Genomic DNA, 57,671 nt, shown 5'->3' with positions numbered 1-57,671 from the left:
AACCACTTCTTGCTAACTGCTATTCCGCAACTGTTGTAAAATTTCCCAACCTATTAGAATTAGCTCTTACCATCGTTTTTACCACAGCTTTCTCCTTATTACTTCTCTCCTTTGTTGATTCCACATAATGCCATTCTGCTATAGCAGAAGAATCGTTCAGGGTAAGTAAAAGATAGCCATGGTCTCTTAAATTAGCATATTTAAGGTGAGGATTGATGTTGGAATTTACAATCCTTTTTTCATGTGCAGCAACGGAATCTGAGGGTACCCTTTCATCTGAATTGCCTGAATTAACACTGGTGACACCAAATTCAACCGCATAAGCACCAGCCCCATTTTCAGGATTATATTTATCGAAAGGCTTATGAGTGGTTTCAAATGCCCAGGATGAATGTGTATCACCGGTAACAAAAATAACATTGTCAATACTATCTTCCGAAATTATAGAAGCCAGTAAGTTCTGCTCATAGGGATATCCATCCCATGAGTCCAGGTTGAGGTTGAAAGTTTCATACCCCCAATTTAAGTAGGAGAAAATCACCTGATTACCAATTACCTTCCATCTTGCCTCGCTATTCATCAGCTGCTTTTCCAGCCATTGCAGTTGTTCATCCCCTAACATTGTTTGCACAGTATCTTTTAAAGTGGGGTCTTCTAAACTCTCAGCAGGGGCTGTTCGTCCTGCCAATCTTTCGTCCAGCATAATAAGATCCACCAAATTCCCATAGCGAAATTTTCGATAAAGCGGATCTACCTGACGCACTGGAATCCATTCGTAATAAGTCTGTACCGCTGCTTTTTTTCTTTCATCGTAATCCCCTTCCTCTTCCTGATGGTTTTGTGCACCACTTTTATAAGCGTTATTTGCAATTTCATGATCATCCCACACAGTGATAAACGGATGATTTGTGTGCACCTCCCGCAAGTCAGGATCTAATCGATATTGGGAATAACGAGTTCTATAATCTTCTAAAGAGACTATTTCGTGCTCAGGCAGATGGAACCTGCCTGTTGTAGAGTCTCCATAAACCCCGGCTCCATATTCATAAATATAATCTCCAAGATGAATTACCGCATCAAGGTTTTCAATTTCGGCAATATTACCATATGCATTAAAGGGTCCAAACTGATAATTGCTGCAACTTACAACTGCAAACTGTACCTTATCCGCATTTTCAGCTGCAGTTTTAGTAGTTCCGGTCACAGAACTTGCTCCCAATGCATTAAACTTATAAAAATACTTCGTGCCAGGCTGAAGGTCATCCACAATTATTTTAACCGTATAATCTTTAGCAGTATCGGTTTCAAAATCTCCTGTTTGAATGGTTTTTTGAAACATTGAATCTTCAGCCACCTCCCATGTTCCTTTAATAGCCGGCACTTTGGTTTCAGGAGTCACCCTCGTCCAGATGACAACACTTTCAGGGTAAGGATCACCAGAAGCAACGCCATGATAGAAAGGCTTGAGTGAAGCATCTCTTAAATGAGATGTACTCTCTTCAAATATAGGATACTGCTTTTCCGAACTACATGAAAAAGCAACGACAAGGGCGAATAATATGGCATAAAATTTCATACTTAAAAGTAGAAAAAATTTGAATCAGGCAGGAAAAGATATATTTTATCTAATTGTTAAGTTTAAAGTATAATTCACCTTAATAACTCCTGCTATTTTATATTAACTCAGGCAGGCAAAAACAAGAGTTGTTGGGTTCTGTAATTTTAATAGTATTTTTGCTACTAAGTAATATCTTACAAATATTGAAATCTCTTTAGTTAATGATAAACAAAGCACTTATTAATAAGCAGGCCTTCATTTTTGACATGGATGGCGTAATTGTAGATAACATAAACTTCCATATTGATGCGTATAAGGTTTTTCTGAAACAGTTTGGAAAAGATATAACTACAGAATATTTTCAAACACATGTTAATGGAAGAACAATCCAGGAGCTAATTCAGGAACTAAAGCCTGAGGCAGGCAAAGAAGAAATTATGGCCTTATCGGAAGAAAAGGAGAAAATTTACCGGGACCTTTATGCTAAGCACCTTTCCCCTACTCCCGGACTGGAAAAATTTCTTGGCTTAGCTAAAGAACAAGGTATAAAAATGGCAGTTGCTACTTCCGCAATAACCGCTAATGCAGACTTTACTTTAGATGGCTTAGGGATCAGGCATTATTTTGATGTTGTAGTGGATAGCACCATGGTGATAAAAGGAAAGCCGGATCCGCAAATTTATCTGAAAGCAGCCAAATTACTGAATATTTCTCCTTCCGATTGCGTTGTATTTGAGGATGCACTGGCAGGTATAAAATCTGCCAAAGCAGCAGGAATGGAAGTGGTAGGTCTTTATACTTCTCTCAAAAAAGAAGAGCTACCAGAAGGTTTAATTTTAAAAATTAAAAACTTTGAAGAAATTAGTTAATCAATTAAGTATATCAGGTTGCCTCCTATTGAGTTGGTTAATGTTAAACACATTTTCGGCAACTTCACAAAATGTTAAAATTGCAAAGCTAAAATACAATGGTGGCGGTGACTGGTATGCTAACAAAACTGCCTTGCCTAACCTCATTGACTTTTGCAATGAAACTTTAAATACATCCATCAACAATAAAGATTTTGTAGTGGAAGTGGGGAGCAAAGAGCTTTATCAGTATCCTTATATTTACATGACAGGGCATGGGAATGTAGTATTTTCTGATGATGAAGCTGAAAATTTAAGAAATTACCTCATTGCCGGAGGCTTTTTGCATATTGATGATAATTATGGTTTAGATCAGTTTATCAGATTGGAAATGAAAAAAGTTTTTCCAAACCTTAAATTTGTAGAAATTCCTTTCGACCACCCGATTTATCATCAGAAGTATGACTTTGTAAATGGACTTCCCAAAATACATGAACACGATGGCCAACCGGCACAAGGCTATGGTATAGTTTATGAAGGAAGACTGGTGTGCTTTTATTCCTACGAATCCGATTTGGGAAATGGATGGGAGGACAGCAGTATCCATAACGATCCGGAAAGTGTAAGGTTAAAGGCCTTACAAATGGGAGCGAATATTATTAGTTTTGCTTTCCTTCAAGATTAACACGGAAAGTCAGGCTTAATTTTTGTTGTACAAAATCCTTTAACCCGAATAGATTAATAAAATAGAAAATGTAATTTCGTGTCTATGAAATTCTCAGGTGGTATTCTTCTTTCATTTATAGTAATCCTACTTTCACTAAACCTTTCAGGTTGCGAGTCCTGCAAAGATTGTAATCCTGAAAATGCTTATCCTTATTTCAACCTGAAAATTCTTAACAGAACATCACTGGATTCTCTACGCGTAGATAGTTCAGGGTTTGTATCAGAAATTAAATTGCTTGATAGTTTGTTAGCGGATAGAAATAATGCCGCTATTGCGGATTCCTTAACATCAAGAAAAACAGAAGCTACAGATTCTTTAACTTTTGTTAAGAATGTTATCACCACTGTAAAGTCAGGTTTAATCAGTATTGAATCTATTAACAATGAAAGAGACTTGTTTACTAACAGGTTAGGTGGAGATAGTCTTACCTTTTTCCGTATACCTATTGATGGCACCTCCACTGAATCAGAATACTACATTCAGGTAGAACATGCAGATTTCATTAATTATCTTAAAATATCTTATACTTTAAGCGACACAGTCATCAATAATAAAATAACTAAGGCTGCGAAAGGTTTAAAAGTAATTGATTACGAATTCAAATCCATAAGAGGCCCTTATGGTTGTACCCCCGTTTTAGAATGTAGCAGTAATGAACTTGAAATATATGTTGAAATATAAATTTATCTTCTTTTTCATTTTAGCAAGCTGCTTTACTGTTTCCGCACAATCTGTTTCAGATTCCATACCTAAGAAACCACAATTGCTGTTGATAGGTATTTCACCGGACTACCTTAAGCTCCATACTTTATTGCTGGATGAAAGTGAAAAATGGGAAGCTGCAGTAAATTTAACGCTATTGGAGAAAGTATCATTTGTTGGAGAATATGGAATTGCCCAACTTACACCTGAAGATGCATATAAAAATGCTACGTATATATCGGAAGGCAGCTATTTCCGTATAGGAGCAGATTACCACCTTACTGTTATTCCTTCCAATTATTTATTACTGGGAATTCGGTACTCCCGATCCACTTTTGATGAAAGTATAGATTACACTTCTGAAAACCCCATTTTTCCAAATACAAGTGGCTCGATTGACAGAAGCAATTTAACTGCACAGTGGTTTGAATTAGTGATAAGTTCAGAGAAGAAAGTAAAAAGGCTATTTAAAAAGGATATTCCTGACTTCCTATCAGTGGGCTTTAGGTTGAGGCTTAAAAGCTATTTGGATTACGAAGATTTCGAGATATATGAAACAAAGGAAATTCCCGGTTATGGAATGACAAATACTTCCTTGAATCCTGAAATTAATCTTTATCTAAAATTCAGAATCAATCTACTCTAAAGCTGTTTAAGCTAACTTTCCTCAATAATTTCAGCTTTCAGAATTGAGACTTAATTTGAAACTTCATATCGCTTTAGGAGTTAAAAAAGGGATATGGAACATAAAAAGAAGATAGAGATGGAGCTTAAATTCATTTATAATAGCAATCAACTGAAAGAAAGAGAAGCACTTGCCTATATTAAATCACTTGATAAGCACGTAATTAATGAATTGGATGTTCATAAGATGAACATTACTGAAAGCCAATTAGCAGACCTCGCTCGTAAATTAGATGTTGAGGTAGCCGGATTATTAGATGAAGAAAAAGAATACTATCAGGACAACTTAAAAGGAAAAGATTTAAGTGAAAATGACATCCTGGGTATTATTGCATCCCACCCGGAAGTATTAAAAACACCTATTGTATCCTCACATGAATCAGCCACTTTTGTGGGCTCATCGTATGATTTCAATAATATAGATCTGGAATTCAGCTCCAATAAAGGTGAATTATCCAACCCTGATGAAAAAGACAATTAATTGCTCACCATTCGAAAAATGGAAAAACTTTAGCTTAAGCAGATAAACTATTTTATCTGCTTTTTTTATGCTCTTTGTCCTGATAAGCAAAATAAGCACACCTGTTGCCTGTTCGTTTCATATTCAATAACTATGAGTAGGGAAAAGAAATCCTACCAAATTAGCATGTTTTAGTAAGAGGTCTGTACAACAAGTAAACGGAGCGTAATACAACAATCCATTATGATTTTGAAAATCCGGGTGCTGGCTTTTCTAAAAAACTGTATTTAATTAAAACAAATACTGAATACTCATGTCCAGGCTTATAAAATCCGGAGAGCTATTAAAGGTAGCATTATCATTTGTTATGTTCATTAAAGCCTTTTTATAAGTTGGCGTTAAACTGATGGCATAATGCTTAGAAAAAGAGTAACTAAACTCCAGCCCCGCTAACCCACTGTAAAATACTTTTTTGTATGACTGTTTATCATTTTTATCAAAATTGATATCAGAGATCTGGTCACTACCCCCTCTGATAGTATTTTTCAGCAGTAGATCAGCTGTGGCTCCTGACACTAAGGCCATTCCAAACTTACGATCTATAAACTTATAAGAAACTATAAGAGGAACTGATAATATTTGAAAATCATTATAAAAATCGTATTCAGAAGTAACATTTATAATTTTACCTTCTGATAATTCGGTAGCACTACTTGCTCCATGATAGGGGAAAAACTGTTCGCTATTCATATCCCTGATTACAGTACTACTTTCTGATGAAGTACGATAGTTACCAAATTGCAATCCGCTTCTGATCTTCCATCTTTCGTTAATATTAACACCGGCATGAACACCAAAGGTAAGAGAGATATTACTTCTGATTGGGGCAGAACTTAAATCATCTACCACTGCTTTCTCCTGGCTAAAATTCTGAGACACATCACCCCCTAAGGATCTCCCGGCAGACCCAGGAGTATTTAAGGTAGAAAAGTTTGACGAAACCGGGCTGGAAGTGATATTTGAGTTAGGGTTGAAACTACCCGAACCAATATTGAATGATGACTGAAATCCAATATCATTGCTCTTTTTCTCTTTTTTTACTTCACTTACAGCAAAATAAGATACTTCCTCCACCTTAACATCCGCTAAATACACCTCTGAAAACTCATTATTTACAGGCATTCTGGCAGCAAGCTTGTCAAAATCAGCTTCATTTAATTCATTGATTCCTATTAAACTTTCTTCAAAAACAGAACTGGAATTCTCTCCTCTTTCATTTGCTGCTAAAGCAAAGGCTGATCCCTCACCTTCCCTACCGGCTGTATTTTGTTCAAAGGATGATGCTTTTACATCTCTATCTTCTGCAACATTACTATTGCCTTCATTAGAATTTACTTTTGTTTTAGAGTTTTCTTGTAGAGACTGTTTATGTTCTTTTTTATTGTTTGCTACCTGGGGCAAATCATTGGCAGATAATACATCAGATGAATTGTTACTCCTTTTTAATGTACTATTAGACAGATCCGTGATTTCTATTTGAACAGGTTTTATTGTATTTCTAACTCCTTGTAAATTAAAATACAAGGAAACAGCCATAAGTAACAATACAGCTGCAGCAACATTTCTATAAAATATAGCTTTCCTGCGCATTTTTACATTATCCTGCTTAAGCAGTTCAGCCTCTATGCCCTCCCAAACGGCTGAAGAAGGCTGCACCTTCGACTCACCAAATTTCTTTTTAAGAGAATTGTTGAATATATCCTTATCGTTATTGAATTCTTTCATTCCCCCACTTACTTTGCTTTTCTAAATAATCTATTAATAATTTTCTGGCCCTGGAATACTGCGATTTTGAGGTACCTTCACTAATGGACAGCATTTTTGCTATTTCTTTATGCTGATAGCCTTCCACTGCATACAGGTTAAAAATAACCTGACATCCGGTAGGCAAACTCTGCACCAACTCCATCAATTCCTCCACAGCCATATTTTCAACAGAAACTGAACCTAAGCCATCTTTCATATCATCAACATCTACCATAGGGTAGAGATACAGCTTATTACGCTGATGGTTTAAAGCTGTATTGATGATAATTCTTTTAATCCAATAGCCAAGGCTGGATTCTTCCCTGAAATTTTTAATGTATTGGAATACTTTAATAAAACCCTCCTGTAATATATCCTCTGCCTCCTGCGTTGATTTGGAGTATCGCATAGCAACCACCATCATGCCTGAAGCAAATTGCTGATAGAGTTGGTATTGACTCTTCCTGTCACCTTTTTGGCAACCTTTTATAAGTTCTGCGGTTGTTGGCATAATGAAACCCAGCGGATTCTGTTATATTTAGACTCAAATTACAAACTAATGGTTGGAAATCAGAAAAAAATAAAGCAAATAATTTTCTTATTACTCATAGCTATATTAATTAAAGCATGCGTACCACTACAACCTACCACCAGTTCCGGAAGCGATGCCTGGGTAAATTTCCCAACCATAGATTACATCACAACCACTTATTCCGGTAATATTAAAACAGTACAACTGGTTAATTTTAAAGATGGACAACTGATCTCTACCAATAACCCTGTGGTGGAACTCGGTAAAAATCAAAAACTAGTTTTGAGCTTTGATGACCTCAACAGTCAACACCAGGTGTTTCAGGCTAAAATCCTTCATCTTAACAAGGACTGGACAAAAAAAAGCAACTTGTTAGCGATGGACTATCTCTATGATTACAATCAATTTACCATTAGAGATTATGAATATTCCTTTGACACCAAAGTACCTTATGTTCATTATACATTAGAATTGCCCCCCGTTAAAATTTCAGGGAACTACCTTTTAATAGTATATAGGGGTAATAATGAAGAAGACATAGTGCTGAGTGAGCGTTTTATGGTGTATGAAGACAAAGTACAAATAGGCTATAAAATAGTCCCTTCAAATGTTGTATCTCAAAGAAGAACCCATCAGGAAGTTCAGTTTAATGTTTTCTTAAGTGATATTCAGGTCTTAAATGCAGGGTCAGACATCTACCCTATTATAAGGCAAAACAGTAACTGGTTAAATGCTATTCAACCGCCTCCACCTATGAGGCTTACAGATCAAAATAAAAGATTAGTGTACGAGTATTACAATGGTGAGCTCAATTTTCCAGGCATTAATGAATTCAGATTTATTGATCTGACTACAGTAAATTTTACAGGAGCAAATGTTATTGCCATTAATAAAGACAAAACTCCTGTTACGGCTTTAGGCGGTATTGATCAGGCCAGAGGTGCACAGGCTTACAGGGAATGGAATGATAGAAACGGAGGCTTTGTGATTGGCAACAGGGAAAGACAAACCAACGAATTAGTAACTGATTACTTTGAGACTACTTTCCAGTTGGATGTTCCTCAAAAGACGGAAGATATTTACATTATTGGGGAATTCAACAACTGGGAAATTAATGAGAAAAGCAGGATGAAATATGATCCCACTGTCGGGAGATATCTTAATAAATATCTTTTAAAACAAGGATATTATGAATATCTCTATTTCACCAGGCAAGATCCAAATTATGAAATTCCAGGGAACCACATAGATACTGAAAACGAATACGACATTTCAGTGTATTATGCCAATCCACAACTTAGATATGATCAACTAATAGGCTACGTAAAATTTAATTCTCGAGCGGCCCGTTAAAGTAAGGAATAGTTTCGCTACCTGGAACAACAGTTGCTAAATCCAGCATACCAAACCCTTTATCATTGTGCAAGCCTAATCCGCATTCGAATAAAAATTTATGCAATGTTATAGGTGCTCGTAAAACGAAAGGAAAGGTGTACCCTCTCACTTCGTAAGGAACATCATTTTCGTATAATGGATAAACCCTTGAATATTTTTTTCCTGAATCTTCTAACTTTCGGAGGTAATTTTCATCAGGTAAAAATTCGATCTCCTCACCCTCCAACAAATCTGTTTTTTGGTTGATCGCATCAATCAAAAGAGACTTAAACTCAGGTGATGTTGGATGTATAAATCTTTTCGCACTTTCATCTGAAAATTCCGGCTCCAGCAAGATGAGCGGAGAAAGGCAAATGTATTTCATCTCCTCTTCAAAATCAATTTCGGGCTCAAGTTCAACGCTGAAAGGAATGATAGAAAGCCCATTTAATTTTACCTCCGGCAATGAAAACAAAGACTTAATAATATCATCTATAAAATCTTTATCCTGACAAGAAAACACCAAAGTTATTTTTGAGCTGTAAAAGTGCAACCCGGTTTTACTTACTGTAGTTTGTCCTTTAAGACCGGAAAAATTAAAATGTTTGAAATCGTTATACGCTTCATTTCCACATTTTTTAATCAAGCCTCGGAAGAATCTGAACAAATAGTACTGATGGTGAAAAGGAACAGATGCTCCTTTATCCTTATTTTTAAATATTAATCGAACTCTCAAAATCAATCATTTTAGGTAAGTGATACTAATAGATGAAGAGGTTTGTTTAAAAATTCATCGAAAAACTTCAAAAGTTGCTTTTTGCATGAGTATTAAACCTCAAATTTTAACTTAAAAACTTAGGAATTAAAAAAGAACATGCAAAATATAATTTAAACCATATTTATTTTTAAACCACTAAACTAAAAAAGAGAATCCAAAAGAGCCAGATAATAGCAGCTTTTAAATTCTCTTCTAATTTTTAAGCTCCTGTTGGGGAGATACGAAATTTGGTTAAAAGGCGGATTTACGTTTTCATCAACTCTTTAAACATTAAATCTAAAATGCATAATATCACCATCTTTCACAACATATTCTTTACCTTCAATGGCAATCTTTCCAGCTTCTTTACAAGCTAGCTCTGTGCCATATTTCTCATAATCGGTCAGTTTAATCACCTCTGCTTTAATAAAGCCCTTTTCAAAATCGGTATGGATAACTCCCGCAGCCTGCGGTGCTTTCCAGCCTCTTTTAATTGTCCAGGCACGCACTTCCTGTACCCCTGCTGTAAAATAGGTTATTAAATCCAGAATAGAATACGAAGCACGAATTAATTTGTTCAACCCGGATTCTTTCAATCCATATTCGGATAAGAACATTTCCTTTTCTTCAGGCTCATCAAACTCTGCAATCTGAGCTTCAATAGCAGCACTTACAACAATCACCTCAGCGCCTTCATCCTTCACATATTCCTTAAATTTATTGACCCACTCATTACCAGAAACTGCTGAACTTTCCTCCACATTAGTTGCATATATAACAGGCTTATCAGTTAGCAGCATTAAATCTCTGATTGGCTCTTTTTCATCCTTGGTAAAATCTAAAGTCCTGGCATTTTTACCTGACTCCAGGGTTTCCTTATATTTATTCAGGATATTAAGCTCATTCTTTGCTTTTGCATCGCCTGTTTTAGCTATTTTCTCAACTTTCTGAATCTTCTTCTCAACCGACTCAAGATCTTTTAGCTGAAGTTCAGTGTCTATTATATCTTTATCAGCAATAGGGTTTACTCTACCTGCTACATGGGTAATATTATCATCTTCAAAACAACGAACCACATGCACAATGGCATCAACCTCCCTAATATTGGCCAAAAATTTATTCCCTAATCCTTCACCTTTACTTGCTCCTTCCACCAGGCCAGCGATATCCACAAATTCAATAATTGTAGGCACCACTTTATTTGGCTTCACTAATTTTTCCAATACCTGTAACCTCTCGTCAGGCACACTGATAACCCCTACGTTCGGCTCTATTGTACAAAAGGGGAAATTTGCTGCTTCAGCTTTAGCATTGGACAATGCATTGAATAAAGTAGATTTGCCCACATTTGGCAAACCAACGATACCACATCTTAAACCCATGAATAATCTTATTTAATTTTGAAAAATCTTATACTGCTTATATCCTTTATACAATTCAATAAATACCACACGAATAATTGTATAAACAGGAATGGCAGCTATCATGCCTACCACTCCAGCCAAGGATGCGCCTGCAAAGATAATAACAAATATTTCTAAAGGATGCGCTTTTACGCTTTTTGAAAAAATGAGAGGTTGCAACAGAATATTATCAGTGATCTGCACTACAGAGAATACTGAAGCAATCTTAATAACCAGTATTAATAATTCGTTGTTAAATTCAAAAATACCCCCTGTAGTTACTCCTACCACAATTCCGAATGAAGCACCTAGTAACGGCCCTGCATAAGGAATTAAATTTGCTACTGCTGCAAAAACTGCAATTGTAATAGCATATTTAATACCAAGTATGCTAAGCCCTACAGAGGCTATTGTAAAAATTGAAATCATTTGAAATAACAGGCCCAGTAAATAGTTGGAAAGTAGCTTTTCAATTTTGTAGATAGCACCAATTGAAACCTCAAAATACTTATTAGGAATAATGGATATAATACGCCTCCTCAAAAGCCCTTTTTCATAAAGCATGAAAAATGTAATAAACGAAACAGCTAAAACTGCCACAAATAAACTACCGGTAAAGGAGATGAGGTTATTAATCAATAAACTGAAATCCACTGACTGAAAAAATCTAAACAAGTTTTCCCTTAAGCGATCTATGATAAACCCTTCTTCATTAAGATTAGGCAATGAGGCTATAAGAAAATCTTCAACAGCTTTAATGGGTTCTGATAACCTGGCATATAAGCCATTGTAGTCCAGTTGGCTTAGTATTTGAATTTGTTCCGAGACCAGCGGAATGAAAAGACCAATAAACAGGGCTACAAATCCCAAAAAAATGGAAAATGCAATAATGATTACTACTGACTTCGGAAGCTTGTACCCATAAAAATACAGGCTGTTAAGATAATTGGTCAGAGGTCTTAGAATAGTTGCTAAAATCAAAGAAATAACAACGTAAATAAGAATATCTGCAAATAGTATTCCTATTATATAGAGGAGAAGTATTCCACCCAGCAGGTAGAAAATAGGTCTTAGTCTGTTCACAGCACTAAGTTAATATTAAAAGAAGAGAATTAAAGCTCCTGGCTAAAAAGGAGCTTTATTAATTTCTATTACTTCCAGGATAATTCGTCATTATCATCCTCTTCGCCATTCTCATCATAGTCTCTGTCAAACTGAGTAAAATCAAATTCCGGCATTAATTCAGTTTTGATATGATCAACAGATTCGTTCAAAGCAGCCATGAATTTATTAAAATCTTCCTTATAGAGAAATATTTTATGCTTCTCATAAGTGAAGCCATCCTCTTTGTATTTCCTTTTACTCTCAGTAATAGTTAAATAATAATCGTTTGATCTTGTAGTTTTTACATCAAAAAAGTATGTTCTCTTTCCTGCCCTTACTCTTTTTGAAAAAATCTCTTCTTGTTCTCTTTCCATGTGCTCTTTCACTTTCTCTTACGCTGATAAATTAGGTTGTTTCTTTATTAATGAATTTAAATATAGTATAATCAATTTCATATTTGCAAATTGTGTTCGGTTATTTGCAAAAACATAACTTTAGCAAAATATAAAAAGGGAAGAAAAAGGATGGATATATCGTTGGAAAAATTACCTGAAATACCTGCATTGGATCTACTGGCTAAGCAACTGGTGGAAGGTTTTATTACCGGTTTGCATAAATCTCCCTTCCATGGTTTCTCAGTTGAGTTTGCTGAACACAGGCTATACAATACTGGGGAAAGCACCCGCCATATAGATTGGAAGGTATATGCTAAAACTGACAGGTTATACACTAAAAGATATGAAGAAGAAACCAACTTAAGAGCCTACATACTGTTGGACAGCAGTTCTTCCATGTATTACCCGGAGAAAAATTACGGAAAAATCCGGTTTAGCATACTGGCAGCTGCCGCCCTGGCTTATCTGCTACAAAAACAACGCGATGCGGTTGGCTTAATCACTTTTTCAGACAAAATAAATACGTTTACGGAGGTAAAATCAACCAATGCACACCTGCAGAATATCTTTATCATTCTGCAAAATTTACTACAACAGGAGCCCAAAAAGGAAGTTACGGAGTTAAGTGAAACTCTTCATTTGGTAGCCGAGAAAATTCACAGGCGATCTTTAGTGATTATTTTTAGCGACCTAATGACGAAAGCCGATCAGCTGGAGGATTTCTTCAAATCAATACAACATATTAAACACAATAAACATGAAGTATTATTTTTCCAGGTGAATGATCCTGCCACAGAGCTGGAGTTTGAAATGGAAGACAGGCCTTATCTGTTTGAAGATCTTGAGAGCGGTGAACAAATGAAGCTGAACCCCAACCAGGTGAAAAGCTGGTATAAAGAAAAAACAGAAGCCTACTACCAGGAAATTGAGATGAAATGCCATCAGTATAAAATTGACTTAACCCGTGTTAATATTAATGATGATTTACAAAAGGTATTGGCCGGCTTTCTTATTAAAAGAGGAAAAATGAAGTAATTTTGAACTTTATTAAAGCGGAAAAAAGCAGGCAATGTAACAATGGTTACAATCAAAAGAATGAGCCCTGCTTATCTTTACACGCAATTAAAGAGATAAAAATTTAAGATTATGCATATAGAACAAATATATACAGGATGTTTAGCACAAGGTGCTTATTATATTGAAAGTAATGGTGAAGCAGCTATTGTTGATCCTCTAAGAGAGTCCGCTCCTTATATTGCCAAAGCGGAAAAAAGAGATGCTAAAATTAAATACATTTTTGAAACGCACTTCCACGCTGATTTTGTATCAGGACATGTAGATTTAGCTCAAAAAACCGGTGCAACTATCGTGTATGGCCCCGGGGCTAAAACAGACTTTAAATTACATGAAGCAAAAGATGGCGAGGTATTTCAATTAGGGAATATTAAAATAAAAGTACTCCATACACCAGGCCATACGCTGGAAAGCGCTACTTTCCTCTTAATTGATGAAGAAGGAAAAGAAAAAGCTATTTTCAGTGGTGATACGCTATTTATTGGCGATGTAGGACGACCTGATCTTGCTCAAAAAGCAGGAAGCATTACACAGGAAGATTTGGCAGGCATGTTATATGATAGCCTTCGCAATAAGATAATGACTTTACCTGACGATGTAGTGGTTTATCCGGCTCACGGTGCCGGTTCTGCCTGTGGAAAAAATATGAGTAAAGAAACTACTGATTTGCTCGGCAACCAAAAGAAAAGCAACTACGCTTTGCGGGCTGATATGAGCAAGGAGGAATTTATAAAAGAAGTAACCGATGGGCTGTTGCCTCCTCCACAATATTTTGCTCAAAATGTAGCAATGAACAAGTCTGCCAGTACAAGTGGGTTAGATAGCATTTTGGAAAAAGGAAACGTAGCTTTAGATGTAGCCACTTTTGAAAGTATTGCCAACCATGAAGGCGCTTTGGTTCTTGACACCAGACATCAGAACGCATTTGAAAAAGAACATATTCCAAACGCTATATTCATTGGCATTGATGGCAGCTTTGCTCCGTGGGTAGGTGCCCTTATCCCGGATTTGCAACAACCTATTATTTTCGTTGCTGAAGAAGGCAGAGAAGAAGAAATAGTAACCCGTTTATCAAGAGTTGGTTACGATAATACTTTAGGGTATTTAAAGGGAGGAATAGAGGCATGGAAAACTGAAGGCAAAGAAGTTGAACACGTCAAGTCTATTTCTGCCGAAAACTTTGCCATAAACTACAAGCAAAATCAATTAAATGTAGTAGACGTGAGAAAGCCAAGTGAGTTTGAAGCGGAACATGTAAAAGATGCTGAAAACCTGCCTTTAGATTTCATCAACGAAAACTTCAGTCATTTAGAAAATGATAAACCATATCATATCCATTGCCAGAGTGGATACCGATCAATGATTGCTGCTTCTATTTATAAGGCACGAGGATTGCACAATATAGTAAATATTTCAGGTGGTATTAAAGCTGTGCTTGAAACAGATGTACCTACCACTGAATATGTTTGTCCTTCCACTTTAAAATAATTGATTTATTAAGTCAGGTAGATGATTTCTACCTGACTTAACTCTCCCTTTTCATGCTCTCATGTGTACGATATTCATCAATGCAAATGGATATTCGGAGTGATTTAAACTAATAAGTTAAACAGGTTAGTAACCAATGAAGCCCATAATCATTTTCTGGGGCCTGATATTTCTATGCCCAATTTTAGGACATACTCAAAAAAATAACCAGCAATATGAGTCTATTGATTCTGTTAATCATGGCTCTTTTAATCCTAATGAAGCACATTCATTTAAAGAATGGTTTCAAAAAGGTCATGCCAGCGGATTAATTAGAGTTAATATGATGAATACGCTGCGCCCTGAGAGCAGAACATACTATGCAGCTTTAGCCATAGGTGGCCGACTGTATTATCACACCTCCTATTGGAAAGGTTTGCAATTAGGAGTAGGTGGTTTGTATGCTTATAATATAGCATCCACCAATTTAAGTGCTGATGACTATGAGTTTGTACCCAAATGGGAGCGTCAATTATTTGATCTGAAAAACACAAGCAACAAGCATGACCTGGACAGATTAGCGGAACTATTTATAAAATACAGATATAATGATTCATACATAAAGATGGGGAAAATGTTAGTAGAAACCCCATTTGTAAATCCTCAGGATTCGCGTATGAAGCCATCTGCTTTTCAGGGAATTTGGTTTGATTGGAATGAAGGTCATCAATTTGAGATTAATGGTGGCATTTTTAACAAGGTTTCACCAAGATCTACCACAGAATGGGTAAGCATATCTGAAAGTATTGGACTTTACGATAGGTTTCTTAAAAATGACACCAATACGCTTATTCATAAAAACATTAATTTATTCCAACTTGGAGGTCATTATAATATTACCTCAGCACTACATTATCACAATTGGCAATATTTTGTCAATCAACTGACCTACGTGAATTTTAATCAGATGGAGTGGTCGAAAAATGATTTGCAAATAGGGTTGCAATATGTTTTCCAACAAGGTTTAGATGATGAAAAGGTATTTAGCGATCAACTGAATAATAATTATAATCAGATCATATCGGGCCGGTTAAAATGGAATTTACCTAATTGGCAAATTTCTTATAATACCACTCAAAGCTTATCAGATGCTCCCTTTATTTTACCCAAAGAATGGGGGTCTGAACCATTTTACACATTTATTAGCCGACATAGAATTGAAGGGTTAACTGGAATAAATAGTCATACCATAAAGATAGATCTACAACCTTTTCATCATTGGACAGATTTTAACCTTGGTATTTATGGAGCAAGAACTTCATTTGATGAAAAAGGTATTAATACGACCAAGAAAGAAAGCCATTTCAACCAGCTAAGTTTAGATATTCAAGCCAGATTTTATAAAGATTGGGATAACCTGAGTTTCAGGTTACTAAATACATTGCTTTTTGCCAATAAAGATATTCTTAATCCTTTTTTAAAAGAAGATATTTTACATGCTCAACTCATTGTGAACTATAAATTTTAAAAGGCTGATAGTATCTGCCATCCTCTTTCGAAAAGAAATCCTGATAGAAAGAAAATTCCAATCAATTGGTTATTGCGAGCACAGCGCGGCAATCTTTTCTATTACTCTATAAAATTCCGATAATGAAATTTCATTTCATTGAAAAGATCCCTGATAATTTTTTCCGTTGCTCTCCAAAAATTTCTGGGATGACGATAATTGCCGGCTTTTCTGGTGTTGACAAATACATAGTGCTTGCTTATTTAGGTCTTTTTTTCCACTGGTCTGCGGCTTACAGTCCAGCAAAAAGGGGAAGGTCTGTGAGCCACAAACCTTGGCTTTTCTGTTCATTTGTGCAATAAGATAGTTTTTTTTACTCAAATTACAATTAGAACGTCATTCCCTCGCAACTTGTCCCGATCATTATCGGGAGGTGGGAATCTGTTCATTTCAACAGCATATTAAAATAACGTCTTTTTATAGAATTGACTTATGCTATAAACCTGAGTTAAATTCTTAATTTATTTCAAAGTCCGTCAGAGCGTTCCTGATTTGGTGGTGGCATTTTATTAATCGAACTCAGGTTGATAATTAAATAATATGACAAAAATCAGGAATTGGTAACATTTGTTACAGGCAATCAAGTGTTATAATATTAATTTTGAATTTCATGTTGAAGTCAATCAGACAAAATGTGTTCAACAAAATCATCACCAAATAAATAAAAAATCAAAGTTTATGAATCAAGTAATAGATTGGATAAGCCAACCATGGCCCTGGTATGTAGCAGGGCCTTTGATAGCATTAGTAATGTTTTCCATGTTGTTTTTCGGCAAGTCATTCGGACTTTCCTCTAACCTGAGAACTATGTGTTCAATATTAGGAGCAGGAAAATCATGTGATTTTTTTGATTTTAACTGGAGGGATCAGATGTGGAACCTAATTTTTGCCACTGGCCTGGTATTAGGAGGCTTAATAACCCATTTATACTTAAGTAATGATCAGCCAGTACATATTTCCGCCTCTACAATTGCTGAATTACAATCTTACGGTATTGAAAACCCGGGTAAAAATGTTGTACCAAAGGAAATATTCAATTGGGAAGCTTTATTCACTTTAAAGGGCTTTATTTTTATGGTAGTCGGAGGTTTTTTAGTAGGTTTTGGAACTCGTTATGCAGGTGGTTGCACTTCAGGCCATGCCATTTCCGGTTTAAGTAATTTACAACCCGCTTCTCTGTTGGCAGTGATAGGGTTCTTCATCGGTGGGCTGGTAATGACTTATTTCATACTTCCTTATTTGCTAATACTATAATCACTTAATCAAACCCTAACAACACAAATGAAAATTTTTAGATATTTATTTATAGGTGCAATATTTGGAATCACACTGGCTAAAGCTGAAGTGATCTCCTGGTTTAGAATATATGAGATGTTTAAATTTCAGTCATTTCATATGTATGGAGTTATAGGCTCTGCGATAATGATAGGAATTATTGTAATTCAATGGATCAAAAGAAAAAAGCTAAAATCAATAGATGGAGAACCTATCCAAATTATTCCTAAAAAGTTTAGTTGGGCACGTTATTTAATTGGAGGTACAATTTTTGGCCTTGGTTGGGCCATTACCGGGGCTTGTCCGGGCCCAATGTTTATTTTATTAGGAAATGGCGTTGGAGTAATTTTGGTAGTAATTGCCTCTGCTATGTTAGGCACTTATGTCTATGGAAAAATAAGACATAAACTACCTCATTAATAGCCATACCAAAAACTTTAGAATCAATTACACCAATCATTCCTGCATGAAATTCAGGAATGATTGATTTAAAATGAGACTGGGTAACATTAGTTACATTAGATCAATCATATTTAGTTTACATTTGTAAAAATGCCAGCGAGAAGCATCATATCAATCACTCTAATCATTTTGTTTGTAGCAAAATTGATAGCTATTGATGGTCGTAGCATCACCAAACTATCTACTAATGAGGAGATAGTTTTAACAAAACCTCTTTGCAAAAAGAAGATAGCTGCCACATTGTTAGAAAATACAGCTTCAGAATTATCCGCTAAAGAAATCCATTTACTAACAATCGATAACTTTTGCAATAATCTTTTAGAAGTCAGCTTTTTTAACTGGGATGACAAAGTAATAATTGTCAATTCCCAATACAACAGCTTATTTTTTACCAATTTAAGTACCAGGTATCTTACCTACCACTCTCCACCACCCCAATCTTAATTCATTTTACCTTAATAGATTCAATAAGTTAGGCTCACCTCTTTTAATATTAAGAGTGCTTGTCCAAGCTATATTCAGCAGCTAATTGAATTTACTTAGATACTTTGTAGCTTAAATCTTAAGCCACTCACAACAGTATTCTAAAATTAAATTACACAAATGATAGCCTTTTCACAGACAGCTATCAGGGCTTATTTTCAATGGGGTACTAATCATTTCCGCCAGTTTGTAAAATAGCTCCATTTAAACTTAATAAATGTAAAATGAATGATCTCCTAATCAGCCGATTTTCGGTAAAAGTTTTGAGGGTTCTCATGAGTGGAATCTTCATTGTAGCCGGTTTTAACCATCTGTTCAATTTAGAAAAAACAAGCGAAAGACTGGCTAATGCTAACTTTATTGACATAATAGGCGCAATAATTGACCCAAAATGGTTAATTATTTCTTCCGGAATAGTAATGGTTGTTGCAGGTATTGGTTTCTCATTAGGTATAAAAACCAAATGGTCTGCAATAATACTTATTACAGTTTTAATTCCTATTACACTCACTGTACAAGTGGGGCAGTTATCAACATTAGGTCCTCTCTTTAAAAATATAGCAATATTAGGAGGGCTACTTTTCTTTGTCTTAAATAATACTTCAAATGTTAAATATTAATCATATGAAAACTTTAATAATAAACTCATTAATCATTTTATCAGTGCTTTTAAGTATACAAACGCAGGCACAAAACACTAAAACAACAGATAACTATGTTGTACTCTCTAAAAAAATTGCTCAACTAAAACCCATTATCTTAAGTGCAAAAGCTCTTAAAAGTGAAAATGAAGCCTCATTTGGGCAATTCGTAGTGGTTATTTGTGGAAAAGAAATAGGTGACATAACAGATCGTGAGAAAATGGATGGGTTTATTGAAATGGCTAAAGAAGCGAATGTACAAATTGTAGCTTGTGGCTTTTCTTTATCAAAATTCAAGGTTGATCCATCACAAGTACCTGATGAAATTAAAATAGTTGAAAATGGCATACTTTACAATTTTCAGCTTCAGAAGAAAGGGTATTATAGCCTCAGTCTGTAAGGCACATAACTTCTAAAATATTTTTAATGAAAAAACTTATTGTAATGACAAGCGGGCTATTCGCCTTTTTATTAGGTGCGTGTAACCCAACAGAAAAAAAAGAGGACTTATCAAGTAAAGCTTCAACAGATACTGTGCGTATCACCATACTACAAACAGCAGACATACATGGCCAGCTGGATTCCCACCCGGAATTATTTTGGGAAAAAGGAGAAATAGTTTTTAAAGAAAGAGGTGGCTTAGCCAATATTGCTACATTATTTAAGCAGGAGCGCATTAAAAACCCCAACGGAACCATCATTGTTGATGGTGGAGACATGATTCAGGGAAGCGGTTATGCTTCATTATCCGAAGGTTCAATATTTTCTGAACTGATTGCAAAGATGGAGTATGATTTGATGATTCCCGGCAATTGGGAGGTGGTTTACGGTAAAGAGATAATGCTAAAGGTGATGAATGGATATAAAACCCAGGTAATAGCGCAAAACATGCAGCATGAATCAAATCAGGAAAACCTATTCCCTTCTTATTGGGTCAAAGAGATAAGTGGTGTTAAAATTGGATTTATTGGGGTTAACGACCCTGATGTTCCTGTCAGACAAAATCCTACTTTTAGCAAAGGTATATCATTCAGCAAAATAGATGATAAACTTGAAAAACTAATTGATAAGGTGAAAAATGAAGCACAGGTAGACGTCTTATTTTTAGTAACACATATTGGAGTTTTTAAGCAAATTGACTTATCAAATAATAAGGTAACCGAAAATGTAGATTATATATTAGGAAATGACACACATGAAAGAATTCGGGAACCTATTGTTGGAAAATATGCAAAAGTTGCAGAACCGGGAGCTTTTGGTTCTTTTGTGGGGAAATTAACTCTTCATTTTGTGGAAGGCAAAAAAGTTGATGATGAATATGAATTGATTGAAGTAGACCCTGAGGTTTATCCTGCAGACGAGGAAATGCAAAAGCTGATTGATCAAGCTAAAAAACCATATCAGAATAACCTTGAGACTATTATAGGATATACCAACACTCCACTTTTCAGGTATCTGACAGTAGAAAACCCTATGGATAACATGATTACAGATGCTGCAAAATGGAAAACCGGAGCAGACATAGCCATTTCAAATGGATTCCGCTTTGGAAATCCTATTGTACCCATAAACAATCAGCCAGCCCCCATTACTATGGCTAATTTATGGAATATTTTACCTGTAAATGAAAAAGTTAAAACGGGGAAAGCAAGTGGCAAGCAAATTAAGGATTGGCTGGAGCAGGAAATACATAATGCTTTTGCACCTAATCCTAATGAACGTTTTGGAGGGTGGATGGTAAGGTTTTCAGGAATGAGAGTAAACTTTGATATAGAAAAAGAAAAAGGAGATAGAGTTCAATCTATTACAGTAAATGGAAAACCAATTGAGCAGAATACTATGTATACCATTTCAGCTTGTGTTAGACCTGGTGACCCAATCAACAGTTTATGCAGGATGGATAATTTACAAGATATCATTGTGAAAGATTATACCATTCATGATGTAGTAATAGATTATCTGAAGGAACACTCCCCGGTTTCTCCCTCTTTAGATGGCAGAGCTTCCAGTAAAAAATTAGACAAATATTCCTTCTCAACAGTACCTGGTACCAATTATAAATTCAAGTAGTTATACTAAAAAACAAAAGCTTAGAAGTGAAAACCGGATGATGAATTAACCCTACTATTAATGAAGCGGCAACAAATATTACCGCTTCATTTTTTCATTTTATGAATTAAACTAGTTTCATAAAAAAATCGAAACGATGAATACATCTTTTAAAATACGAATCTTTAAATATAGCGATCGTACAAAAACCATTACTGCCAAAATTTCTGAGGCGGTAGCTTAAATATCTTAACTTATGAAAAACATGAAAAAAAGTATAATAGAGTATGGCGTAATTTTAAGTGTTTTTGGAATACTTTATTTAACAGGCTTACATACTGAAGTACTAGGCTTTGTTCAGCGCGGAGTACTGGTTACCGGCTTGCTCAATCCTGATGTAACTGAACAGGAAAAACCTTCCGATAATTTTTCAAATCCGAAAGCCGACTTCTCCATGCAATTGATTAATTCAAAAGGAGAAAAACTGGATATGAAATCTTTGAAAGGTAAAGTAATTTTCCTGAACATTTGGGCCAGCTGGTGCCCACCCTGCCTTGCAGAAATGCCTGGGATCAACAAACTATATCAATCAGTTGACAAAAACAAGGTAGCATTTATTATGCTCTCCGTGGATGATGATTTTTCGAAAGCCATTAAACTGCACCGTAAAAAAGAGTTTGACTTTGAAATCTTTCAAGCTCCCGGAGGAATTCCCCGCTTATATCATACTCAAAGCATCCCCACCACTTATATTATTGATGCTAAAGGAGATTTAGTGCTTACCCACTCCGGCATGGGCGATTTTAATACTGAGGAGTTTAGATCATATTTAAAAAGTCTTCAGTAAATACTTTCTACTGTCTATCTCTTTTTTAGTGTAACAATTGTTACAAAGTTCCTTCATGATTGACTCTACATTTAGTAAAACAAATTAGCACGATTATGAAAGCAAATATGGGTACCGCTGATAAATTTATCAGAATTTTATTAGCAATTGCAGTAGGCGTATTATATTATTTTGGGATTATCAGTGGAACTGTGGCTGTAGTTTTAGGAATACTGGCCATCAGTTTTATTATCACCAGTTTCATCAGTTTTTGTCCTCTCTACTTACCTTTTGGCATTTCCACAAGAAAGAAGCAATCTTAATTTTGTTCTTTCCGAGTTACACTTTCGAGTTAACCCATCGTTGGGAAAGGTAACAGATGTTACAAAACTATCTTTTGAAACTACCTTAATTCGCATTGTATTAAATAAACAAAAATGAAAAAACTCATAAATAAAACAATTATTGATGTGAGATCAGCCGGAGAATTTGCTCTTGAACATGCGCAGTACTCCGTTAATATCCCTCTAAATGAAATTGAAGCCAGATTGGAAGAGGTAAAGAAAATTGAAGGTGAAATTATTGTATGTTGTGCATCTGGCAATAGAAGTGCGATGGCTCAACAAATTTTGCTTTCCCATGGGATTAAAAGCCTTAATGGAGGTTCCTGGTATGCAGCTGAAAACTCTGTTGTAACATCATGAGCTTTTTAAGAAGAATACTCGGACTAGGTGCTCCTGTAGATTATAAAAAATTGATTAGTGAAGGAGCCATTATTTTGGATGTACGTACTAAAGACGAATTTCAGTCAGGCCATATCAAAAATTCTTTCAACATACCTGTGAGTAGCTTAGCAAATAATTTAAATAAATTGAGAGATAAGGATATGCCAATTATAACTTGTTGTGCTTCAGGCATGAGGAGCAGCCGTGCTAAAAGTATATTGATTGCCAAAGGCTACCATAAAGTTTATAACGGAGGAGGCTGGACTTCATTGAATCAAAAAATAGAATGATCCGCACCATTTTTCACACTTCATGGTCGTTTGTGAGATGGCTTAAGCTGGTAATCGGTATATACTTATTGACAATAAGTATAATAGAGACTGATTTACTTGCAGGCACCATCGGTTTTGCTTTCAGCATGATGGCAATTATGAACCAAAGTTGCTACACAGGAAACTGCAACAGTACGCATTGTAAAACACCTAAAAATACATGATTAAGAAGAAGCCGGTTTTCAACCGGTTTTTTTTTGGTTAAATACTGTCTTGATCATCTCACAATATTTTGGATATAGGTATGAAGAAGATAAGTTCAAGAATGGTTTCTTAACTCAACTATATAAAGGAATTGGACCGAGTTTTATATTTAATCTAAAAGCAGATTACACAATGCGCAATCAGTTATTACTCACTTTCAAATACTTATCATTGATTCTCATGTAATTGCCTGATACGCTCTATTTAATTTAAAAGCTTATATCTTATTTGTGTTTTTATTAATTAAAGAGAGCCTGAGAGCCTGTCCCCTGTAGTTGGTGTTTTCAACAGCAATCTTTTTTTATTAAGTTTACTCGCTTTACCTCCTCTTCATAGGGAGAGAATATTATCAACAACAAATAAACTAAGTCGTAATTCAATATTGATGGTAACATTTGTTACACCTTGCCAACTTCACTCATTCTACTTTTGCGTCATAAAGTATAGCTTATGACATTGATAGAAGTATTAGGATATTTAGGCGCTGCCGTAATAGGTATTTCATTAGGTTTAATTGGAGGAGGAGGTTCAATTCTCACAGTTCCGGTTTTGGTTTATTTATTAAACATCAGTCCGGTAACAGCAACTGCCTATTCACTTTTTATTGTAGGGTTTAGCTCGCTGGTTGGCGGGGTAAATTATGCTAAAAAAGGCATGGTAAATTATAAAACAGGAGTAGTATTTACCATTCCCGCTTTTATAGCAGTTTACCTGACACGTTTAATTGTTGTGCCTGCTTTACCACAATCCTGGTTTTTTATTGGTGATTTAGAAATTACATTACCTATAGGAATTATGGTAATTTTCGCTCTTTTGATGATTGCTGCGTCCTATTCTATGATTAAGGACAAAAAAGGACCAGCTCCAGATGTAGAAGGTGGAGAAAAGACTCAGAAGTTTAATTACCCTCTTATTATTTTAGAAGGGCTGGTAGTAGGTGCTTTAACCGGATTAGTAGGTGCAGGTGGTGGATTTCTCATTATTCCTGCGCTTGTTGTTTTAGCAAAACTGCCTATGAAGGAAGCCGTTGGAACTTCCTTATTAATTATTGCTGTGAAATCTTTAATAGGTTTTATTGGAGATGTGCAAGCAGGCGGAGCTATCAACTGGATATTTCTATTAACCTTTTCTGGCATTGCCATTGCAGGAATTTTTATAGGTTCCTATTTATCCAATAAAATTGATGGAGCTAAACTGAAAAAAGGTTTTGGCTGGTTTGTCTTAATTATGGGATCTTTTATGATATACAAAGAGCTTTTTATGTAAAAAAATTAGCTCCTCCACTGAATACACTGAAAATAATTCTTCAGCGTAACAAATGTTACTATCCTGTGCATTTAAGATTCGTTAAAAAAGTAAGTAACGAAGTCAGTATTTAAATAATAGAAAACCATGAATATTAAACATTTTTACGATCAGGCTCTTGCTCAAGGCTCGTTTGCAATAGAAAGTGATGGTAAAGTAGCTTTAGTAGATCCTTCAAGAGACATTACCCCCTATGTTCAATTTGCTGAAGAAAACAATGCAAAAATAGTAGCTGTTTTTGAAACCCATCCTCATGCTGATTTTATCAGCAGCCATTTAGAAATTCAGGAAAAATTTAAAGCCGAAATCTATATAAATGAGAAAGTTGGTGTAAGCTATGATTTTACACCTATGAAACATGGTGATGAGGTACAAATCGGAAAAGTCACATTTAAAGCATTATTTACGCCAGGCCACTCACCAGATCATAACTCTTATCTTTTGATAGATGAAAATGGCAAACAAGAAGCTGTATTCACTGGAGATTCTTTATTTGTAGGAGATGTGGGACGACCAGATTTAAGAGAAGGTGCCGGCAATATTCAGGCAAGCAGGAAAGAATTAGCAGGAATGATGTACAACACAGTTAACACCATTTTTAAAGATTTGGCTGATGACACCATTGTTTACCCTGCCCATGGAGCTGGTTCATTATGTGGAAAAAATATGAGTAGTGACTTAACCAGCACCATAGCGAGAGAAAAGGCAAATAACTGGGCCTTTCAAATTAAAGATAAAGCAAAATTTATAGATGCTTTTTTAGAGGGACAGTCCTTTATACCTAAATACTTTCCTAATAGCGTAGAAGTTAACAGACGCGGTGCAACAGAATTAGAGGAAGCCATTAAAAAGGTAGAAAAGAAAGAGGGAGCAGAAATCCCTTCAGACGCGCTTATTATAGACACCCAGCCACAGGAAGCGTTTAAAAAAAGTCACCTTAAAGGAGCTATTAATATACAGAATAAAAAAGACGATAAATTCGAGACCTGGTTGGGCTCAATAGTGGGACCCAATGAGAAATACTATTTAGTAGCTCAAAATAACAAAGACTTGGACTTCGCCATTTACAGAGCCGCTAAAATAGGTTATGAAAGCAACTTAATAGCTGCTGTAGTTCAACCTAAAGGTGAAACGGTACAGGATCCGCAAATAAATTTAGAGGATTTTAGAAAAAACCCTGATGCTTATACCATCATTGATATACGCAACTCTTCAGAAGTAGCTGATGGCAAATTCTTTCAATCAGCTAAAAATATTCCTTTGCCTGAATTAAGAGAGAGGACTTCTGAGATTGATAAGCAAAAACCAATTATTATACATTGTGCTGGTGGATATAGATCTGCTACTGGTTTTAGCATCGTAAAAAGATTATTACCTGACGCCAAAGTGTACGATTTAAGTGATGCGGTGGAAGAATTTAAATGAATTCAATACAACTCATATTTAAACAATGAATTAAGTAGGAATTTGTAGTAACATAGGTTTACATGGCTGTAAACCTATGTTACTTTAAACAATTTAGCTAACTAGAATTGTGCCTCCTCAGTAGAACCTTTTAGTGCCTGAGTGGAAGCTTTTCCTTGGGTAACTGTATTCTGTACTGCATCGAAATAAGCTGTTCCTACAAAAGCCTGGTGCTTTACTGCCTTAAAGCCTTTCGACTGCAAAGCGAATTCCCGTTGTTGCAGTTCGGAGTAACCAGCCATCCCTCTTTCCTTGTAAGCTGATGCCAGTTCAAACATAGCTGTATTAAGGGCATGAAAGCCTGCTAAAGTAATAAACTGAAACTTATAACCCATCTCAGCCAGCCTCTCCCTATATTCCAGCATCTCATTTTCTGTTAGCTTAGAAGCCCAGTTGAAGGAAGGCGAGCAATTATAAGCCAGCATTTTATCAGGGTACTTTTCTTTAATGGCCTGAGCAAATTCCCTTGCTTCTCCCAGATCAGGATGAGACGTTTCACACCAAACCAAATCAGCATATGGCGCATAAGCCACTCCCCTGCTAATGGCTTGTTCTATACCATTTCTGACAGCATAAAATCCTTCGGAAGAGCGACTACCTGTTATAAAAGGCAAATCTCTTTCATCTATATCACTTGTAATCAGATTGGCTGCATCGGCATCTGTACGAGCCACTATAATGGTAGGAACTCCCATTACATCAGTGGCTAAGCGGGCAGAAACCAATTTGTTAATCGCCTCCTGAGTAGGGACCAAAACTTTACCACCTAAATGGCCACATTTTTTAGCTGATGACAGTTGATCTTCAAAATGTACGCCCGCGGCTCCGGCTTCAATCATAGCTTTCATTAGTTCAAAAGCATTTAAATTACCTCCAAATCCGGCTTCAGCATCTGCTACAATCGGCGCCATCCAATGCACATTACCTTCACCTGTTACTGATTGAATCTGATCTGCTCTTAATAAAGCATTATTAATCCGCTTTACCACATTAGGCACACTATCTGCCGGATACAAACTCTGGTCAGGATACATTTGCCCCGCTAAATTAGCATCAGCAGCTACTTGCCATCCACTTAAATAAATAGCTTTTAGCCCGGCTTGTACCTCCTGAATGGCCTGGTTTCCTGTAAGTGCACCTAATCCAGCTACATACTCTTCCGTATTAAGCAGGTGCCAGAGCCTTTCTGCACCTTGCCTGGCCAGGCTATATTCTATCTTTACTGATCCTGAAAGCTTGATAACCTCTTCTGCCGAGTAGGCCCTTTCTACATCTTTCCACCTTGGGTTAGTAGTCCAATCAGTGATTAACTCATTAATTTTTTCTTGCTTGTTCATAGTAGTTTATTTTAAGATATGACATCCATTTAATCTCTTTTTTTAAAAATTAAGGACTTATAAAAAAGGGTATGCTTTAAGTGTGAGGAACTCTTCAAATTCCTTATTCATCACCAGGTCTTCCAATAGTATAGCTGCTAAATCAATTTTAGCAGTGTTGGTTCTTTCCGCTCCCAGGTACTTTTTGGCAGCTGATAATTCTTCGTTCAGTAAGCGGAGAAACAAAGCTTTATTTAAAATTTTACCATTTTTGAATTCCACATGATGGTGATACCATTGCCAAAGCTGAGCGCGACTGATTTCAGCTGTGGCTGCATCTTCCATCAAATTGTATAGTGCAGCTGCCCCGGTGCCTTGTAACCATGACTCTATGTAAAGCAATGCTACATTAATGTTAGTGCGCACTCCTTTCTCTGTGATCTGTCCGTAAATAATTTCCGGATTAGTTAACTCCGGGGCCATTACAGTGAAATCTTCTCTTAGCAGATGTTTTTGGTGCTTTCTTCCTTTTAAAAAAGGATCAAACACTTCCAAAACCGGTGGAATTAAGCCAGGGTGAGCTACCCAGGTTCCATCATAGCCGGCTTCAGCCTCCAGGGTTTTATCTTTTCTCACTTTTTCAAAAGCTCTCTTGTTAACCTCCTCATCTTTAGAAGGAATAAAAGCTGACATGCCCCCAATGGCAAGAGCGCCCCTCTTATGGCAAGTTTTCACCAATAAATTAGCATAAGCTTTCATAAAAGGAACAGACATGGTAATCGCTTCTCTGTCAGGTAATATAAATTCAGGATCATGGCGGAATTTTTTAATGGCACTAAAAATATAATCCCATCTTCCGGCATTTAGCCCCGCCATGTGATCTTTCAGCTCGTAAATAATTTCCTCCATTTCAAAGGCTGCGGTAATAGTTTCTATCAATACAGTAGCTTTGATAGTACCTCTGGAAACCCCCAGTTCCTCCTGAGCAAAAACGAAAACTTCATTCCATAACCTAGCCTCCTCATGGCTTTCCAACTTGGGAAGATAAAAGTATGGACCACTTCCTGATCGAATGAGTTCCTGAGCATTGTGAAAGAAATACAGCCCGAAATCAAAAAGAGAAGCTGAAATAGGACGTCCTTGCACCTGGAAATGCTTTTCTGATAAGTGCCAGCCTCTTGGGCGTACCTTTAGTACTGCTCTATTTTTCTTTAATTGATATTTTTTACCGTTAGATGCTGTGAAATCAATTTGATTTCTGATTGCATCATAGAGGTTTTGTTGCCCTGAAATAATGTTCTCCCATGTAGGGCTGGTGGCATCTTCAAAATCAGCCATGAAAACTTTCGCATCGGAATTCAGCGCATTGATGATCATTTTACGATCCACAGGTCCGGTAATTTCCACTCTTCTATCCTGCAGGGCTTCAGGAATAGGCGCTACACTCCAATGCGCATAGTCTCTGATTCTTTGTGTGGATGGCAGGAAGTCCAGCTTTTGGCCATCTGCAATCTGCCGGGCTCTCTCCTCACGCACGGCTAATAAATGTAATCGCTGACTGTTAAACATTTCATCCAACTTGTAAAGGAACGTTTTAGCCTCATCGGTCAGTAAAGGATGGAGCTGATGAGAGGTTTTTGCTTCTTTTTTTCTTACTGCTTTCGTTTCCATGTGCATCATTTTTTGGTGATTGATATTTCAAATGTAAAGAAGCGAAAAATATAAATCAAGCGAATATTCGCTATACAGATTTATTCGCTATATTAGCGAATGGATTGGGTAAGCACCTGATAAAGAAAAGCTTTCGAAAAAAAATTGAAATTATTTTGTTCGCTTCAGGAATGAATACAAAATGTATATCTTTTTTTAAAAATTCTGGTTTGTGAGACAAGAAACAGGACATAAAAAAGGTTCGTGAGACACGAACCTTGGCCTTCGTGAGACACGAACCTTGGCCTAAAGCGAGTCAACAAAAAACACAGTAGAAATATAAAATATGTCAGTATCAGAAGATAATGTTCGCCTTATATTCGGATTGAAAGTAAGGCAGTTGCGACAGGAAAAGAAAATGTCTTTTTCACAATTGGCAGAAATCAGCGGGCTATCTGCTTCTTATCTTAACGAAATAGAAAAAGGTAAGAAATACCCTAAAGCAGAGAAGATAGGAATATTGGCAGAAGCATTAGGGGTGCAATATGACTGGCTTATCTCTCTTCAGCTGAGTAAAAACCTGGCTCCTGTAAGTGAATTATTAAAATCTAACCTGCTGACAGAGCTGCCGCTGGAGCTTTTCGGCCTTGAACCCGCTACTCTACTGGAACTACTGTCTAATGCACCCGATAAGTTAGGGGCGTTCCTCAGTACCATCATTGAAATCAGTAGAAATTATGGGATGAGGGTGGAGAATCTTTACTTTAACATGCTCCGCTCCTACCAGGAAATGTATGACAACTATTTTCCGGAACTTGAAAAAGCAGTAGATGCTTTCAGAAAAGAATATTTACAAGATGCAGATTTTCCTTACGAGCTACTTAGCCTACAGCACATACTTTCAGAAGTATATCAATATAAAATTTTGGATGATGTGCTACAAAACCAGCAAGAGTTGAGTTCTATGCGCTCCGTTTATCTAAAGGGAAATCCTCCTCAACTACTTCTGAATGCCAACTTAAATGAAGGACAGAAAGCATTTGTGCTAGGGCAGGAACTTGCTTATGCTTATTTGAAGCTGAATCCGAGGCCTAAAACCACTGCCTGGCTGGATGTCAATTCCTTTGAAGAAGTACTGAATAATTATAAAGCATCTTATTTTTCCTGCTCGTTGGCCATTCCTAAAGAGCAGCTAATACCACAAATGAGCCAGTTTTTGAAACAAGATAAATTTGATGCGCAGTTTTTGCTCCATTTACTAGCTTCTTACAGGTGTTCTCCTGAAAATCTCTTCCATCGATTTACAAATCTTTTACCGAAGGAATTTGGCATCAGGGAATTGTTTTTCTTACGTTTTAATGCTGTGGATGAAAACCGTTATAAACTCACCAAAGAAATGCACTTGTCAGGTTTGCACAACCCGCATGGTACAGCACAGGATCAGCATTATTGCAGGCGCTGGATCTCCATTGACTTACTGAAAGATATGAAAGCCATGCAGGAACAGGGTAGTTCCGGCATTCTGTGTAAAGCCCAGCGCAGTAAATATGTCGATTCAGAAAATGAATACCTCATCTGGACTTTTGCCAAACCTGGTGCAGAGAATGAAGCAGGATTTGACCAAAGCAGTGTCTCTATCGGCTTGCTTATTACACCGGGTTTAAAAAAGCGCGTAAAATTCTGGAATGACCCGGCTATTCCTATCAGGCTGGTGAATGAAACCTGCGAGCTTTGTTCACTGCGCGATTGCGCTGAGCGTGCTGCTCCTGCCACTATTTATGAAAAAAGGCAGAAGGAAGAAAGTATGAAAAAGGCTTTGAAACTATTGCAGGGAGAGTGAAGGGGATTTAAAAAGGTAAAATATTGAGCGCTTTATTAAGGATGTTATTAAAAAACTCAAATTATGGATACGGACTTTTTAATACTGCATTTCAAATGCAGATTTCACACATCCTCGATGCGCCATCGGCACCCCTTCGGGGCAATCGAAGGGTGAAGGTAAACAACCATTAAGCTTTATTTGATATTATATAATTTAGCTGCCTTTTGCTGATCAAGATTTGGCTCCACTTCATAAAAATAGTTAAGCTGCCACTGCTGAGACAGCTTTGCCTGTTTGTTGTGTGCTTGGTCCCAAGCAGGGTATACTCTGAAAGCCCTTTTCCCTTCCTTTTCCTCCGTAGAGATGATCCCCTTTTGAACCAATATAGCTTTGGGAAAAACGAATTGCCCTGATTTACCCTCTGAAGAAACATTCACCACAAAAAAATCAAAAGAATCATTTTCGTGAAATGGTGCTATTGGCCCTTCCTCACTTCTTTTCCAGAACGTAACAAATTGCCCGCCTTTTTTAGGAGTGGTTTTAGCATCTCTGTATATAATATTTAGTCCATTGAGTTTAAATCTGCAGGCTGCATATTCTTTACTTTCCTTTTCAGTTGTAAAGTCTGAGACTACTAAGCCAAGCTTATCGAGAGTTTTTAAAGTGTCATTCATCTGATCTCAAACTTATTCCTTTCTTCTCCAAACATTATCAATTGTTGATAAGAATAAGAAGGTAATAACATCTGTAATTTAGTTATTCTTTCCTTTAAGCTTTCTTGTCTTTTTAGATTTTACAATATCCCTTACACCTGCATTTTTTCCGTCTGAGCAAAACCTGATAACGGTTACGTTTCGCATTGGAACTTTTTCACCATCCTTTATTGCAACAGTCCATTTTATTGGCATTTCAGATATTAACCTTAGTGCTTCTGAATCATAAGGGTCTCCTAAACCCTTTATAATTTCTGGCTGAATTATATCTCCTTGCACGGTAATAATATAAAATATAAAAACTCGACCATCTTTTAAACTTTCACAATTTATCGTGTCGGCAGATTTAATTAATTCATAATTCATATTTGCTCCAATCCACTCATAAATTGCTTCTCTACCTCCAATCGGCTCGGCAGGTATATCTGCAAATTCATAATAAAATGTTACTGAATCAATTTCCTGACTGTAGGAAGTGAATTCAAAAACGGTTGAAAGAAGAAGTAGAAAAACGATACATTTCATTTTAGTAGAAAACTTAGATTGCTATCGGAGCTTATCGCATATTTTAGAGGGGAGATTTCCAAAATTTTACCCATCTGACCTCAACCTAGTTCATTTCTTTTCCAAATCCTATGACTTGTTGATGAAAAACATCCCTAAGAAGATAGTTGTGTGTTTTTATACTCCAAACTGTCTTAAATGATGGTCAGTATGTTTGTACACTAGCACTCCTATCTGCTCTTTAGTCATATTACCGAAAAAATCATGGATGAATTGAGGATTACTAAAATTTATATAATCTTCCATTAATGAAACCCATTTTGCTTTTTCCTCTTCTACATCTCCGTTTAATTCTTTTGCTTTAAACTGATCAGAGGTGGGGATATTTTTATCAAAAGGTTTTTCATCTTTAATCATTTTTCTTAGCGCTAGTTTCCCAAATATTCTACCAAAAAAGGTTTGATAATAAGAAGGGTTTCCTTTTCCTAAAATCCAGCCGTTCCAGTAAGTATTGTGTGCGAGCATTTGGTACAAATTCATTTTACCCCAGTGGGCTTTACTATCTTCCTCTAAAAGATTAATTCTATGAACCAGACCTTCTCTTATTGCTTTATCAAATACAGTTTTCATCATCTCAATAATTAAGGTTAAAATATGATTCAAAAGTAAATTTCTTTTAGCAGTTAAAGCTTGTGTAAATTTGTCAATATAGGGTGCTGAATGCGACAATCTTTGTGATTTATAGAGTGTGGAATTGAAAAGTTGAGAAGATTTTCGACTTACAAGTAATGTTGGGCAGAACCTTAACAATTATCTATTAATGGGAAAAAGAGAGTGAGGTAATTGACTTGAATTACCTAAAATCTTTTCTTTGAAGGACGTTTTCTATTATCAAAAAAATCTAACAATATAACCGTATCCCCTTTGATTCTATAAAATATATTAACCTGTTTTAAAAGAGTAAATCCTCTGATATCCTTTTCTACATTTTCAACGGTTTCAATCTCAGGAAACTCCGATAGCACATCTAAAAAGTCATAGGTTTTTTAACAAAATTCTTTGTTACGCTCTCTCCCCATTCTAACAGTAAATACTCAAGTATCTTATCAAATTTTTTATCTGCTCTTTTCGTCCAGTTGATACTCAAAGCCATTTACTATGCTTTTTTTTCATTGTTTCATTATCAATCAGATTCTGTGAATTTTCACTTTCCTCAAAAGCAATTAATAATTCTTCTTGTTCATTTCTATTTAACCTTCCCCAAGTTTGTCCATTTTTTGAATCTGCTTTTGACCTGATTAAATCATAAAAATTTTGAAGTAAACTTTCGTTTTCAATACTATCAATCAGCGTATGGAAATTCTTTTTTAGCTCTACCTTATCCATAATTAAATGCTTTTTACAAAATTACATTATTTTTGTTAAATGTTTTTGAACCTATGTTTATCTCAATTCTTAAACTTAAATTTACTTAACAAGCTTCTCCCTCACCCTACACACAAATACAGTATCAATGGGTTGCATAGATAAATTCCAGGCGGGTTTATCTGCAAAAGTATTGTACATACTTGCGAAATGCTTACCCGAAAAGAAGGTGAGTAAATTAGGCTCTTCCGTGTAATAGTTTAATGTATCCAATCGCAAAGCCGGGTTAATATGCTGCTTTGAGATGTTTTTGGGTATAAGGATAAAATCACCCTTTTTGATACTTGCTTCATTATTTGTGTCATAAAGTTGCCAACCCTTTTCAAGTGAATACCATTGCCAACCCCAGTGCCCAACCGACCATATAGTTTGACTGTGATGTTGAGGAATGGCAATCTCTTCCGATGCATTTCTGTAAAAATCAGCGTACACCCAATCTGAAATGCCCAGCAACAACCCTAAGACTATAGTAACTACAACGATCAACCTGTTAATGGCATTAGTAGCCTTAGCGAAATATGTATGCCCCAATAAAATAAGAAAAGGAATAAGCAGTAGAATATGCCTTGTGGCATGAACCGGGGCAAATAACAAGATAAAAGCTGTCATCCCCAGCAGGGAAAGCGCAATGAAAAATTCCCGGGATTGGAAATAATAAAATTTCTCTTTCATCACCCGTTCAGCTATTTGCTTAAGCACCAAAACTGACAAGGTAAAACCTATTGCCATAAAAGTATAGTTTAGCAGCGCACTAAACTTTGCTTCTGGTAGTAAGCCTGTATAGACAAATGGAACAGCCAATACAAACAATGAAAAGAAGCCATAAATGATATATTGGTTGATTTTTCCTGGCCAATTAGCATAAAAGAATACAATCACGAAAGTTGCCATGGATCCAAGCGTTCCCATAAAGCCTTTGATTTTGTACCATGTAACTCCTGCACTTCCTCTGCCAGCCAGGTGTGCTTCACCAAATGCGGAAATATTCCAGAGCGACCAGGCAAGCAGTATCAGTGCAGGGATTAATAACACAAATAATCTTTTATAGTGTCCTGATAGCAGGATGGCGACAAATATCACCACTACCAAAGGCAGCAAAGTATATTTAATGAGCAAGCCTATGCTGAGGCTGATGGCAGCCAACACATAGTAACGCGACTGATTAGTTGCCTTTCCTTTTAGCAGAAAATAAATCACACTTAGGGCTATAGCCAGAATGGGCACATCCGTCATCAGGTTCTGGTTGACTACCAATGCAGGGTTAAAAGCGAAAAGTACAAGAAGCATTTTGGGTTTTGCCACATGAAGCATTAGTGCTATTCGATGGAAATAATATAATGCCAAAAAGCAGAAAATAGCAGTTAAAAGATGGAGAAAAACTTCGTCTGCTCCAAAAAATGACATAAAAAGAGCGATGCAGTAAAACAAAAGAGGCGGTTGATTTTCTTCATAGATAAGTGCGGCAAAATCTCCCCAATTAATTTTGGCCATCATAGGTTGGGTGGGATTTTCCATAATCCATCGGGCAGCTTCTAAATGAAAAGCATCATCCATATGAAACGCCTTATTGATATTAATGGCTGTAAGAATAAGCCACAGAAAGACGATAAGGCCGATATTGGATGTTCTTTTCACACTTAAAGCTAAGCATTTTTGCTGGAGAGTTGATGGAAGTGTGGTTGTGGGGTAAAGGAAGGGATTTACACGGAAATACGAAAAAGCACCGCTTTTATCGCAAATAGCAGCATGGCCTTATAATTTCATAGAAAGAGCGCAAAACCGTTAACAGTGTAAGTATTGGTTATTTCCGGCTACTACCCAAAACTTAACCACAATCAACAGTTTCAACAATGACGGTAGCGATTTGAATTAAATATCGTAAATTGATACAACAAACCTACCATTTATGGTTAGCTGCTTTCTTATGGCTTTTCATAACAGCTTTTGTTGTGCAACGTTTTTAATTATCTAAATTTTAATAATTGTAGAAACGCATTGATTTTTTCTAAGGCAATTTCTGGCGTATTATCTAATAAATCAACCATAATAACCTCCTCTTTTTCAAGAATTTCTGTTACTAAATTGTTTTCGTTGCTAAAATCAAAATCTAATTTTTGTAAAGTTTCATTAAAATGAAGTACGGATACTCTATCGGTTAATCCGAGTTGATATAAAATTAATTTGGATTCCGAATCAACACCATATTGAAGAAAGAGTGGCCAATTGAAAATTATAAGGTTTGGTTCGTAATCCTTGTTTTTGGCTAGCTTTATTCGAATAACCGAGGAAGCAAGAGTTTGTAAGTTATAAGCCAATAAACCATTGATCAGACGTAATACTTTATAAACTTCTGTATTCAATTTTTCAGCTATCTCACTATACCATTCACCTTTCATCCAAAGTTGCATGGTAGTGAGAATATCAGCATTGGATAATTCATTTCCTTCTTTCATTGTCCAAGAATTAAACTGATTCAGGGCGCTTTGAAATTCGTTTGAAGTTAAAAGACCATCTATTATCAAGTACTTTAACCAATCCTCGTTTAAAGGTGAATCGAAATCTTTATTCCATATATCGTCATCGAAATCAAAAATTTCAGAAAGTGATTGGAAACTTCTAAGTGAAGAGCCAGATTTGCGAACCTCAGCAAACGTTCCATCCTCTATGAAGTCTCTAATTTTTTCTGCACGTAATTGGAATATAGCTTCTTGAGTTTGCTTTTCATCATTAGAGGCTTGATGATGGCTTAATGTGTTTGAGAGCATACTACTTACTACTTGTGTAAGCTCTTCTGGCTGAATGTCTTCAGACAATAAGTCTATAAGTGATATATCAATAGAATCTAGCCATATGAGGAATTCTTCATTTTGATTATCTAGTAATTCATTCGATAGTTCTATTCCTTTCTCTTTCAAAACTTCTGTTATTTCACTAATGAGGTTATAAAGCATCCCATTTACTTGTTCCACACCTTCCTCATTGATTAACTTTTTAACAATATCTTGATCTCTTGCATGTGGCACAATGATTAGCCCTTTAGTCTCTTTACCTGCTCTACCAGCCCTTCCAACAAGATTTTTCAAGCTCCTTACAGACATTGAAACTGGTCTTTTATTTGACCCCATCCGTTGCGTGCTGTGTAAAATCATTGTTCTAATTGGTAGGTTGACACCTTCGGCTAATGTTGTGTTGCATATTACTAATCGAATCTTTTCCTTTCTTAAAGCATCTTCAATTACTTCCCGTATATCTTGTGGTAAGTCTCCATGATGAAAAACCGCTCCTTTGGTGACTAGCCTAGTTATCAGGTAGTCTTGACCAAAGACTTCAGAAAAATATTCTCTTAATTTTTGGACATATTCACCTTCAGCATAATTGATAGGATTATTTACTAAAATATGTTGATCTATTTGCCTTATTAGCTCTTCTCCTAAATCTTCAACACCACGATGCCCTCTTTTTTCGGTCGTGAACAATGCAACAGAACCAGATGGCAATGCACGAAGTGCAACTGCTACTGAAATACTTTTAATACTACCTGTTGATTTTATTTGATCATTAGAATAAAATTTTAGCGAATCTGAGACTAAATATTTATACAAATCGTATCGAATTGGATACTCTGAAAGAGGGTTTATGATTAAGTTGTAGTTGCCCCGAGTACCCTTTATTAGAAAACCATATTCCAATTGGATCGGTCTGTACTTAGATTCTATTACTGTCTCATCTGTGCCTGCTAGCCAATTGTTTATGGTATTTATGTTAGGAATTATTGCAGAGATAAATACAAACCGTCTGTTTTGTTTTTGATGAGATTTCAATCTTGAAAGAAGCAATTCATAACTCAGACCTCTTTGTGTATCATCTAGTAAATGGCCTTCATCACAAATAATTGTATCGAAAGTTTCAAGAATATCGGGTAATGCGTCCTCAACTGCCAACATTTTTTCAGGCGTAGAAACTAACAAGTTTACTGATTCTATTGCTTCTTGCTCGTCTGTGTTTGGTAAGTGGCCACCGTATATACTTTTGGTAGAAATCCCCAAACTGCGAAGATGTTTTCCCATACTCTGATTCAGCTCAGAAGCAAGTGATCTAAATGGTGCTAAATAGAGTGTTTTATGCTCTGAATCAAGTTTCCATGAGTTATAGATTATTAATTCACTAATAGCCGTCTTTCCAGCACTTGTGGGCATTTGAAGAGAAACAGTTTGCTCATTTAATACACCCGATTTCAAGGCAGACCGTTGTGAAGGAAAGAAACTCCAAACAGGTATTGAACGATCTAGGCAATATTTGACAAAAGGTTTCCAGAATTCTTTATCATCTCTATGTTGAAGCAGATCGTACCAAATATTGTCACTTCTAAATTTTTGAATAATTGAAGATGCAAGAATTGATGAATGGTATCTTTCTGCATTATCATCTTCAGAAATAATTTCCAGGTTCAACTCCCGTTCAAGAGAAGTTAAATGTTCTTCTTCTCCATTTGACAGGAATTCATGAAGATATTGGGTTAATTCATTATTTGTAGATGCTTCCCGAGACAAGAATTCAGCTATAAATTTGTCTGTGGAATTTGTGTAAAGTGAGTTATTAAATCTTCTGGCTAATAACAATGCTGACGCAGAAAAGCCTGATAGGTAGTAAAGACTTGATGAGTATAACATGTTATCATGATAACTTACTCCATCAAAGAACTCACGTTTTCCCTCCAATGAGAAAATGACTAATCCATTACCTAATGCGAGAATGTCTTTTTCTTGTTCTTCTGAAAAATTATTTTGCTTAATAAAATCAAAAGCTCGACAAAACAGAGTTATATAAAAATCATCGGAAACGGAAAGGAATGAGTAATTGGCACGGTCATCTTGAGGTAAGTCAAAATCCTTGAATGCCTGCCACGATTCTGATTGCGCTATCCAAAGGTTTAGTTGTCTGTTTAAACTCATTATAATTGGTTAAGCATTGCTTGAAAAGTCGTTTCATAAGCACCTTTAAGATTTTTCATACTTATTACTGTAACTTCTATATCTTCTTCGTCCTCAACTTTTTTTGCTATTTCATCGTCAGCAAGATCATCATCAACAATTGCGATTGCATGAAATCTTTTTTGATAAGTTGGGTTTTCATCAAGAAATCTATAACGATTGATTGCTTCTCTTAGTCTCGGCTTTCCTTCAGTCGCAAGCCTATCATGTATCCAGTTGAGAGTTTTTGCAAGACGCTTGATTTTGTCATCTTTTGCACCCTTTATAGCATTTGCAATAGGATTCCCATTACTAGCCACAGCTTTCATTTTAGACTCAACTACCTCAACACTATCATCAGTTGTAGGATTGTGTTCATGTCTATGAAAAAGAACTACATCAGAACCATGACAAGCTTTGTTCTTATCTCCTTTCCAGCGCCATTTTCTTGGACCAACAAGCCAAATACCGGCTTTATTACCTTTGTTCTTCAGCAATACAAAACAAAGCATTTCACCAAAATCACCAGAGCGTACATTCGCATATTCAGGGGTTTCAGGAATTTTAAACTGATCAAAGAAATCTCTTACAGATAATTCATTTGCTTTTGCCTGCTTTTCTAGCTCACTTTTGCTGATATAATTCATGCAGAAGTCCTCCGGTAGACTGTCCAAAAACTCCTTTCGTTCTTCCTCATTAAGAGTGAAACGCATTAGACCACCCTCTGCTACTTCTTCAAAATATTGTAATACATGCATTTAATTCTCTGGATATAATCCCATTATTTCAGCTCATTATTTTAACTAAACGTAGGCTCTTTTTAATGTTGCCCAACAATTCGCTAAATACACCTAAAGGTGCATTTAGCTACATTATATTTTTCCAAACCGACAACAAACGACTGTAAACGTTTACAAACATTTACATATGAATTTCCATCGGTTGTGAAATCAAACTACTGAACATAAGTGATTCTTACATCAAATCCTACCTATTCATCGAATAACACATGAAAACACCTATAAGTGGGTAGTGATATTAACAAGAACACAAATTTAAAAAAGCAAAATCAGGCCAAGAGTTTACTAATTACCCTGCACCACATTTTCCAGCTCAGTAATTGCTTACTTCTGCGGCTTGGCCATTAGAAATTTATTAACCTCCAGCCAATACATAAAGGCATCAAACCAACGATTACTGGTTCGGTCAGGATTGCCAAGGCCAAAACCGTGACCGCCATTTTGGTAAAGGTGAAACTCAACTGGTATGCCTGCTTTAAACCAGGACTCCACCACACCAAACTGCCCGTGGAACAGAAAGTCATCCGTAGCAATAACATTGAACATGGGAGGAGCATCTTCCGGTACCTCCACTGGCCCCATACCGCCATATATTGGACCTATAAAGGCTAAATGCATGGTTTTTGAATTGAGGGTTGAATGCATGGTTAGGCCGGCACCTGCCGAAAAACCAATCATTCCTAACCGGGTGGTATCCACCCCCCACTCTTTAGCGCGTTTTATAATCATGGCATAGGCCGCCTCAGCATCTTCAAGCTGGTCAGACAAATCCCTTTGCGGTAAAGAGGGCGCTTTTTTATCTTTTGAAGTGTCAGAAGACGCATCTGGTGTTGGCATGGGACGGCTCATCCAGGCTTTGAAGTCTTCAAGTGATTCCGGGGTTGGATGGAGACGGTACTTAAGCACAAATGCAGCTATTCCCTGCTTTGCAAGTGCCTCTGCCACTTCCCAACCTTCATTGCCCAATGAAAGCCACCTGAAACCTCCACCGGGAGCCACGATTACTGCCGCCCCATTTGCTTTTCCAGGTTCAGGCAAAAATGGAGTAAGTGTTGCCTCAGAGATATTTCGTGCCATAGGATCGCCCCACTGCTTAAACCAGGTTTCAGGAGCAGGCTGATCCTCAACGCCTCCTGTGCCTAGTGGAATAGCTTTCGGCTCTGAAGGGGCTTCCAATGGATAAATTGTACCGTCTTGCGCCATGGATGAGGCAGCAAAACCAATTAAAGTGATCAATAAGAAAGTTCTGGTTAATTTTATAAAGGTATGAAGCATAAGTAAGGTGATTGTTTGGTGAAGTATAAATATAATTATTATTCACATCATTTTAAAAATTTCACTCTTTATTCCCCAATAGTATTAGTGGCTTTTAAAATGGAAAACCCCGCAGCTAGAGCCAGCACAGGGCTTTCCATTTCATTATTTTACTACTGTCGCTTCCAGCTCCACTTTTAAAGTTTCAAAAAGCGACTTTACTTCCATAACTGTGCTGGCCTGCTGCATACCATGTTTTGTTACCCAGTCCTGAAAAAGTTTAAAATGCGGCCACAATTCTTCCGAAGAAGTAGTATAGATATTGAGTCGCACTATGTTTCTACATTCAAAACCGGCTTCTGTAATTACCTGTTCCAGATTTTGGATAGCTTCCTCCAATTGTGTTGCCATATCTGCATTGCTCGATATTCCTTCTGCATTAATGGCCGTCTGACCTGATACGTACAGTGTAGCTTCCGCATTTTTCACTTCTACGGCTTGCGCATAACTTCGTGCATCCTGCCATTTCCAGGGGTTTACTATTCTTTTTTCCATATTGATTAAGTTTTAAACTTGCCTGACAGGCAAGCATGTGATAAAAAATTTAACAGGACAAAGTTTGCAGAATGGTGCTTGTGAAGTGTGTGATGAATGTCACAATTTGGGATGTGAGTGCCAGGTAAAAACCTTCGTATCACATGATAATTAGTGAGTTCATTATAAATAGTAGTGTATTAGAAAATCAAATAATACTTGCTCCAAAAGATCGACCTGCTTTTGCCGATCAACAAGTTAGTCTGGAATTATCGATATCAATAATTTGAACTCATCCCGAGTCGCCAGCTGGCGAATCACCCTTCTCTTCAAAAAAAGAGAAGGGAATATTGTATTCAAACTTATTAGAGTGAATGTCTCTTCTCTTATCAATTTCTTTAAAAATAGACTCTGTCTATTCGAACACTGATGAATTGCTAATTTTCTTTTCCAGAATAAACTCAAACTACTAAGAAATCAGCCTACTTAATGTTTCGCGGGAGACGCCTAAATAGGAAGCAATAAGTGTTTTGGGTACCCGCTGCAGTAAAGCAGGATGACGATGCAGAAGATGTTCGTATCTCTCGGAAGCATTTAAAGTAAGGAATGAAATGATGCGTTGCTGAGAACCAATATGGCCGCGATTGGCCTTCTCAAGAAAGAAATGTTCCATTTTCTGGAGCCCTGCACATAAATTCTGATAATCTTCCAGTGTAATGCAATAAACTTCGGTGTCTTCCACGCATTGTAAGGAGAGAGTCGCGTTGTTTTTTGAGTAAAAAGCCAAAAAATCGCTTTCCCACCAGTCTTCCATAGCAAAGGAAACGATATGTTCTTTACCTGAACTATCATTATAAAGCAGCTTTAGAAGTCCTGAAACTACAAAATAAACATGCTTTACGCTTTTCCCTTCTTGAATAAGTAAATCCCGCTTTTTAGCTTTCCGGTGAGTAAAATGAGAATGTACAAACTCAAATTCCTCATCTGTAAGAGATACTATTTCTTCAATATGTTGTCTGAGTTTGCTCTGCATTGTGAGAAAATTTTATGAGGCTTAGTAATAAGTAAGAGTAGAAATAGAATAGAGTTTTGAGATCAGGACGAATAAAAGTATTTTTAAAAATACTATATTGAATATTTGAGAAGCCACTCCTTTATTTGCTCAAAATCAATTTCTCCAGTAGATATTGAAATTACTAATTTATATTTCTGATCTTGGGATGCTTGTATATCCTGATCTTCACTCATCAGAAGCAATCTTGCAAGAACATAGCCAGTTCTCTTATTTCCATCTATAAAAGGATGGTTTTTAACAATGCTTTCGAGGATTGAGGCAGCCTTATCTATAATGCCTGGATACAATTCTTTTCCATCAAAAGTTTGGTAAGGTCGTTTTAAAGCAGAATCCAACATGCCTCTATCTCTAATACCATCTGACCCACCAAAACGTTCAATAAGAATAGAATGGATTTTGAGAACTTCCTCTTCCAGAATCATTTTGCGAGCTTTTCAAGGAGCTCTTTATCCTCTGTTAAGATTTTTCTTAAATTCTGGGAAAGGGAAACTGTTTTTTCTGATTTTCCTTGAACTGACTTTAAGTAATCGAAAACCTCTTGTAAAACCTGCTCAGATGTGGTCTCCAATAATTGATTAATTGCTGTTTTTACTTCTTCTCTGCTCATAAATCAAATATACGAATTTAGTATAAGAAGTTATTCAATCAGCTAACTATGAAAGGACTAAAAGCGTTTCACTCTCCCAACCAATCCACATCTTTCTTCAACAAAGCAGCGGTTTCCTTTTCAAAATCCTCCTCCAGTTGGTAGTCATAATCCCAGCGTGCTACAGGCGGCATACTCATTAAAATAGATTCAGTTCTACCTCCTGTTTGTAGTCCAAACTTTGTACCTCTGTCCCACACCAGATTAAATTCCACATAGCGGCCTCTTCTCAAGTTTTGCCATTGAGTGTGTTTCTCCTCAAAAGGTTGATCCTTATTAATATGCATTAAATGTGTGTAAGTTGGTGCAAAAACCACCCCTACTCCTTTTACAAACTCAAAAATATCCTCCTTACTTTTGGAGACATCTTCCTTTAACCTGTCGAAAAAGATGCCACCCACTCCACGGGTTTCATTTCTGTGCGGGAGAAAGAAATAATCATCTGCCCATTTTTTAAACTTAGGGTAATAATCCTGATCATGCACATCACAAACTTTTTTCAGTTGCTTGTGAAAGTATGCTGCCTGTGTTTTATCAACAATATGAGGAGTAAGGTCAATGCCTCCTCCAAACCAGTACACTCCATTGCTTAGCTCAAAATAACGTACATTCATGTGGATGATGGGCACCATCGGACTTTTCGGATGCATTACAATGGATACACCTGAGGCAAAGAACCTCAATTGCTCATCACTCTCTTTTTTAACCTCCAAAGTTGTTAATAATGCTTCCGGTGCATCGCCCTCCACAGCAGAAAAATTAACACCTGCTTTCTCTAACACCTTTCCATTCAGCAAAATACGCGATTCCCCACCGCCCCCATTGGCATGTTCCCATTGATCAGTCCTGAATTCACCTTTTCCATCCTCTTTTTCTACTGCTTCGCATATATCTGATTGCAGTGACTGAAACCAGTCACTAATTATTTCTTTAGTAAGTGCCATTAATCCAACTATATTTTGTGCTCATCAAATTTGTAAATAATTCGCTTATCCTTAGGCCAAAATTAACTAATTTTGAGTGGAAACGAAGGTAGAAAATAAAAGAAGAATGAGTACGAAAACCAGTAATAAAAGTCAGGAGAAAATAGCAGAAGAGGTTTTATTAAAGGCATATCGTTTGATGCACACGGCCAAAAGAATGGCTGAAATTTATGATGAAAACAAAACCATAGCTTCAAAATATGTACACAGTACTTCCAGAGGCCATGAAGCTATTCAGCTAGCTACTGCTATGCAATTAAAACCTATAGATTTTGCTTCTCCGTACTATAGAGATGAGTCTTTCTTACTGGGGCTCGGCCTTGAGCCTTACGAACTCATGCTTCAGCTGATGGCTAAAAAGGATGACCCTTTCTCTGGCGGACGTACTTATTACAATCACCCTTCACTCAAAAGAGAAGGCTTTCCTGTCATCCCTCATCAAAGTTCTGCCACGGGAATGCAGGCTATTCCTGCTACCGGCATGGCTCACGGCCTCAAATTTAAAGAGGCTCATGGTTTGGGCACTGATGGAGAAAAACCCGTAGTAATTTGCTCTCTGGGAGATGGATCGGTTACAGAAGGTGAAGTGTCAGAAGCTTTCCAAATGGCTGTTCTCAAAGAGTTACCTATTATTTACCTTATCCAGGATAATGATTGGGGTATTTCTGCAACAGGAAAAGAAATGCGCGCCATGGATGCCTACGATTTTGCCGCTGGCTTTAAAGGTTTAAAAAGAATTAGGGCCAATGGAACCGACTTTGTAGATTCTTACCACAAAATGGAGCAGGCTATAGCACATGTTAGAAACAGAAAAGGACCTGTTTTACTGCATGCTAATTGCCCGCTTTTAGGACATCACACTTCAGGGGTGAGAAAGGAATGGTACCGGACAGATGATGACTTGGAGCTTCACACCATAGGCGACCCTATTCCTAAATTCCATCAATATTTACTTGACCTTCACATTGATGAAGCTGAACTACTAAAACTGCAGGACGAAGCTATTTCCATTGCCAATGAAGCCTATGAGCAGGCATTGCAGGCAGAGGATCCTGATCCTGCTGATGTAGAAAAACATGAATTTGTACCCACTCCGGTAACAGAAGAAAAAGGCGTAAGAAAACCTGAAGGCGCAGAAAAAGTGGTGATGGTTGATGCTGCTTTACATGCTGTAGATGATATTATGCAGGAGTATCCTGAAGCGTTGTTTTATGGACAGGATGTGGGTGGCACCTTAGGTGGTGTCTTCCGGGAAGCTGCTAACCTAGCCAAAAAGTATGGCGATGGAAGAGTTTTTAATACGCCAATTCAGGAAGCTTATATTGTAGGAAGCACAGCAGGCATGTCTGCAGTAGGTGCTAAGCCTATAGTAGAAATCCAGTTTGCCGATTATATTTGGCCTGGCATGAATCAGCTGGTGGAAGAGCTTTCAAAATCCTGCTATTTATCAAACGGACAATTTCCTATTCAATCATTAATTCGTGTACCCATTGGTGCCTATGGAGGCGGAGGGCCTTATCACTCAGGAAGTATAGAATCCACTTTATTAACCATCAGAGGGATAAAAGTGGTGTACCCATCTAATGCTGCTGATATGAAAGGATTGATGAAAGCTGCTTTTCTGGATCCTAACCCTGTAGTTTTTCTGGAACACAAAGGTTTGTATTGGTCTAAAGTGCCGGGAACAGATGAAGCCAAAACCTGGGAACCTGATGCTGACTATATTGTGCCTTTAGGTAAAGCCAGAATCGCTCAGGAAGCTGAAGAAGAGAAAATTGAATCCGGGGAATCGATGGTTATCGTAACTTATGGTATGGGAGTTTATTGGGCTAAAGAAGCTTCTAAACAATATGCCGGACAAGTGGAAATCATAGATTTACGCACATTGAATCCGTTAGACTGGGAAACTGTAAAAGAGCGTGTGGAAGCGCATGGAAAAGCATTAATTTTAACAGAAGAACCACTGCTTAATTCTTTTGCTGAATCCTTGGAAGGAAGATTGAATCAACATTGCTTTCAAAAGCTGGATGCACCTGTAACTGCGTATGGTGCACTTAATTTACCAGCCATTGGCTTAAATGTGTTATGGGAAAAAGCAATGCTCCCTAATGCTGAAAAAGTAAGTGCAGAAATTGAGAAGCTTTTGAATTATTAACCTGAGTCAGATTAATAAGAATGACATTTTAGCAAAGGCAGGGCTGACTAACTTACGATGACGCACCTTGATAGTTATTAACTTAATTTTAACCATCTCAAAAACTGAAATAAAATAAGAATTAATAAATGAATCACCTGTTATTCTCCTACGGAACATTGCAACTAAAAAAAGTACAGATGGAATCATTTGGGAGGTTACTGGAAGGTTTGCCCGATCAAATTAAAGCATACAGACTTGAGGATTTACCCATACAAGATGAAATGGTGCTTTTAAGGAGTGGGCTGGCTTCACATCCTATTGCAGTACCTTCTTTAAATGATGAGGATTTCATTTCAGGAACAGTCTTTGAAATTACTGATGAAGAATTAGCACAATCTGATGCTTATGAAGTAAGTGATTATAAAAGAGTAGAAGTACTATTGGCATCAGGCAAAAAAGCCTGGATATATGTTAAAAAATAAGTAACTGCATTATATATTTATAATAGTTTCCAAAATACCAGCTCATTCGCTTCTCATATTGATGTGAATTTTAAATTTATCGAAGAACATATACATTATATTTGATAGCATGATTAACAAAAAAAGCGCTTATCTATAATCTTTCATCTTACCTAAACAGACTTATACCTTCTTATTTATATCACTGCTCGATTACTCCCCATGCAAAGCTTAATTTTTGTTATATTAAATCATTTAAATAGAGGTAGATGGAGAAGTTGACTATTTGTTTTTTCATATTTTTAGCAAGTTTCAGTATAGGATATTGTGAGAACAGTAAAGTAGACAAACTTCATGAGTTACTTTCACATTCTGAAGGAGAAGAAAGAGTACGAATACTTCATGAGTTAATTTTAGAGCTTTGGCTTACAAATCCGGTTAAAGCGGAGGAATATGCTTTTAATTCAATTGAACTATCTAAAAAACTCAACAACAAAGAGTTGCAATCTATTTCCCTCAGGCTTCTCGGGGGTGTGTATACTTATAAGGGAAATTATGATTTAAGTTTATCATATACCATGAATTCGCTGGAACTGGCCTACCAAACTGCTGACACAGTCATCATTTCCAGTGCATTAAATAATTTAGGATTCATTCATTATAATTTGGGCAACTATTCTGAAGCTTTTGATAATTGCTACAGGGCACTAAAGCTAAAAAGAAAAATAAAGCCGGATTACTCTCTCAGTTATGTACTCAATAATGTAGGCCTTATTCACCTAAAATTTAAAGAATTTAACACTGCTGAAAATTATTTCACGGAAGCCTTAGAGTTATCCAGAGCGATCAATGATATGAATACTTTAGCTTATTCATTAAGCAATGTGGGGCATACTTATCTGGCACAGGATAAATTTACTGAAGCCGAGAACTACTTTAAACAATCAGCAGAAATTGCAAAAAAGTACAATTACAAAAAGTGGCAGGCAATGGCTTACAGCGGCTTAGGAAAAACTTACTTTCATACTGAGTCAGCAGCGATCTCCAAAGCGCAGTTTATGCAGGCCCTTCATTTAAGGGAAGAAATCAAAGACCTTAAAGGTATCTCTGAAATTTATTACTACCTAAGTAAAATGAATTCTATCTCTTCAGAGCTGGATTCAGCATTTTATTATCTTAATATTAGCCACGATATTGCTTCTCAAATTCAAGCAAAAGATAGGTTGCTGGAAAACTATGACCTTTACAAAAAAATATACTTTCAAAAGAAACAATTTGACAGCGCATTCTTTTTTCAAAACCTATACGTGAATTTAAGGGAAGCACAATTTGAAGAAAACTCAAGAAGAAGTATAAATGGCATTGAATTAGAGGTCCGTCAGGAAGAAACAATAAATGAGTTGGCTATAAAAGAATTGCAATTACAGCAAAAATCCCTACAGGCTAATTTTATAGCACTTATAGCTGCATTAGTACTTATTTTTGCCCTAATTATTTTTACCTATTACCTCAAGCAAAAGAAGTTAGGAAAAGATTTAGCAAGAAAGAATCAAAAAATCAATCTTCAGAAATATGAGATAGTGCTTCAAAACAATAAATTAAACGCTATAAATGCAGAGAAAAATAACATCATAAGCGTTGTAGCACATGATCTGAAAAATCCGCTTAATAATATTATTGCACTAACGGATGTGATTAAACTTACTCATGAGCGAGACAATAGTAAAACACAGGAGTATTTAGGAATGATTAAAGACTCTTCATATCGCCTCATAAATATGGTTACAAAAATATTGAATACTGAAGAAATTGAAGCTCAGGGAACTAAGTTAAACCTGGAAAAAGTAAATCTTGCAAGGGTAATTGAATCAACAATTGATAGATTCAAATTAGAAGCCAGCAATAAGAAAATCCACATCCATTCTTCCATTAACGAACAAGCCATTATTGAAGCAGATCATAGTTATGTGGAGCAGATAATGGAAAACCTGCTTTCAAATGCTATCAAATTTTCTCCAATCGATAAAAGTATCTTTATTAAACTCTCTGTTCAGGGCTCTAAGGCTGTATGTATGATAAAGGATCAGGGACAAGGCTTAAGCGAGAGCGATATCAGTAAATTATTCGTAAGATATCAGAAACTAAGTGCTACACCAACCGGCAATGAAACCTCCACCGGTTTGGGACTTTCAATTGTGAAAAAGTATATAGATGCCATGAATGGGAAAATATGGGTTGAAAGCGCAAAAGGGAAAGGGGCAAGTTTCTTCGTCAGCTTTGAAATTGCTAATTAGTAGCCTTTGCTGAAACCTAAGTTCGATTAATAAAATGGCGCCCCTGCCTCGCCCAATCGGAAACGCGCTGACAAATACCCGGAAAGACCCAGGCCTTTTGCTTACTAGCCAGGAGCTAAAAGCGATCTCAACCAACAGGCACTATGTATTTTTCACCACAAAAGCCGGCAATTATCGTCATCCCCGAAATTTTTGGAGAGCAACGGAAAAAATTATCAGGGATCTTTTCAATGAAATGAAATTTCATTACTGGGATTTTATAGAGTAATAGAAAAGATTGCCGCGCTGCGCTCGCAATAACCAGTTGATTGGAATTTTATTTCTATCAGGATTTATTTTCGAAAGAGGGTGGCAGGTACTATCATCACTCAATATCTGGTCATTCCGAGTTCTATATGCACAACTTGTTGAGCATTTGAATGAAGGAATCTGCGTGCTATGAAATGCTATTGAGAGTTGGCTGTCTACTAATAGAAAAGATTGCTTCGTACCTCGCAATGATTTAAACCTCTTAAGGTTGCTTCAGTCGTACCTCCTTCGCAATGACGAACCTTAAGAGAATTGCAGGGTCGGGTTTATTGTTTTTGCTCTAGATACGATTGCTTCGTTTCTGGCAATGACTGTTTTATTGCGGTTTTATAGCAAAGGCAATCCTATAAAAAAGAAGTTATTTCAACATGCTGTTGAAATGGACAGATTCCCTTCTGCAAGGGAATGACGTGCTAATTGTAATTTGAGTAAAAAAACTATCTTATTGCACAAATGAACAGAAAAACCAAGGTCTGTGGCTCACAGACCTTCCCCTTTTTGCTGGACTGTAAGCCTCAGACCAGTGGGAAAAAACGATCTCAATCAACAGGCACTATGATGTATTTGTCAGCACAAAAGGCAGCAATTATCGTCATCCCAGAAATTTTTGGAGAGCAACGGAAAAAATTATCAGGGATCTTTTCAATGAAATGAAATTTCATTACCGGGATTTTATAGAGTAATAGAAAAGATTGCTTCGTTTCTGGCAGTGACTATTTAATTGCAGGAGATAACTGAGTTCGATTAATAAAAATAGCGTCCCTTCCTCGCCCAATCGGAAACCTCTGACAGACTTTGAAACAAAATAAGAATTTAACTCAGGTTTATAGCACTGCCAATCCTATAAAAAAGACACTATTTCAACATGCTGTTGAAATGGACAGATTCCCACCTCCCGAGAATGATCGGGACAAGTTGCGAGGGAATGACGTTCTAATTGTAATTTGAGTAAAAAAACTATCTTATTACACAAATAAACAGAAAAACCAAGATCTGTGGCTCACAGACCTTCCCCTTTTTGCTGGACTGTAAGCCGCAGACCAGTGGGAAAAAACGATCTCAATCAACAGGCACTATGATGTATTTGTCAGCACCACAAAAGCCGGCAATTATCGTCATCCCCGAAATTTTTGGAGAGCAACGGAAAAAATTATCAGGGATCTTTTCAATGAAATGAAATTTCATTACTGGGATTTTATAGAGTAATAGAAAAGATTGCCGCGCTGCGCTCGCAATAACCAGTTGATTGGAATTTTATTTCTATCAGGATTTATTTTCGAAAGAGGGTGGCAGGTACTATCATCACTCAATATCTGGTCATTCCGAGTTCTATATGCACAACTTGTTGAGCATTTGAATGAAGGAATCTGCGTGCTATGAAATGCTATTGAGAGTTGGCTGTCTACTAATAGAAAAGATTGCTTCGTACCTCGCAATGATTTAAACCTCTTAAGGTTGCTTCAGTCGTACCTCCTTCGCAATGACGAACCTTAAGAGAATTGCAGGGTCGGGTTTATTGTTTTTGCTCTAGATACGATTGCTTCGTTTCTGGCAATGACTGTTTTATTGCGGTTTTATAGCAAAGGCAATCCTATAAAAAAGAAGTTATTTCAACATGCTGTTGAAATGGACAGATTCCCTTCTGCAAGGGAATGACGTGCTAATTGTAATTTGAGTAAAAAAACTATCTTATTGCACAAATGAACAGAAAAACCAAGGTCTGTGGCTCACAGACCTTCCCCTTTTTGCTGGACTGTAAGCCTCAGACCAGTGGGAAAAAACGATCTCAATCAACAGGCACTATGATGTATTTGTCAGCACAAAAGGCAGCAATTATCGTCATCCCAGAAATTTTTGGAGAGCAACGGAAAAAATTATCAGGGATCTTTTCAATGAAATGAAATTTCATTACCGGGATTTTATAGAGTAATAGAAAAGATTGCTTCGTTTCTGGCAGTGACTATTTAATTGCAGGAGATAACTGAGTTCGATTAATAAAAATAGCGTCCCTTCCTCGCCCAACCGGAAAGCTCTGACGGACTTTGAAATAAATTAAGAATTTAACTCAGGTTTATAGCACTGCCAACCCTATAAAAAAGAAGTTATTTCAACATGCTGTTGAAATGGACAGATTCCCACCTCCCGATAATGATCGGGACAAGTTGCGTGGGAATGACGGTGCTAATGGTAATTTGAGTAAAAAAACTATCTTATGGCACAGAGCACCTGGAACAAAAAGATTGCCGCGCTGCGCTCGCAATAACCATTTGATTTTAGGTGACACTTAATTACCAAGATTGCTTCGTACCTCACAATAACCAGCTGATTGGCATTTTTCTTTCCATCAAGATTTAGAACCAAGGTCTGTGGCTCACAGACCTTCCTCTTTTTGCTGGACTGTAAGCCGCAGACCAGTGAAAAAAGAAGACCTAAATAAGCAAACACTAAATGTATATAAGTCAACTAATTAGAGGACAATTATTCGCAAAAAAAATCCTGATCAATTTACATCGATCAGGATTTTAATTATTTCATGACTAGTTAGATTAGTCACAGAAAACACCTGATTTAGATTTTTTCAAGCTCCTCCTTCACAAAGTTCATCAGAGTTTTAATATTTGATGTACTAAAATCAAATTTGATATCTGCTGCTTCATATATTTCAGGAATGCTGTGGGTATAACCTAGTTTTAAAGCATTCATGTACGACTGCAAGCCCTTTGCCGGATCATTCTTAAAATTTCTCCACACTGCTATGGCACCCAATTGTGCCATTCCATATTCTATATAATAAAAAGGTACTTCATATAAATGCAGTTGCTTCTGCCACAACTTACTTTTATTTACTTCCAGGCCAGACCAATCTGTTATACTATCAGAGAAATCATCAAAAATCTTGTTCCATTCTTCCGTTCTTTGCTCGGTGGAATGATCAGGGTTTTCGTATATCCAATGCTGAAACTTATCAATGGTAGCTACCCATGGCAGCGTTTCTATAATTTGCTCCAGGTGTTCCTTCTTCGCTCTCTTAAGGTCATCTTCATTTTTAAAAAACACATCCCAATGATCCATAGTAATTAATTCCATACTCATGGAGGCTAATTCAGCTACTTCTGAAGGAGTGTTCTTAAAATCAGTTAACTCCAGCTCATTCATCAGGAAAGAATGCACTGCATGACCACCCTCATGCAAGAGCGTTACCATGTCCCGCAATGTGGAAGTAGCATTCATAAAAATGAAAGGAACGCCTGTTTCTGATAAAGGATAATTATATCCTCCCGGAGACTTCCCTTTTCTCGATTCGAGATCCAAGTGCCCCATTTCTTCCATTTTCTTCAAGCAATCTCCCAGAAAAGGGTCCAATTTAGAGAAAACCTCAATGGTTTTTTGTGTCAGATCTTTAGCGCCCTCAAAAGGGGTTAAAGCTTCTTTTCCTGAAATGTCAACTGCTTTATCCCAAGGCCTTAAAGTGTCCAACTTCAATTTGTCTTTTCTTTCTTTAGCAATATCATCCAAAAGAGGTACTACTTCCGATTTAACGGACTGATGAAAATCAAAGCAATCCTGAGGCTCATAATCAAACCTGCCCATAGCTGTAAACATATAATCACGGAAGTTGCTGAAACCTGCATTCTTCGCAACCTTTGTTCGCAGCTCAATCAGCTGATTAAATAAATCATCTAATTTCTCTTTATCCTCCAGCCTTCTGTCAGCAATCTTATGATATATTTGTTCTCTTAGCTTTCTATCGGTTGATTGAAGCTTTACAGCAGCCTGCTGCAAAGTCAACTCCTGACCATCGTGTTCCACTGACATGGCTCCGGAAATAGAACCGAATTTTTGGGAAAGACTTTGAATTTCTGTGTCAATCGGGATATTTTCTTCTCTAAAAATCTTGACATCTTTCTCCATTCCCCGAATCATGATATCGAACCCTTTCTGCTTTTTCAAGTTTTCCAGCTGTGGAGATGCCAAAGCTTTCTTATTTAACTGATCTGATAGAGGAGCGATATGCGGTTGAATTTCTCTAACAAAATATTCAAAAGCCTCTGATAATTGCTGATCTGTGGTATCGCATGTCATTTTTATATAGCGCCAGGCCATATCTTCAGAAACCACTGCCTCTAACTCACTCATTTGATGAAACCATTGCTTTAATGCTTCTTCTGAAGAAATATCAGCTGCAAGCAATTTTTCAAAATAAGGTTTCAGACCTTCCCAGTCTTTCACTTTAAAATCTTTGGGAAGAAAAGTTCTTTCTTTTATTACTAATTCCATTCTAATTATTTTTTTCACAAAAAAAGAGGTGCACGACCTCTTTCTTATTACTCTATTAAATGCTAAAAGTTATCCTATCTTAATTTTCACATCAGCTGATGTTGGATGACCTACACAATTTAAGATATAACCCTCTTCCTTTTCAGCATCTGAAAGACCCTCGTCTTCATCCATGTGTACACTGCCGGAAAGTAGTTTACCTCTGCAGGCCGTACATAGTCCACTCTGGCAGGAGAATGGCAAATCTATATCAAGATCAAGAGCTGTTTCAAGAATAGTTTTATCTTTAGGTACTTCAAATTTAAATTCTTCTCCATCAAAAAGAACTGTTACTTCGTAATCACCTTCCGCTCCGGATGTGGCAGATTTTTTCTCAGCTTTATCAATAGTTCCCTGTACAAAGCTCTCTTTAAATACGTGAGATTTATCTATCCCAAAGGTATCGAGGTATGTTTCCACATTTTTCATCATACCTTCAGGTCCGCACATTAAATATTGTGTGCTTTCAATTCCCCAATCCGGTACTCTGTCTAAAATTTTCTTCAGCATTTCTTCATTCAGAAGACCTGATTCACCAGTCCAATTTAAAGGAGCGTCATCCAAAATATGGATTACATGCATTCTTCCTTCATATTTGTCTTCCAGTTCATCAAAAGTTTTTTTGAAAATGATAGATTCCACATTCCTGTTTGCATAAATAAGGGAAATGATACTATCAGGCTCAGCATGTAAGATTGATTTTGAAATTCCCATCATAGGAGTGATCCCACTTCCTCCGGCAAACATAATCAAGTGTCGTTTCTTTTCTGTGCTTACCTCAGTGGTGAAATTACCCATAGGTTCAAGCACTTTTAAGGTATCTCCTGCTTTAAGGTTATCATTCAGATGGTTGGACATCCGACCATTTTCAACTCTTTTTACTGTTACTGCCGGATATTCATCTACCAAAGGTGAGGTACACAAAGAGTAAGCTCTTCTTACACTTTCTCCTTGAATATCAGTAATTAATGTTAAAAACTGGCCTGCAGTATATTTAAATTCCCATTCAGGCTGTTCAAAAACAATTACAATTGCGTCTTTTGCTTCGTTAATTACTTCACGAACAGTCAATTGTTTGTATCTGTCGTTTTTTTTCTCAGATGTTGTTGATTTATCTTTCTTTTTGAAAAAATTAAATGCCATAATATTAATTCTGATGTAAGATTAGTAACTCTTTAAAATTTGAAAAGTTCTCACAAAAATAAGAAGGATTAGCGAATATTGCTCACCTTCTGCCAATTTGCTTTCTTCAGATCACCATTAACTACTGATTGCTTCATCTAATTGTACCACAATGCACAACTTTCTTTTATAAAACCTATCTTTTGTGTTACTACCTTTTAACTTTGTAGTATACAATAAGCAAATAAGATCACTTTTAAAAATGAAAAATATCAACCCTACTTCTACAGCTGCATGGAAAAAGCTGCAAGTACATTATCAGTCTGTAAAAGACCAGCACATTAAGGACTATTTTACTAAAGACAGCAACCGGTTTGAGCATTTTAGTTTAAAAGCCAACGATATCCTCATTGATTACTCCAAAAACAAACTGACTGAAGAAACTTTAAAGCTACTGCTTGAATTGGCGGAAGAATTTAAGCTTCCTGAGCAAATCAAAAGTATGTTTTCAGGGGAGAAAATTAATGAGACTGAAAGTAGGGCCGTGCTTCATACTGCATTAAGAAATTTTTCAGACCAGCCGGTTTATGAAAGTGGTGAAGATATTATGCCTCAAATTAAGGAGGTGCTGAAGCAAATGAAAAATTTCTGTGAAAAGGTCCATAACGGAGATTGGAAAGGCTATTCAGGCAAGAAAATCACAGATATTGTTAATATAGGTATTGGAGGCTCCGACCTTGGTCCGGTAATGGTAACTGAAGCGCTAAAGCCCTATCAAAAAGAAGGTATCAAAGTCCACTTCGTTTCCAACATTGATGCCTCGCACATCGCTGAAGTCTTTAAAAAGATAAACCCGGAAAGCACTTTATTTTTAATTGCTTCAAAAACTTTTACCACTCAGGAAACAATGACCAATGCACATACCGCCAGAAATTGGTTTCTTGAAAATGGCGGAAATGAAAAAGACATTGCTAAGCATTTTGCTGCACTAAGTACTAATCAAAAAGCTGTTGAGGACTTTGGCATAGACCCGGCAAATATGTTTGTTTTCTGGGATTGGGTAGGTGGACGTTATTCATTATGGTCGGCTATTGGCTTGTCAATAGCTCTATCCATAGGCTACGATAATTTCGAGGAATTATTAAAAGGAGCGCATGAAATGGATCAGCATTTTCTTAACCAGCCCTTAGCTGAAAATGCCCCTGTTCTACTGGCTTTAATCGGTATTTGGTATAATAACTTTTTTGAGGCTGAAACTGAAGCTATTTTACCTTACGATCAATATCTGCACAGATTTGCAGCATACTTCCAGCAGGGAAATATGGAAAGTAATGGAAAATCAGTTGACAGAGGTGGTGAGAAAGTACACTACCAAACCGGTCCAATTGTATGGGGAGAGCCAGGTACGAATGGACAACATGCATTTTATCAGTTAATTCATCAGGGAACAAAATTAATTCCTTGCGATTTTATTGCTCCGGCTAATTCACATCATCCAATAGGTGACCACCATGAGAAACTTTTGGCTAACTTTTTTGCTCAGACTGAAGCTTTAATGAACGGGAAAACGGAAACAGAAGCCAGAAAAGAGTTACAGGAAAAGGGAATGAATGAGGATGAAATAGCTAAACTGGTTCCATTTAAGGTGTTTGCCGGTAATAACCCTACCAATTCTATTCTATTGGAGAAAATAACCCCTAAAAGCCTGGGGAACTTAATTGCCTTGTATGAGCATAAAATTTATGTACAGGGAGTTATCTGGAATATCTTCAGTTTCGACCAATGGGGTGTGGAACTCGGAAAGCAGCTTGCGGGCTTAATTTTACCGGAACTTAAGCATAATAACCCGGTAATTGGCCACGACAGCTCTACCAACGGGTTAATTAATGAGTACAAGAAAATGAGAAAGTAAAAAGTTAGACATAAAAAAAGCCCGGTGAAAATCGGGCTTTTTGCTTATCAATAATTTTGATGATTTATCTTCCGAAAGCTTCCACTTTATAATCAAGCTTAGTTCCATAAAGAGGGAATATAATTTTAATCATTCCATAAAAACCTCTTTTTTCCAAGCCTGGTCTTACTCCTAATTCAGCACCATATCCCCAGCCCAGCGTTCTGTTAAAATGGCCTTCAATACCTAACCTTCCACCAAACATAAATGTGTTAATCTGGCTTCCGTCATACTTGTAAAACACACTGGATGCATCAGGAGTAGGATTATAGAAAAAATCCTCTACCGTAACTACAGGAAAAATGAACAAATCCAGAAATGTAGTCAGCACGTGGTCATCTACTAATTCCTCATACGTTTTATCCGGCTTAGCAGCAAAGTTCTTCATCCAGGTTAATCCACCACCTACACTTACACCGTAGCCCAATACATTACCAAAAATTGCATCTTCCGTCTCCCCGGATATAGTATTTGAAATTTCAGCCCCTCCTTCTGTAGTAGCAGTACCTGTAACTTCAACACCCTGAGCAGCAATCGCACGGCTTAATTCTGAGGTTGTTTCATAATATACGCCACCTAATCTTGCAAATAGAATTTCTCTTCTTTTATTGGGGATTTCGGCTACCTGAGGCACTTTGGCAGCCCATTGTGCACCCTTATAATTTTTCGAATAAAGTGCAATCTTACTTTTAGATTCCTGCTCTTTGTCCCATATGTGGTAAGAAGCACTTGCTTCTATGTAAAGAAAACTTCTGGCACGTCCATCAAAATTATCACTTTTATTAGCTGCATTTCTGGCAAAGTCGCTACCGGAAAAGTAAGGTACTCTTGCGCTGGCTTTAAAGTGCATGAAGTCATTCTGGTAATAAGTAGCATCAAGCCCAAAACCTGACGTAATATTAGTAACATGAATATCACCGTATAATGGTGTAATCCCAATAAATAGCTTATTAATATCATAAGGATCGTTATACAGCTCTTCAAAGGTAACTGTTTTATTGGCTTCGCTCCTTCTGAACTGTGCTTCAGCAGCATAACCGGAAATCCCTAATATGATAGTTAAGAGTAAAAATTTAGCAAATCTCACGTTTTTATTCAAGTTATTTTTTACAAAAGTAAATATAGTAATAAAATACATTCGCACTAAAAGTAGTAAGTAAATGC

General features: G+C 36.7%; 55 protein-coding genes (1 of these 55 only partly in view). 29 read left to right on the top strand and 26 right to left on the bottom strand.

Features of this window, described 5'->3' with window-relative positions:
* Window positions 1-2: a 2-nt sliver of a DNA-processing protein DprA gene (dprA, locus tag IEV85_RS06885; RefSeq protein WP_188461566.1), read on the top strand. It extends 1,105 nt beyond the left edge of the window; only 2 of the gene's 1,107 nt are visible here; its start codon lies beyond the left edge, outside the window; its stop codon straddles the left edge of the window (only 2 of its three bases are visible, at window positions 1-2).
* 17 nt (window positions 3-19) lie between these two features.
* Here dprA and IEV85_RS06880 read toward each other — a convergent pair whose 3' ends face one another.
* Window positions 20-1,576 carry an alkaline phosphatase D family protein gene (locus tag IEV85_RS06880; protein ID WP_188461564.1) on the bottom strand — a complete coding sequence of 519 codons (1,557 nt, stop codon included), beginning with the start codon at window positions 1,574-1,576 and terminating at the stop codon, window positions 20-22.
* 203 nt (window positions 1,577-1,779) lie between these two features.
* On the opposite strand from IEV85_RS06880, the gene IEV85_RS06875 reads away from it, so the two are divergent.
* The 5 genes from IEV85_RS06875 (at window position 1,780) to IEV85_RS06855 (ending at window position 5,000) form a co-directional block, all read left to right on the top strand.
* Window positions 1,780-2,427, top strand: a complete 648-nt coding sequence (locus tag IEV85_RS06875; protein WP_188461562.1) for an HAD family hydrolase — start codon at window positions 1,780-1,782, stop codon at window positions 2,425-2,427.
* 40 nt (window positions 2,428-2,467) lie between these two features.
* On the top strand, window positions 2,468-3,091 hold the full coding sequence (locus IEV85_RS06870; RefSeq protein ID WP_188461635.1) for a DUF4159 domain-containing protein: 624 nt from the start codon (window positions 2,468-2,470) through the stop codon (window positions 3,089-3,091).
* A gap of 84 nt (window positions 3,092-3,175) precedes the next feature.
* A complete protein-coding gene (locus IEV85_RS06865) occupies window positions 3,176-3,814 on the top strand; it encodes a hypothetical protein (protein ID WP_188461560.1) in 639 nt (212 codons plus the stop codon).
* On the top strand, window positions 3,801-4,481 hold the full coding sequence (locus IEV85_RS06860; protein WP_188461558.1) for a DUF6048 family protein: 681 nt from the start codon (window positions 3,801-3,803) through the stop codon (window positions 4,479-4,481). The genes IEV85_RS06865 and IEV85_RS06860 overlap by 14 nt, the downstream gene beginning before the upstream one ends.
* 93 nt (window positions 4,482-4,574) lie before the next feature.
* Entirely contained in the window at window positions 4,575-5,000 is a 426-nt protein-coding gene (locus IEV85_RS06855) for an arsenate reductase family protein (RefSeq protein ID WP_188461556.1), read from the top strand.
* Window positions 5,001-5,270: 270 nt separating this feature from the next.
* Here IEV85_RS06855 and IEV85_RS06850 read toward each other — a convergent pair whose 3' ends face one another.
* Window positions 5,271-6,764 carry a hypothetical protein gene (locus IEV85_RS06850; protein WP_188461554.1) on the bottom strand — a complete coding sequence of 498 codons (1,494 nt, stop codon included), beginning with the start codon at window positions 6,762-6,764 and terminating at the stop codon, window positions 5,271-5,273.
* Complete coding sequence (locus IEV85_RS06845) at window positions 6,748-7,296, bottom strand: RNA polymerase sigma factor (RefSeq protein ID WP_188461552.1); 549 nt, start codon at window positions 7,294-7,296, stop codon at window positions 6,748-6,750. The genes IEV85_RS06850 and IEV85_RS06845 overlap by 17 nt, the downstream gene beginning before the upstream one ends.
* A gap of 48 nt (window positions 7,297-7,344) precedes the next feature.
* Here IEV85_RS06845 and IEV85_RS06840 point away from each other — a divergent pair, with 48 nt between their 5' ends.
* Window positions 7,345-8,670, top strand: a complete 1,326-nt coding sequence (locus IEV85_RS06840; protein ID WP_188461550.1) for a type IX secretion system plug protein — start codon at window positions 7,345-7,347, stop codon at window positions 8,668-8,670.
* Here the strand turns inward: IEV85_RS06840 and cas6 are convergent.
* The 4 genes from cas6 to IEV85_RS06820 all read right to left on the bottom strand — a co-directional run bounded on the left by cas6 (window position 8,648) and on the right by IEV85_RS06820 (window position 12,341).
* On the bottom strand, window positions 8,648-9,427 hold the full coding sequence (cas6, locus tag IEV85_RS06835; RefSeq protein ID WP_188461548.1) for a CRISPR-associated endoribonuclease Cas6: 780 nt from the start codon (window positions 9,425-9,427) through the stop codon (window positions 8,648-8,650). The two genes, IEV85_RS06840 and cas6, sit on opposite strands and share 23 nt — an antisense overlap.
* Before the next feature lie 305 nt (window positions 9,428-9,732).
* Window positions 9,733-10,830 carry a redox-regulated ATPase YchF gene (ychF, locus tag IEV85_RS06830; protein WP_188461546.1) on the bottom strand — a complete coding sequence of 366 codons (1,098 nt, stop codon included), beginning with the start codon at window positions 10,828-10,830 and terminating at the stop codon, window positions 9,733-9,735.
* Window positions 10,831-10,842: 12 nt separating this feature from the next.
* Complete coding sequence (locus tag IEV85_RS06825; RefSeq protein WP_188461544.1) at window positions 10,843-11,934, bottom strand: AI-2E family transporter; 1,092 nt, start codon at window positions 11,932-11,934, stop codon at window positions 10,843-10,845.
* A gap of 68 nt (window positions 11,935-12,002) precedes the next feature.
* On the bottom strand, window positions 12,003-12,341 hold the full coding sequence (locus tag IEV85_RS06820; RefSeq protein ID WP_188461542.1) for a DUF3276 family protein: 339 nt from the start codon (window positions 12,339-12,341) through the stop codon (window positions 12,003-12,005).
* Between the two features lie 138 nt (window positions 12,342-12,479).
* Here IEV85_RS06820 and IEV85_RS06815 point away from each other — a divergent pair, with 138 nt between their 5' ends.
* The 16 genes from IEV85_RS06815 to IEV85_RS06740 all read left to right on the top strand — a co-directional run bounded on the left by IEV85_RS06815 (window position 12,480) and on the right by IEV85_RS06740 (window position 26,185).
* Window positions 12,480-13,385 carry a DUF58 domain-containing protein gene (locus tag IEV85_RS06815; RefSeq protein ID WP_188461540.1) on the top strand — a complete coding sequence of 302 codons (906 nt, stop codon included), beginning with the start codon at window positions 12,480-12,482 and terminating at the stop codon, window positions 13,383-13,385.
* 111 nt (window positions 13,386-13,496) lie between these two features.
* Complete coding sequence (locus IEV85_RS06810) at window positions 13,497-14,912, top strand: MBL fold metallo-hydrolase (RefSeq protein WP_188461538.1); 1,416 nt, start codon at window positions 13,497-13,499, stop codon at window positions 14,910-14,912.
* Window positions 14,913-15,048: 136 nt separating this feature from the next.
* Window positions 15,049-16,419: an OprD family outer membrane porin gene (locus tag IEV85_RS06805; RefSeq protein WP_188461536.1), complete on the top strand. Its 1,371-nt coding sequence runs from the start codon at window positions 15,049-15,051 to the stop codon at window positions 16,417-16,419.
* Between the two features lie 122 nt (window positions 16,420-16,541).
* Window positions 16,542-16,760: a hypothetical protein gene (locus IEV85_RS06800; RefSeq protein WP_188461534.1), complete on the top strand. Its 219-nt coding sequence runs from the start codon at window positions 16,542-16,544 to the stop codon at window positions 16,758-16,760.
* 376 nt (window positions 16,761-17,136) lie between these two features.
* Window positions 17,137-17,712 carry a YeeE/YedE family protein gene (locus IEV85_RS06795; protein WP_188461533.1) on the top strand — a complete coding sequence of 192 codons (576 nt, stop codon included), beginning with the start codon at window positions 17,137-17,139 and terminating at the stop codon, window positions 17,710-17,712.
* 27 nt (window positions 17,713-17,739) lie between these two features.
* Window positions 17,740-18,153 (top strand): YeeE/YedE family protein, encoded by a 414-nt coding sequence (locus IEV85_RS06790; RefSeq protein WP_188461532.1) that lies wholly within the window; start codon window positions 17,740-17,742, stop codon window positions 18,151-18,153.
* A gap of 132 nt (window positions 18,154-18,285) precedes the next feature.
* A complete protein-coding gene (locus tag IEV85_RS06785) occupies window positions 18,286-18,639 on the top strand; it encodes a hypothetical protein (protein ID WP_188461531.1) in 354 nt (117 codons plus the stop codon).
* A 263-nt stretch (window positions 18,640-18,902) separates the two neighbouring features.
* Window positions 18,903-19,298 carry a DoxX family membrane protein gene (locus IEV85_RS06780; RefSeq protein WP_188461529.1) on the top strand — a complete coding sequence of 132 codons (396 nt, stop codon included), beginning with the start codon at window positions 18,903-18,905 and terminating at the stop codon, window positions 19,296-19,298.
* Between the two features lie 4 nt (window positions 19,299-19,302).
* A complete protein-coding gene (locus IEV85_RS06775) occupies window positions 19,303-19,719 on the top strand; it encodes a sulfur reduction protein DsrE (protein ID WP_188461527.1) in 417 nt (138 codons plus the stop codon).
* Between the two features lie 26 nt (window positions 19,720-19,745).
* Window positions 19,746-21,389 (top strand): bifunctional metallophosphatase/5'-nucleotidase, encoded by a 1,644-nt coding sequence (locus IEV85_RS06770; RefSeq protein ID WP_188461525.1) that lies wholly within the window; start codon window positions 19,746-19,748, stop codon window positions 21,387-21,389.
* A 244-nt stretch (window positions 21,390-21,633) separates the two neighbouring features.
* Window positions 21,634-22,215 (top strand): TlpA family protein disulfide reductase, encoded by a 582-nt coding sequence (locus tag IEV85_RS06765; protein ID WP_229712525.1) that lies wholly within the window; start codon window positions 21,634-21,636, stop codon window positions 22,213-22,215.
* A gap of 95 nt (window positions 22,216-22,310) precedes the next feature.
* Window positions 22,311-22,517, top strand: a complete 207-nt coding sequence (locus IEV85_RS06760; RefSeq protein WP_188461521.1) for a YgaP family membrane protein — start codon at window positions 22,311-22,313, stop codon at window positions 22,515-22,517.
* Window positions 22,518-22,631: 114 nt separating this feature from the next.
* Window positions 22,632-22,898: a rhodanese-like domain-containing protein gene (locus IEV85_RS06755; RefSeq protein ID WP_188461519.1), complete on the top strand. Its 267-nt coding sequence runs from the start codon at window positions 22,632-22,634 to the stop codon at window positions 22,896-22,898.
* Window positions 22,895-23,209, top strand: a complete 315-nt coding sequence (locus IEV85_RS06750) for a rhodanese-like domain-containing protein (protein ID WP_188461517.1) — start codon at window positions 22,895-22,897, stop codon at window positions 23,207-23,209. Before IEV85_RS06755 ends, IEV85_RS06750 begins: the two co-directional genes overlap by 4 nt.
* A gap of 696 nt (window positions 23,210-23,905) precedes the next feature.
* Window positions 23,906-24,721 carry a sulfite exporter TauE/SafE family protein gene (locus IEV85_RS06745; protein WP_188461515.1) on the top strand — a complete coding sequence of 272 codons (816 nt, stop codon included), beginning with the start codon at window positions 23,906-23,908 and terminating at the stop codon, window positions 24,719-24,721.
* A gap of 126 nt (window positions 24,722-24,847) precedes the next feature.
* Window positions 24,848-26,185 carry an MBL fold metallo-hydrolase gene (locus IEV85_RS06740; RefSeq protein ID WP_188461513.1) on the top strand — a complete coding sequence of 446 codons (1,338 nt, stop codon included), beginning with the start codon at window positions 24,848-24,850 and terminating at the stop codon, window positions 26,183-26,185.
* Between the two features lie 101 nt (window positions 26,186-26,286).
* Here IEV85_RS06740 and aceA read toward each other — a convergent pair whose 3' ends face one another.
* Both aceA and aceB read right to left on the bottom strand, forming a co-directional pair.
* A complete protein-coding gene (gene aceA / locus IEV85_RS06735) occupies window positions 26,287-27,561 on the bottom strand; it encodes an isocitrate lyase (RefSeq protein WP_188461511.1) in 1,275 nt (424 codons plus the stop codon).
* Window positions 27,562-27,618: 57 nt separating this feature from the next.
* On the bottom strand, window positions 27,619-29,211 hold the full coding sequence (gene aceB, locus IEV85_RS06730) for a malate synthase A (protein ID WP_188461510.1): 1,593 nt from the start codon (window positions 29,209-29,211) through the stop codon (window positions 27,619-27,621).
* Between the two features lie 325 nt (window positions 29,212-29,536).
* On the opposite strand from aceB, the gene IEV85_RS06725 reads away from it, so the two are divergent.
* Complete coding sequence (locus tag IEV85_RS06725; protein WP_188461509.1) at window positions 29,537-31,030, top strand: helix-turn-helix domain-containing protein; 1,494 nt, start codon at window positions 29,537-29,539, stop codon at window positions 31,028-31,030.
* Between the two features lie 176 nt (window positions 31,031-31,206).
* On the opposite strand, the gene IEV85_RS06720 is transcribed toward IEV85_RS06725, so the two are convergent.
* The 13 genes from IEV85_RS06720 to hemF all read right to left on the bottom strand — a co-directional run bounded on the left by IEV85_RS06720 (window position 31,207) and on the right by hemF (window position 43,877).
* Window positions 31,207-31,686: a MepB family protein gene (locus IEV85_RS06720; RefSeq protein ID WP_188461508.1), complete on the bottom strand. Its 480-nt coding sequence runs from the start codon at window positions 31,684-31,686 to the stop codon at window positions 31,207-31,209.
* A 78-nt stretch (window positions 31,687-31,764) separates the two neighbouring features.
* A complete protein-coding gene (locus tag IEV85_RS06715) occupies window positions 31,765-32,250 on the bottom strand; it encodes an energy transducer TonB (protein WP_188461507.1) in 486 nt (161 codons plus the stop codon).
* 156 nt (window positions 32,251-32,406) lie between these two features.
* A complete protein-coding gene (locus tag IEV85_RS06710) occupies window positions 32,407-32,958 on the bottom strand; it encodes a DUF1569 domain-containing protein (protein WP_229712524.1) in 552 nt (183 codons plus the stop codon).
* Window positions 32,959-33,372: 414 nt separating this feature from the next.
* The gene (locus tag IEV85_RS06705) at window positions 33,373-33,615 is read right to left on the bottom strand and encodes a hypothetical protein (protein WP_188461505.1); all 243 of its coding nucleotides are present in this window, start codon (window positions 33,613-33,615) and stop codon (window positions 33,373-33,375) included.
* Window positions 33,616-33,696: 81 nt separating this feature from the next.
* On the bottom strand, window positions 33,697-35,289 hold the full coding sequence (locus tag IEV85_RS06700; protein WP_188461503.1) for a glycosyltransferase family 39 protein: 1,593 nt from the start codon (window positions 35,287-35,289) through the stop codon (window positions 33,697-33,699).
* A gap of 329 nt (window positions 35,290-35,618) precedes the next feature.
* Window positions 35,619-38,606 (bottom strand): DEAD/DEAH box helicase, encoded by a 2,988-nt coding sequence (locus IEV85_RS06695; RefSeq protein WP_188461501.1) that lies wholly within the window; start codon window positions 38,604-38,606, stop codon window positions 35,619-35,621.
* Entirely contained in the window at window positions 38,606-39,382 is a 777-nt protein-coding gene (locus IEV85_RS06690) for a Hachiman antiphage defense system protein HamA (protein ID WP_188461499.1), read from the bottom strand. The genes IEV85_RS06695 and IEV85_RS06690 overlap by 1 nt, the downstream gene beginning before the upstream one ends.
* Before the next feature lie 366 nt (window positions 39,383-39,748).
* Complete coding sequence (locus tag IEV85_RS06685) at window positions 39,749-40,699, bottom strand: alpha/beta hydrolase (protein WP_188461497.1); 951 nt, start codon at window positions 40,697-40,699, stop codon at window positions 39,749-39,751.
* 144 nt (window positions 40,700-40,843) lie between these two features.
* On the bottom strand, window positions 40,844-41,233 hold the full coding sequence (locus tag IEV85_RS06680) for a RidA family protein (protein WP_188461495.1): 390 nt from the start codon (window positions 41,231-41,233) through the stop codon (window positions 40,844-40,846).
* 448 nt (window positions 41,234-41,681) lie between these two features.
* Window positions 41,682-42,245, bottom strand: a complete 564-nt coding sequence (locus tag IEV85_RS06675; protein WP_188461493.1) for a Crp/Fnr family transcriptional regulator — start codon at window positions 42,243-42,245, stop codon at window positions 41,682-41,684.
* 92 nt (window positions 42,246-42,337) lie between these two features.
* Window positions 42,338-42,709, bottom strand: a complete 372-nt coding sequence (locus IEV85_RS06670; RefSeq protein WP_188461491.1) for a type II toxin-antitoxin system death-on-curing family toxin — start codon at window positions 42,707-42,709, stop codon at window positions 42,338-42,340.
* Window positions 42,706-42,894 carry a hypothetical protein gene (locus IEV85_RS06665; protein ID WP_188461489.1) on the bottom strand — a complete coding sequence of 63 codons (189 nt, stop codon included), beginning with the start codon at window positions 42,892-42,894 and terminating at the stop codon, window positions 42,706-42,708. Before IEV85_RS06665 ends, IEV85_RS06670 begins: the two co-directional genes overlap by 4 nt.
* A 68-nt stretch (window positions 42,895-42,962) precedes the next feature.
* Entirely contained in the window at window positions 42,963-43,877 is a 915-nt protein-coding gene (gene hemF / locus IEV85_RS06660; RefSeq protein WP_188461487.1) for an oxygen-dependent coproporphyrinogen oxidase, read from the bottom strand.
* A gap of 106 nt (window positions 43,878-43,983) precedes the next feature.
* Here hemF and IEV85_RS06655 point away from each other — a divergent pair, with 106 nt between their 5' ends.
* The 3 genes from IEV85_RS06655 to IEV85_RS06645 all read left to right on the top strand — a co-directional run bounded on the left by IEV85_RS06655 (window position 43,984) and on the right by IEV85_RS06645 (window position 48,808).
* Window positions 43,984-46,071, top strand: coding sequence for an alpha-ketoacid dehydrogenase subunit alpha/beta (locus tag IEV85_RS06655; protein WP_188461485.1), 2,088 nt, complete (start codon window positions 43,984-43,986; stop codon window positions 46,069-46,071).
* A gap of 128 nt (window positions 46,072-46,199) precedes the next feature.
* Entirely contained in the window at window positions 46,200-46,535 is a 336-nt protein-coding gene (locus IEV85_RS06650) for a gamma-glutamylcyclotransferase family protein (RefSeq protein WP_188461483.1), read from the top strand.
* 248 nt (window positions 46,536-46,783) lie between these two features.
* Window positions 46,784-48,808 carry a tetratricopeptide repeat-containing sensor histidine kinase gene (locus IEV85_RS06645; protein ID WP_188461481.1) on the top strand — a complete coding sequence of 675 codons (2,025 nt, stop codon included), beginning with the start codon at window positions 46,784-46,786 and terminating at the stop codon, window positions 48,806-48,808.
* A 1,368-nt stretch (window positions 48,809-50,176) separates the two neighbouring features.
* On the opposite strand, the gene IEV85_RS25045 is transcribed toward IEV85_RS06645, so the two are convergent.
* Complete coding sequence (locus IEV85_RS25045) at window positions 50,177-50,302, bottom strand: hypothetical protein (RefSeq protein ID WP_262892136.1); 126 nt, start codon at window positions 50,300-50,302, stop codon at window positions 50,177-50,179.
* A 938-nt stretch (window positions 50,303-51,240) separates the two neighbouring features.
* Between IEV85_RS25045 and IEV85_RS06640 the strand changes: the two genes are divergently transcribed.
* Window positions 51,241-51,405: a hypothetical protein gene (locus IEV85_RS06640; protein ID WP_188461479.1), complete on the top strand. Its 165-nt coding sequence runs from the start codon at window positions 51,241-51,243 to the stop codon at window positions 51,403-51,405.
* Between the two features lie 280 nt (window positions 51,406-51,685).
* Here IEV85_RS06640 and IEV85_RS06635 read toward each other — a convergent pair whose 3' ends face one another.
* Window positions 51,686-53,395: a M3 family oligoendopeptidase gene (locus tag IEV85_RS06635; protein WP_188461477.1), complete on the bottom strand. Its 1,710-nt coding sequence runs from the start codon at window positions 53,393-53,395 to the stop codon at window positions 51,686-51,688.
* Window positions 53,396-53,464: 69 nt separating this feature from the next.
* Window positions 53,465-54,577 carry a ferredoxin--NADP reductase gene (locus IEV85_RS06630; protein WP_188461475.1) on the bottom strand — a complete coding sequence of 371 codons (1,113 nt, stop codon included), beginning with the start codon at window positions 54,575-54,577 and terminating at the stop codon, window positions 53,465-53,467.
* Between the two features lie 241 nt (window positions 54,578-54,818).
* Between IEV85_RS06630 and pgi the strand changes: the two genes are divergently transcribed.
* Entirely contained in the window at window positions 54,819-56,468 is a 1,650-nt protein-coding gene (pgi, locus tag IEV85_RS06625) for a glucose-6-phosphate isomerase (protein ID WP_188461473.1), read from the top strand.
* Window positions 56,469-56,532: 64 nt separating this feature from the next.
* Here pgi and IEV85_RS06620 read toward each other — a convergent pair whose 3' ends face one another.
* Window positions 56,533-57,594, bottom strand: a complete 1,062-nt coding sequence (locus IEV85_RS06620) for a hypothetical protein (RefSeq protein ID WP_188461471.1) — start codon at window positions 57,592-57,594, stop codon at window positions 56,533-56,535.
* Between the last annotated feature and the right edge of the window lie 77 nt (window positions 57,595-57,671).

It is taken from the genome of Marivirga lumbricoides (assembly GCF_014636295.1).
In the GTDB taxonomy this organism is placed as follows: Bacteria; Bacteroidota; Bacteroidia; order Cytophagales; family Cyclobacteriaceae; genus Marivirga; species Marivirga lumbricoides.
Note: the sequence above shows the minus strand (reverse complement) of the source record. Positions and strands in the feature narration are given on the sequence as shown.

Coding starts and splice junctions, on each gene's coding strand:
- IEV85_RS06880 (WP_188461564.1), bottom strand. CDS start 1,576: ATGAAATTTTATGCCATATTATTCGCCCTTGTCGTTGCTTTTTCATGT.
- IEV85_RS06875 (WP_188461562.1), top strand. CDS start 1,780: ATGATAAACAAAGCACTTATTAATAAGCAGGCCTTCATTTTTGACATG.
- IEV85_RS06870 (WP_188461635.1), top strand. CDS start 2,468: ATGTTAAACACATTTTCGGCAACTTCACAAAATGTTAAAATTGCAAAG.
- IEV85_RS06865 (WP_188461560.1), top strand. CDS start 3,176: ATGAAATTCTCAGGTGGTATTCTTCTTTCATTTATAGTAATCCTACTT.
- IEV85_RS06860 (WP_188461558.1), top strand. CDS start 3,801: ATGTTGAAATATAAATTTATCTTCTTTTTCATTTTAGCAAGCTGCTTT.
- IEV85_RS06855 (WP_188461556.1), top strand. CDS start 4,575: ATGGAACATAAAAAGAAGATAGAGATGGAGCTTAAATTCATTTATAAT.
- IEV85_RS06850 (WP_188461554.1), bottom strand. CDS start 6,764: ATGAAAGAATTCAATAACGATAAGGATATATTCAACAATTCTCTTAAA.
- IEV85_RS06845 (WP_188461552.1), bottom strand. CDS start 7,296: ATGCCAACAACCGCAGAACTTATAAAAGGTTGCCAAAAAGGTGACAGG.
- IEV85_RS06840 (WP_188461550.1), top strand. CDS start 7,345: ATGGTTGGAAATCAGAAAAAAATAAAGCAAATAATTTTCTTATTACTC.
- ychF (WP_188461546.1), bottom strand. CDS start 10,830: ATGGGTTTAAGATGTGGTATCGTTGGTTTGCCAAATGTGGGCAAATCT.
- IEV85_RS06815 (WP_188461540.1), top strand. CDS start 12,480: ATGGATATATCGTTGGAAAAATTACCTGAAATACCTGCATTGGATCTA.
- IEV85_RS06810 (WP_188461538.1), top strand. CDS start 13,497: ATGCATATAGAACAAATATATACAGGATGTTTAGCACAAGGTGCTTAT.
- IEV85_RS06805 (WP_188461536.1), top strand. CDS start 15,049: ATGAAGCCCATAATCATTTTCTGGGGCCTGATATTTCTATGCCCAATT.
- IEV85_RS06800 (WP_188461534.1), top strand. CDS start 16,542: ATGAAATTTCATTTCATTGAAAAGATCCCTGATAATTTTTTCCGTTGC.
- IEV85_RS06795 (WP_188461533.1), top strand. CDS start 17,137: ATGAATCAAGTAATAGATTGGATAAGCCAACCATGGCCCTGGTATGTA.
- IEV85_RS06790 (WP_188461532.1), top strand. CDS start 17,740: ATGAAAATTTTTAGATATTTATTTATAGGTGCAATATTTGGAATCACA.
- IEV85_RS06785 (WP_188461531.1), top strand. CDS start 18,286: ATGCCAGCGAGAAGCATCATATCAATCACTCTAATCATTTTGTTTGTA.
- IEV85_RS06780 (WP_188461529.1), top strand. CDS start 18,903: ATGAATGATCTCCTAATCAGCCGATTTTCGGTAAAAGTTTTGAGGGTT.
- IEV85_RS06775 (WP_188461527.1), top strand. CDS start 19,303: ATGAAAACTTTAATAATAAACTCATTAATCATTTTATCAGTGCTTTTA.
- IEV85_RS06770 (WP_188461525.1), top strand. CDS start 19,746: ATGAAAAAACTTATTGTAATGACAAGCGGGCTATTCGCCTTTTTATTA.
- IEV85_RS06765 (WP_229712525.1), top strand. CDS start 21,634: ATGAAAAAAAGTATAATAGAGTATGGCGTAATTTTAAGTGTTTTTGGA.
- IEV85_RS06760 (WP_188461521.1), top strand. CDS start 22,311: ATGAAAGCAAATATGGGTACCGCTGATAAATTTATCAGAATTTTATTA.
- IEV85_RS06755 (WP_188461519.1), top strand. CDS start 22,632: ATGAAAAAACTCATAAATAAAACAATTATTGATGTGAGATCAGCCGGA.
- IEV85_RS06750 (WP_188461517.1), top strand. CDS start 22,895: ATGAGCTTTTTAAGAAGAATACTCGGACTAGGTGCTCCTGTAGATTAT.
- IEV85_RS06745 (WP_188461515.1), top strand. CDS start 23,906: ATGACATTGATAGAAGTATTAGGATATTTAGGCGCTGCCGTAATAGGT.
- IEV85_RS06740 (WP_188461513.1), top strand. CDS start 24,848: ATGAATATTAAACATTTTTACGATCAGGCTCTTGCTCAAGGCTCGTTT.
- aceA (WP_188461511.1), bottom strand. CDS start 27,561: ATGAACAAGCAAGAAAAAATTAATGAGTTAATCACTGATTGGACTACT.
- aceB (WP_188461510.1), bottom strand. CDS start 29,211: ATGGAAACGAAAGCAGTAAGAAAAAAAGAAGCAAAAACCTCTCATCAG.
- IEV85_RS06725 (WP_188461509.1), top strand. CDS start 29,537: ATGTCAGTATCAGAAGATAATGTTCGCCTTATATTCGGATTGAAAGTA.
- IEV85_RS06720 (WP_188461508.1), bottom strand. CDS start 31,686: ATGAATGACACTTTAAAAACTCTCGATAAGCTTGGCTTAGTAGTCTCA.
- IEV85_RS06715 (WP_188461507.1), bottom strand. CDS start 32,250: ATGAAATGTATCGTTTTTCTACTTCTTCTTTCAACCGTTTTTGAATTC.
- IEV85_RS06705 (WP_188461505.1), bottom strand. CDS start 33,615: ATGGATAAGGTAGAGCTAAAAAAGAATTTCCATACGCTGATTGATAGT.
- IEV85_RS06695 (WP_188461501.1), bottom strand. CDS start 38,606: ATGAGTTTAAACAGACAACTAAACCTTTGGATAGCGCAATCAGAATCG.
- IEV85_RS06690 (WP_188461499.1), bottom strand. CDS start 39,382: ATGCATGTATTACAATATTTTGAAGAAGTAGCAGAGGGTGGTCTAATG.
- IEV85_RS06685 (WP_188461497.1), bottom strand. CDS start 40,699: ATGCTTCATACCTTTATAAAATTAACCAGAACTTTCTTATTGATCACT.
- IEV85_RS06680 (WP_188461495.1), bottom strand. CDS start 41,233: ATGGAAAAAAGAATAGTAAACCCCTGGAAATGGCAGGATGCACGAAGT.
- IEV85_RS06675 (WP_188461493.1), bottom strand. CDS start 42,245: ATGCAGAGCAAACTCAGACAACATATTGAAGAAATAGTATCTCTTACA.
- IEV85_RS06670 (WP_188461491.1), bottom strand. CDS start 42,709: ATGATTCTGGAAGAGGAAGTTCTCAAAATCCATTCTATTCTTATTGAA.
- IEV85_RS06665 (WP_188461489.1), bottom strand. CDS start 42,894: ATGAGCAGAGAAGAAGTAAAAACAGCAATTAATCAATTATTGGAGACC.
- hemF (WP_188461487.1), bottom strand. CDS start 43,877: ATGGCACTTACTAAAGAAATAATTAGTGACTGGTTTCAGTCACTGCAA.
- IEV85_RS06655 (WP_188461485.1), top strand. CDS start 43,984: ATGAGTACGAAAACCAGTAATAAAAGTCAGGAGAAAATAGCAGAAGAG.
- IEV85_RS06650 (WP_188461483.1), top strand. CDS start 46,200: ATGAATCACCTGTTATTCTCCTACGGAACATTGCAACTAAAAAAAGTA.
- IEV85_RS06645 (WP_188461481.1), top strand. CDS start 46,784: ATGGAGAAGTTGACTATTTGTTTTTTCATATTTTTAGCAAGTTTCAGT.
- IEV85_RS25045 (WP_262892136.1), bottom strand. CDS start 50,302: ATGAAATTTCATTTCATTGAAAAGATCCCTGATAATTTTTTCCGTTGC.
- IEV85_RS06640 (WP_188461479.1), top strand. CDS start 51,241: ATGGACAGATTCCCACCTCCCGATAATGATCGGGACAAGTTGCGTGGG.
- IEV85_RS06635 (WP_188461477.1), bottom strand. CDS start 53,395: ATGGAATTAGTAATAAAAGAAAGAACTTTTCTTCCCAAAGATTTTAAA.
- IEV85_RS06630 (WP_188461475.1), bottom strand. CDS start 54,577: ATGGCATTTAATTTTTTCAAAAAGAAAGATAAATCAACAACATCTGAG.
- pgi (WP_188461473.1), top strand. CDS start 54,819: ATGAAAAATATCAACCCTACTTCTACAGCTGCATGGAAAAAGCTGCAA.